The organism is Micromonospora sp. CPCC 205554 (genome assembly GCF_036902745.1).
Classification (GTDB): domain Bacteria; phylum Actinomycetota; class Actinomycetes; order Mycobacteriales; family Micromonosporaceae; genus Micromonospora; species Micromonospora tulbaghiae.
Window position 1 is genome coordinate 57,672 of the sequence record NZ_JBAKHP010000023.1, and the last position, 43,511, is coordinate 101,182.

Consider the following 43,511-nt stretch of genomic DNA (forward strand, 5'->3'; position numbering starts at 1 on the left):
AGCACATACCGGACGGCGCTGACCGGACGGTCCGCGGGCAACGGCCAACTGCCGTGCAGGATGGCAGAGGTCGCTCGCTCGGCCGGCAGATGCTCGATGGAGCGCCACGCCGATAGCTGCCCGAAGGTCAGTGGCGAGCGGCTCAGTTCCCGCACCGGATGCCTCCTTGATCCAGAACGCGCCCGGTCACCGGGTGCCGGACGGCTCGTGCGGGCCCGTCCGCCGGTGCTCCACCAGCGTCGCCATGTCCCGTACAGTCGCGAAGTTCTCCGGCACGATCTCCTCCGGGTTGATCTCGATCCGGTAGGTGTCCTCCATGAACCCGACGAGCTGCATGATCGCCAAGGAGTCCAGCAGGCCCTGATCGAGGAGGGGGAGGTCGTCGGTCACTGTGACCGCATGACCTCGCTGGTCCAGCTCCCTGGCCAGGAACGCACGAATCTGTTCGGAGACGGTCATTTGCACTCGCTCGCAATCTGCTGGTCGGTCAGGGCCCGACGGTCGGCCTTGCCGGTCGACGTCCTGGGCAGGTCGTCGCGGACGTCCAGTTCGTCCGGCACCATGTGCCGGGGGAGGAGCCTCTGGCAGTGCCGCCGCAGGTCCGACCGGGTGGTGCCGCCATCGACCACCAGGTGGGCCCGGATCCGGCTCGTACCCAGCTCGTGGGGAACGGCGGTGACAACCACCTCCACGACCCCCGGATGTCGCCGCAACGTCGCCTCGATCTCATCGAGCTCGATGCGGTGTCCCCGGCTCTTGATCTGGTTGTCGCGCCGGCCAAGGAACAGGTATGTGCCATCCGGCAGTCGCCTGGCGAGGTCGCCGGTCCGGTACACGGTCCCGTCACCATCGGCCGCGTCGGCGACGAAGCGTCGCGCGGTCGGCTGCGGGCTGCCCCAGTAGCCCCGAGCGACCGTCGGTCCCCGCACGCACAGCTCGCCGACGTCGGGGTCGTCCGACGATTCGTCGTAGGCCAGGAAGACCTCCGCTCCGGCTACGGCACGGCCGATCGGAATGTCCCGGTCGTCCTCGGGGAGCCCCGACAGCCAGTACGCCATGCAGACGTTGGTCTCCGTCGGCCCGTACAGGTTGCCGAACCGAGCGTGCGGCAGCTGCAGCATCAGGGCCCGGAGGAACCGCGTCGGGAAGACCTCCCCGGCGAACAGTACGAGACGCAGTCGCGGCAGGCCGTCCTCCCGCAAGCCTCCACGCTGGGCGAGTAGGGACAGCACCGACGGCACCGAGTACCACACGGTGATCCCCGTGTCCCGGATGAACCGAGCCAGCTGGACCGGAAAGAGCGAGGCCGCGGCCGGCACCAGCCAGGTCGACGCGCCGCTCGCGGCGGCGGCGAAGAGGTCGAACACCGACAGGTCGAAGTGGAACGGCGCGTGGCTGGACAACCGATCGGACTCGTTCAGGCCGGCCGCCCTGACAGCCCACTCGACGAACGCCATCGCGTTCCGATGCGTCAGCATCACACCCTTGGGCTGTCCCGTCGACCCCGAGGTGTAGAGAATGTAGGCCAGGTCCCGGTCCGTGATTGACACCTCCGGCGCGCTGCCGTCGTGATCCGACAGTACGGCCCGCGCGCAGTCGACGACCGTGACCCGCGGAGGCATCGGTTCCGCGGGCTTCACCTCGTCGAGCAGCACGAGCTTGCTCAGGGCGACGTCGGGATCGCCCAGCTGCGGCCACGAGTCCTGCTTCGCCGCACTGGTGCAGAGCAGCCGCATGTCGCAGTCCCGGACGATGAGGCTGGTCCGCGCCGGTGGCGCCTGCGGGTCGCAGGGCACGTAGCACGCGCCCGCCTTGAGGATTCCGTAGATGGCGACGACCGCCTCGACCGACTTGTCGAGCAGGATTCCGACGCGGTCGCCCGGCCGCACGTCGTGTGCCACGAGAGCCTGGGCCAGACGGCTGGACCACAGGTCGAGGTCGAGGTAGCTGTGCGTACGTCCCCGGTCGGCGAGCGCGGTGCGCTCCGGGTGACGCCGCGCCGAGGTGGCCAGCAGCTCGTGCAGAAGAGTGCTCACAGCCCGAGCCCTCGGGCCAGTGCGTCACGCTGCAGTTCGTTGGTGCCCGAATAAATGCGGCCGGCGACCGCGTCGTGTACGTCCCGGTCGGTCTCTGGGCTCACTCCGCCGCGAAGGGCGGCCTCCAGTTGCCGGGCGTCCCTGCTGTTCTGCGCGAACGCCTCACTGAGTTTGACCTTCACCAGGGCGGCGTCCGTGGCGTTCAGCCGCTGGTGGCCCAGACGCTCGGCCGTGCGGTACGCCAGCAGCCGGCTGGTGTGCAGGCGCATCGTCATTCGGGCCACGGTGTCGGCGGCCAGCTCAAGGCCCGGAGGTGGCCCGCCCCCCTCGGCCCGTCGCAGCTGGCGGGCAGCGCGTTCGATCTGTCGCTGCATCGTGCCGAGCGTGCTGGCGAGGATGCAGGCACGTTCCAGCTCGATGCCGGCGTTGAAGATGGCCATCCCCATGCCGACCCTGCCGAGTGTCGCCGCATCTGGCACGAAGCAGTCGGTGAAGTGGACCTCGCCGACGGGGGAGCCGTGCAGTCCCATCTTGTTGAGTGGCGCTCCGGTGGCGACCCCCGGCGTCGTGGCCTCCACCAGCAGGCAGACCAGGCCGAACGGGCCGCGCTCGCGACCGGTCGTGGCGAACACGAGGAACAGGCCCGCCACGGGGGCGTTGGTGATGAACGTCTTGCTGCCGTTGACCAGCCAGCCGCCGTCGACCCGCGCGGCCGTGGTGGTCAGGGCAAAGGCGTCCGAGCCGGTGGCCGGCTCGGTCATGGCGTACGCCCCGATCAGGCGTCCCGCGCACATGTCGGGCAGGTACCGGTGACGCTGCGCCGCGGTGCCGAAGCGCAGGATGCTCATGACGCACGGCCACAGGTGGGCCCCGATCGAGAAGAGCAGGCCGCTTTCCCGGCACGCGTAACCGAAAGCGTCGAACGCCACCGTGCTGGCCAGTAGGTCGGCCGCGTGCCCGCCGTGCTCGCGGGGGACAGGGAAACCGGTCAGCCCGAACTCCGCGCATCGCTCCCATCCGGTGCGGGAGAAGCCGCTGTCGTCTCCCGCTGGGGCAGCACCAAACTTGTCGCGGGCGAAGGCCACGGCGTCGGTCCACACCTGCTGGTGAGCGGGCGAGGCGAGAAGGTGAACGGGATCGAGGGGTACGGCGATGTGCATCAGTTCTGGTCCTTCGGCGAGTCCCGGTGGGCGAATCGATCGCGACGCGGGCTTGGGTCAGCCACCGGTGTGCGCGAGGCGGCCTCCGTCGCGCAGCGGCCACGCGGATCGGTGCCGGCACACGTCCCTCAGCGCCGCACCGGCGCGTGCCATTTGCGCTTCGTCGATGACCAGCGGCGCCAGCACTCGGACGACCGTCCGGTCTCCGTCGCTGGGGGCGAGGAGCACGCCAGCTCGCGCGGACGCCATCACGAAGTGGTCGGCCTGTTCTGCGGTGTGGAAACGGAGGCTCATCATCAGGCCCAACGAACGGACCTCCGTGATGAGGTCGTCGTGCTTCGCCAGTTCGGCCCCCAGCCTCCGCAACCAGTCGGTCACCCGCGCCAGGCTCGCTTCGACCAGGCCTGGCAACTCGTCGAGCGTGGCCGACGCCGCCGCGCACGAAAGCGGATGACCGGAGAAGGTCTGCGAGTGCAGGTACGGCTGCGCCTCCAGCGGGCTGGTCAACCGGGTCGTCGCGAGCAGGGCGGACAGGGGCGCCACCCCGCCGCCCAGCGACTTGCCGAACAGGACAGCGTCAGGATCGAGCCCGAGGGACAGTCCCAAGCTGAACTCCCCGCACCGCCAAAGGCCGGTCTGGATCTCGTCGACGATGACCATCGCCCCGGCGGCCCGAGCTGCGTCGGTCCACCGCCGTAGCAGCGCGCTCGGCAGCGCCTCGGCGGCCCCGCTGCCCTGCACGATCTCGATGATCACCGCAGCTGTCCGGTCGCCGATGGCGTCGCCGGTAGCCTCGCCACCGCTCGGATCGATGAAGGAGACCTCGCGCAGCAGCGAGGCGAGCCCTGTGTGATAGCGATCCGCGTCACTCACGGCGAGAGCGCCGAGCGTGCGACCGTGGAACCCGCTACGGAGTGCCACCACCTGCGTGCGGCCGGTGGTGACCCGGGCCAGCTTCAGCGCGGCCTCCACCACGTCGGCGCCGTTCGCGCCGAACCAGACCCGGTCCAGGCGGGACGGTCGCGCCAGCTGCACGAGCCGGCGCGCGAGCAACGCGGTGACCGGGTTGGCCAGTCCGCGGGGCGCGGCGGGCAGTTGGTCGCACTGCCGTTTGACGGCTGCCACGACCGCGGGGTGTCGGTGGCCGAGCACCGTCGCCGCCCAAGTGCCCAGGTCCACCGCTGTCCGCCCACTGTGCAGCCGCACCTCGGCACCGTTCGCGGAGGTCGCGTAGTCATTCGCACCCAAAAGCTTCTGCACGCCAGCGGTGCGCCGCACCAGATGGTCGCGGGAGGCGGAGAAGACCTCGGACGGCGATGGGTGCGGCACCTGCCCGACGGCGGCGCTGTCGGTATGCCGGGGAGAGGTGGCCGCCGCCATCTCACCGCCCACCGGGCACCGTCTCGCTCGTGTCGACGTAGGTCCGCCAGATGCTTTCCAGGGTGAAGAAGTGCGGCAGAAAATCCCCGATCAGTTCGATTTCGCGACCCATTCGGTCCTCGAGGAAGTAAATCACCTCGAGCAGGCCGACCGAGTCGAGATAGCCGTTCGCCCACAGGTGGGTGTCCGGATCCGGGTCCGGCATAACCTCGCCGGGCTTCAACTCCCGTAGCAGCGCCGTCAGGTCCGCGTAGAATCTCTCCTGGGTTGTGCCGGCGGCCTCAGAGCTCACGTCGGTCTCAATTCCGGGTCGGGGTGCGGTGGCCTGCGACCCATTCGTAGGCATCGTCGTCACGGACAAATCTTTCCAAGACCTCGCGCTCATGGTCAACCTCGTCGAGGTGGTCCGGCGTCACCCTGTCGGCGTTTGTTCGTCGACCGTCAACCGAGAATGATGAAGTCTGTGAGCCAGGTTATAGGTAGTGTCCTCGTCGGAACTCGGCGCGCGATTGTCGGGCACAGCGTTGTCCACATGGTCCGCGAGCAGGCGCGCATCCGTCCCGGGCGGACGGCCCTGCGCACGTCCGGAACGACGTGCACGTTCGGTCAGCTGTGGGAGCGGGTCCGATCCGTGGCCGCCGCGCTGATCGATCAGGGAGTGGCGCCGGGTGATCTCGTGGCCGTGTGGGCGTCCCGGACGCCGGAGACGGTGGCGGCGATGCTGGCCGCCATGGCCGTGCGGGCCGCTTACCTACCACTCGAGCCGACGCATCCGGCGCAGCGGTCACGGGCGATCGTCGAGGTCGCCCGTCCACGTCTGCTTGTCGTCGACCGCACCGCCGTCCCGGTTGTCCCGGCCGACCTCGACGTGCCGGTCCTCGACCTCGCCGAGGCCGTGGCGTTGGCCGGCGTCGAACCGGGCCTGCCGATGGGTGAGGACGCCGCCTACGTCATCTTCACCTCTGGGTCGACGGGGGTCCCGAAGGGCGTGGTCGTGGAGCACCGTTCGCTGCTGAACTATGCCAACTGGTGCGCGGCCACGGTCGGTGCCGAGGGCGGTGCGGCGCTGATCAGCAGCCTGGCCTTCGACCTATCCATGACGGCGCTCTGGCCGCAGTTGGCAACCGGGCGTCCGGTCACGCTGTGCGGGGGAGTGTGGGACCACGAGGCGCTCTTCGGCCGTCGCCGGAGCCCTTTCGCGTACGTGAAGGTCACGCCGTCGATCCTGCGGTTCCTCGAACGCACCATGCGTCCCGACTACCGGCAGCTGGCCAGGACGCTGGTGTGCGGGGGAGAGGCACTCGACAGCAGCCTCGTCGATCAGTTGCGGGACCGGCTGCCCGGGGTCCGGATGATGAACCACTATGGTCCCACCGAGGCGACCATCGGCTGCTGCGCCCATGTCTTCGACGCGGGCTCGCCAGTCGGTGGTCGGGCGAGCCTGCCGATCGGTCGCCCCATCTGGAACACCCGCCTGTACGTCGTGGACGACAGCCTCGATCCGGTGCCCGCCGGTCGACCGGGGGAGCTGGTGATCGCCGGCGCCGGGGTGGCTCGGGGTTATCTGCACGACGTGTTACCGGGAGCGTTCCTCGACGAGTCGGCGCTCGGTGGCCCACCCGGCCGGGCGTACCGGACCGGGGACCAGGTGGAGGTCTTGCCGGACGGCAGTCTGCTCTACCTGGGGCGCCACGACGACCAGCTCAAGATCAGCGGATACCGGGTGGAGGGCGCGGAGCTGCGGCATCTGGCGCTGTCGGTGCCGGGAATCGCCGACGCCGCCGTCACGGTCGCGCCCGACCGTCCGGACGAACTCGAGGTGCATGTCGTTCTAGCCGACGGCGTGTCGGAGTCCGGGATTCAGCGGAAGGTGCAGCGGGCGATCGCAGCGCGGGTGCCCAGCGCGGTGGTGCCGAAGCGGGTGCGTGTGGTCGGCGAGCTGACGGTCAGCGTCAACGGCAAGCGGCAGCTGCCCGTGTGATGCCCGACAGCTGGGGCGCCGGTGCGCTGGCACCACCCGCAGGGCATTTGGTTTTAGCGCCAATCCGCGCGCCGCGGCCCGGGCCCTCGGTTCGTGCCCGGGCCGCCCCGGCGTTCATGGATGGGTCGCGGGCAGCAGGGCGGCGACGAAATCGCAGAGCGCCGCTGCCACACTGCCGGTCTCGAACATGGAGTCGACCCCGTCCACCAGAGTCACCTCGAACCGTCCCTCGTGGCGGTCGAGGACGCGACCGGCGAGATCGGCGCTGGCGAGGCGGAAGTCGCGGTGGTACGGCTCGTCCCGGCTGTAAACGACGCGGATCGGAATGCCAGCGGTGAGACAGCCACCGATGTCGCGAACCAGCCCCTCGTTGATCCACCCCGGGTGGGCCGGGATCGAACGGCCTGCGTCGGCCGGCCGCCGGGTGCGAGAGTCCCGGCCGGTGGCGAGCGATTCCCGGTGCCACGGCAGGGACACCAGACCGAGCCCGAGTAGACCCTTCAACTCCGCGGCGCAAGCCGTCCGAGCCCCCAGGCAGCCGCCTACCAGCACCTGGGCACTCAGCCCCATGCTGGCCAGCGCCGACCGGGCCGCGGCCAGATCGGTGGTACGTGGCCGCGTCAGGTCGAAGTCATGCACCTCGCCGGTGCTGTCCGCCACCCCGCGATAAGCGACCCGCAGCGAGGTGACGCCCAACGCCGCCAACCGGTCGGCGACCTCGCTCCACAGACCCACCGGACCACAGGCCGGGTGGTAACTGCCGCAGTTGAGCAAGACCGCCCCCAGTTCGGCCCGGTGCCCGGCGGGCTCGACCAGGATGCCGGCCAGTCGGTCCCCGCCCACGGGGACACCGACCGGTCGCCGCCGAGCGACGCCGACCAGCGTGCCGGCCCCGACGGCAAGGGTCGTCGGTGTGGCCCGGAGCTGGTCGGGTGCGGGGCCTGACGTGAGCCAGGCCACGGTCGTGGCCACCAGTTGACGGGTCACGTCGCAGCGTTCTTCGGGTTCGAAGCGTCGACGCTTCAACCACCAGTCGATGGCGCCGGGGACCACGCTGGGCTGCAGCCGGGATCCATGCGGCGTGGCGGCCAGCAGGTCGCGCAGCTCGGCCACGCCCCGAGGCAGCGTGCCGACGTGTAGTGAGCGCACCTCGCGCCGGCCGGGCGTCAGCAGCTCGGCCAGACGCGCCGCCCGGAGTTGCGCCACGAGCTCGGTGCCGAGCCGGAAGCCCAGAACCGTGAGTGGCCGCCCCGGCCCGGGGGACGGCGGTGCCGCGGCCGTGGGCCGGGACACCTGCCAAACGCGCTGAATCCGCTCCAGGCTCCTCAGGTAGTCCTCACCGCTGAGCACCGGCTCCCAGAGCACGAGCGGGCCGTCGGCGCCGGGGTGAAGGCCGGCCGCCACGAGGGCACCCAGACGTACCCCCACCGCGGCGATCTCGTCAATGCCGCTCCGAGCCCGCAGCAGGTCCGCCACCCGCCGCGCGTCGGCGGCCATCGAGGTCACGGTGAGCCGGTCGAAACTGCCGCCGCTGTCGCCGAGACCGCGGTAGTGGAACCGGGCGACGGCGAAGCCCCGGTTCGCCAACGCTCGTGCCAGCATCACCTCCCGCCGATAGTTCTTGGCGAACTCCCAGCCGATCCCACCGCAGACGAGCACCGCGCCGACGGGATCCTTCGGCAGGTGCAGGGCGGTGAACACGTCGTCGAGATAGCCCAGTTCCTCACGAATGGGGGACTCGGTGACGCATCCGGCCGGCCGCGCCGACGGGGTGCTCGGACGGTCAGCTCGGGTCGTACGTGGTGCCGTCAAAGTCGCCCCACAGGTTGGCCATGAGTTCCGGATGTTCGCTCTTCGGCCGCCGGCGGCGGGGCCAGTGGGCCGGGATCTCACCACGGCACGGCGTGGACGCGTGCAGGTACCACTCGGCGCCCGGAAGGGCGCGGAGGTCCGCAGCGGCGTAGCGGATGGCCAGCGCCGCCCTGCGCCGCCCCGACGTGTTGGCGGCCGATCCGTGCAGAAGCAGGTCGGAGTGGATGGAGACCTGACCCGCCCGCATCGAGTTGACGTACGGCGTCACCGAGGCCGGGAGCATCGCTTCGCGCTTGAGCGTCCGGGTGCCGTCCAGGGGCTTCTGCTCGTGCGGAAGCGGGCCCGCCAGGTGGCTTCCAGGGACGAACTTGACGGCGGCGTTTCCCTCGTCCACATCGTCGATCGCCAGCCAAACCGTCACGGACGCGGAGTGGGTGAGCGGCCAGTAGATCACGTCCTGATGGAAGGGGACTTCCATCGGATCCCGCGGCGACTTGTAGAACAGGTGAGTGTTCCAGGCCACCAGGTCAGAGCCGAGAAGATCCTGCACGTAATCGAGGATCCGTGGTTCGTGAACGATGTCGTACAGGCCCCGGCAAACCACGTGGTAATTGATGATGGAATAGGCGTTTCGTTGGTCTGGTGCGTCCACCACCTTTGCCACGAGATCGTCAACGTAGTGGCCGATCTCGGTGATTTCCTCATTGTCGAAAACGTCTAGTGGGGAGAGGTATCCGTTCCGGTTGAACTGCTCGATCTGGTTGGTCTCCAGAGTGGCCGGCGATTCAACAGGAGCGAACCGGAACGCTAGTTTCCGGGGGTCGGATTCGGTGTCTATGATCAAGCGCCCGCCCTCGGTTTCCGGCCCTTGGGAAGCGGATCGCACCATCGAGTGGTTCACCCATTCGATCTTCATCAACCGAACGTTAATGGATGGCTGTCAGTGCCGGCAACGCGTCGCTCGCGTCTCGGGCCCCCGGGCCGAGGCCGCCGCTCGGCGCCTCGGTCTCGGCCGTCCGGATCGGCCGGCGGACCGGACGTCGCGAGGTGGCCTTCAGCGGCCGACCGTGCCGCGCCGATCGTGTGACCAGGGCGGCTGAACGGATCATGAGTTCCTCAGCCGTCCGCAGGGTCTTTCTGTACAGTGGCGCGACGTCGTTAGAACGACAGCGACATGAACGGGGGAGCGATGGCCAGGATCAGGGAGATTCGCGAAGTGCCGGTGGAGAACCTGACAGTCGGTGAAGGGCAGGTTCGGCTCCGCAAGGTCGACGAGCAGCTCGACGATCTGGTGGACAGCATCCGGTTGCACGGACTGTTGGAGCCGATCGTCGTCTGTGAGGACCGCGATTGCGCGGACCGGTTCGAGATCCTGATGGGACAACGGAGGGTGTTGGCGCACCAGCGTCTGGGCCGATCGACGATCCTGGCTGCCATCATCGACCAGCCGGTCGACCTGGAGACCGCAAAGGCGCTCTCGTTGACCGAGAACCTCATCCGCCGAGACCTGGACAGCAAGGACATCATCGACGCGTGCACCGCCCTGTATCGCAAGTACGGCAGCGCCCGAGCGGTGGCGGATGAGACGGGAATTCCCTACGCGCAGGTGCTCCGGCACATCAAGTACGACCGGCTGGAACCACGACTGCGCCAGATGGTGGACTCCGGTGAGATCAGGATAGACGTCGCGCTGAAGGCGCAGGACACCGTGGCCAAGAGCGAGGGGCAGATCGACGCCCGGGAGGCCGCCGACCTGGCGGAGGCGCTGGCCACCATGACGGGCGCCGAGCGACGGCAGATCCTCCAGGCCAAACGGAACCACCCTCACGTGCCGGTGAAGAGTCTCATCGAGGAGTTCTGGAAGGCGGACGAGAAGGACCGTCAGATCGTGGTGACCATCCCTGCCAAGATACACAGCGCGTTGCAGGAGCAGGCCAGACAAATGGGGATCACCCAGGACCAGGCCGCCGCACGCCTGCTGACGGCCGGGCTGAAGGCCGCCGTCTGACGGGTCCCGTCGGTCCCGTGGCGCAGGTGGCCGCGGCTCACACGGTGAGACCGCGGCCAGCGAGATCCGCGGCCATCTGCTCCAGACCGTCAACCGCCACCCGGCCCTCCAACCAGTCCGCCAGTTCTCGCAGGCCCTGATCGAGGTCCGTCTCCGGCCGGTATCCCAGCAGCTCCTGTGCCACGGAGACGTCCGCGAAGCAGTGTCGGATGTCGCCTACCCGGTGGCGGCCCGTCACCTCGACGCCGAGCTCGGAGCGGTCGAGCACGGACGCCAGCCGGGTCGCCGCCTCCCGGACGCTGAGCGACCGCCCGCTGCCGATGTTGATCGCCCGGCCGACGGCACCAGGGGAGTCGAGCGCCAGCTCGAAGGCGCGTGCCGCATCGTGCACGTTGACGAAGTCACGCCGCTGATTGCCGTCCTCGAAGATCAGCGGCGCCCGTCCGTTCAGCAGCCGGGTGGCGAAGTTCGCGAGCACTCCGGTGTACGGGTTGGACAGGGCCTGGTAAGGGCCGTAGACGTTGAATAGCCGTAGGGCGGTGGTGGGGAGCTTGTACGTCTGCCCGAAGGTCAGGCACATCCGCTCCTGGTAATACTTGTCCAGCGCGTACGCGGAGTGGGCCCTCGGCGTCTTCGACTCCGGCGTGGCGACGGGCGTCAACGGTGCGCCGTCGGCTCCGACGGGATCCCAGCGACCGGCCTCCACCTGGACCCGGCTCCGCGTCACGTCCTCGTGGCACCGGCCGGCCACGTCGACGTAACGGCCCTCGCCATAGATGCTCATGCTCGATGCGACGAGTAGCCGCTCGACGGAGCTGTCCACGAGTTCCTGCAGCAGAGTGGCGGTGCCCAGGGCGTTGGTGCCGGAGTACTCCGCTAGGTCGTACATGCTCTGCGCCACGCCGACGCGGGCGGCGAGATGGATGACAGCATCGGCACCGCGCAGGGCGGACCGGACCGCCGCGGGGTCGCGGACGTCACCGACCACGAGTTCGGCGTCGGCCGGTAGGTACGAGGGACGCCCGGGTGCGTCGTGTACCTGCGGATGGAGGACGTCGAACAGCCGGACCGCGGTGCCGGCCGCGAGCAGCCTGGATGCCACATGCGCGCCGATGAATCCTGCACCACCGGTGATGAGCACGTGTCGCGGCATTAGCGGTCTCCGTAACGTGAGGTTCGACGGGGGTGGTGCGCGTCCGGCCGGCGTGTCGAGGCAGAGCGCGACACCGGGGGCCAGGACCGATACCGGGTCGACCGCCCAGAGCCTGGGATTCGCCGTCAGGCCCACGGCCGCGCTGACTGGGTGGAGGGGCCGGGCACGGTGGGCCGGTAGCAGAAAGGCTAGGCGTAGGAGACCCGGGCGGGAAGAGCAACGTGGATGCCCCGGCCGGTGTGAAGGTGGACGTATGCCGATGAGCATCCGCGCCTCCGATTGTTTTTAGCGCGACTTTCCGGCGGCACCATGAGCGTGCCGTGGTACCTGGTCCGCCCGTACGGTGGACGGCGACCATCAGCCACCGCGCGGGCCCTGGACCGTGCGTCCGTGAGGAGTGAGACGACGATGCGGGCTCTGTTCACGGTTGCCGACGGTGGATACAGCCACCTCTACCCGCTAGTCCCGCTAGCTCGGGACCTACGCGAGCGAGGCCACCAGGTGGCGGTCGCGGGACCGGCTCACCTGACCGCCCTCGCCGACGAGCTCGGCTTCCAGACCATCACCCTGTCCCGCGACCCGGCCCCGGTCCTCGACGTCGAGTCGTCGGCCGCGGCTACCCCGTCGCTGTCGCGGGCCCGCGCCGCGGTGGGCCGCTACCTGCGTGACGCGGTCCGCACCGTGCCTGAGCTGAGCGCCGCCGCCCGGGACTGGCAGGCGGACGTCCTGGTCCGGGAGACCGCGGCGTGGAGCGCCTGGCTGGTGGGCGACCGGGACGCACTGCCCGTCGCAGTCCTGGACTACGCACCCACTCCGCCTCGCCTGCTCGCGATGCTGCTGGGCGAGCTGTTCCAGCAGGCGCGGTCGGATGTGGGCCTGCCTCCGGACCCGACTCTCGGCTCCATGCACTGCTGGCTGCAACTCCTGGTGGGGCCGCCCCAATGGTTCCCGGCCCGCTCCCTGGGGCCCGCAACCCACATCCTCCAACCGCCGCCGGCTCTGTACGAGGAGTCCGAGATGCCGTCGTGGCTGGACGAACTCGACGGCTCTCGGCCCTGTGTGTACGTCACGCTCGGCACGATGTATGACCGCCGGCCGGGAGTCTTCGAGGCCATCTTCGCCGCCCTCGCCGACGAGCCGGTGCGGGTCGTCGCCACCACCGGGCCGCAGACGGACCCGGGGCGCATCGGGCACGTGCCGGCAAATGTGCGACTAGAACGATTCCTGCCGCAGGCGGTGGAGGCCGAGATCCTGAGCCGGACCGACGCCGTGGTCTGCCACGGTGGCTACGGCTCGATCCGCGCTGCGCTGCACCATGGCGTCCCCGTGGTGAGCATCCCGCTCGGCAACGCCGACGACCCCACCCGGCTGCCGGGCCTGGAAGCGATGGGCGCCGGGATCGTGGTGCGCGACACCGATCCGTCTCCGGCCCGGATCGCGGCGGCCCTGCGGCGTGTCCTCAAGGAACCGGACTACCGTGACGCCGCGCGAGAGGCCGCTGCGTCGATCGCCACCCTGCCCCCGTTTTCCCACGCGGCGTTGCTGGTGGAGCGCCTCGCCGCCGACCGCCGACCGGTCGGCGACGGCGTTTCGGCGGGCTTGCGGGCACCGTCTCGGTATTGAAGGGTGTGCAGGATCCGGCCCGCCGTGAACGGGCACTCCCGCGGCGGGTTCGTCAGACTCGATCCGACAGGAGCACCATGACCAGGGCTGAGGAACTCACCGAACTCGCCGAGCACTTCCGGGGGTCAGGCGGCACCTTCACGGCCTCCCCGCTCTACCGGGCGCTGTGCGAGGTCGTCGCCGACGACGAGCGGACCCTGGAGCTCCTGCTGCACCGGCGGCCGGGTCAGCAGCCGTCCTTCCTCCTCTTCGGCGCGGTGCATCATCTGTTGCTGAGTGGCGTCGAGCATGATCTTCGTGACTTCTACCCGTCGGTCGTCGGTACGCCGGCGCGTGACCCGGCGGCCGCCGGCCCGGTCTTTCTCGACTTCTGCCGCAGCCACCGCCCCCGGGTGGAGGAACTCATCGGCACCCGACTGGTGCAGTCCAACGTCGTACGTCGAGTCCTGGCTCTGCGCTTCGCCCTCGCGGCTCTGCGGGACGTCGTCGACGGCCCGGTGCATCTGGTCGAGGTCGGTGCGAGCGCCGGGTTCCACTTGCACGTCGACCGCTACCGCTACCGGCTCGGCGACCGGGTCTTCGGTGCCCCCGACGCACGGGTGACCGTGGAAAGCGAATGGCGGGGTGACGGAGCCGCGCCGGACCTCACCCACCTGCCGGAGATCGGTAGCCGGACGGGGGTCGACCTCCATCCGGTCGATGTCCTCGACCCCGATCAGCGGCGGTGGCTGCGGGCGTTGGTCTGGCCCGAGGACCGACCGTCCGCCGGCCTTCTCGACGCCGCGCTGGAGCAGGCGGTGGCCGAGCCGGTCCGGATCATCGCCGGTGACGCGATTGATGTCTGTCCGGACCTCGGCCGGCAGTTGCCCCCGGGCGAGGCTCGGCTGGTGTTCCACTCCGCGACCCGGATGCACGTGCCGGCGGAGCGGCGCGCCGCGTTCGACAAGGCGGTCGACTCGATCGAAGACGGCGGCCCCCTGTACCACCTATGGCTGGAGCCCGCCTTCGCTCCGCACCACGGGGAGGCCGCCGAGGAAGGCTGCCTGGCGTGGCACGGACCGGAGACCACCCGGCCGGTGAGCCTGGTGCGCGTCGACGGACACCTGCGCTGGATGGCGCCGCTGGACGGTCGGCCGTGACGGCGGAGGTGCTCGTCGTCGGAGCGGGGGTGGCGGGGCTCGCCCTGGCCGGTCACTTGCAGGACCGGGGGATCTCCGTCCAGGTCGTCGAGCGGGCCGCGCGTCTGCGTACCGCCCGGGCCGGGATCGTCCTGCACCCGAACGCACTGGCCAGCCTCGGGCGGCTCCGCGAGGACCTGGTCGCTCGCGGGGCCGCGCTTTCCCGCCAGGTGGCGATCGACCCCGACGGCCGGCGCAGCGAGGTGCGGTGGGATCTGGTCTGGGGGGAGCTGGGCCTGCCGCTCGCCGTCCACCGCCGGGTGCTGAGTGACCTGCTGTTCGCCGCCATCGCTCCCGGCACCGTCCGGTTCGGAACGGCCCCGACGTCCGTGGCGGAGGAGGACGACGGAGTTCAGGTCGGATTCGACGACGGGAGCACTGGGCGGTACCGCCTGGTGGCGGGCGCGGACGGCATCGGCTCCTGGGTGCGCGGCCGGCTGGCTCCGGGCATCGTTCCGGCCTACTCGGGACACACGTTCGTCAGGACCACCGTCGCCATGACCGAGCCCGAACGGTTGCGAGACTGGCATGTATGGCGGACGTCCCGATCCTTCCTCGGAGCCATGCCCGTGGGCGGCGATCGCGCTGCGGTCTTCCTGCAGTTGACCGCACCCGAGCCGTTGAGGCTGACACCCGAGCAGGCGCGACGGGAAGTCCTGGATGCGGTTCCCCGCCTGCCCGCGGAGGTGGGTCGCCTCTTCGAGACGTTCGTCCTCGACGATGAGGTGGTGGCCCGGCCGGCCGCCACGGTCACCGCGCCGCGAATGACGGGCGGCCGGTTGGCGCTGCTCGGCGACGCCGCCCGCGCCCTCTCCCCGGCGACCAGCCAGGGCGGCGGCATGGCGGTCGAGGACGCCGCCGTGCTGGCGGACGAGGTGGCCCGGCACGGTTGCGGCTCGGCGGCGTTGAGCGCCTACGAACGACGCCGTCGCCCGCGCGTCGACAGCTTCCTGCGCTCGGCCCATCGGCATCTGGTGCTGATGAGCGCCGTCCAGCACGACCCGGACCTGACCCGCCGGCAGTCGCACCATCAGGACGCCTCGTCCTGGTTCCGGCGGCTCTATATGCCACTCACGCCGATTCCCTGAGGTAGCGGGCCGGATCAGGCGTCGGCGTCAACCGTCTCCGGCTGGGGCACGCGCTGACGCGGCAGATCCCGCAGGGCGACGTACCGGCCCTGGTGATAGAGCAGCGGCCGCCCCGCGCCGTCGACCCGAGCGCGCGTCGGCCGAGCCAGCACGATCGCCTGGCCGCCCGCGATCACCCGTTCGATGACTCGGCACTCCAACCAGCCGAGCGCGCCGTCGATCAGCGGCACTCCGCTGAGGCCCCGGTGCCATCGCGCCGCCGAGAAGCGGTCGATCCCCCGGGCGGCGAAGGCGCGTGCCACGTCCACCTGCTCCTCCCGCAGCAGGTTCACCCCGACCTGGTCGGTCTGAGCGAGCTGCGACCAGCAGGAGCCGGCCAGATCCGAGCAGAAGGAGACGACCGGTGGACTCAGCGACACCGACGTGAGCGACGTCGCGGTGAAGCCGACCGGCGGGTCGGCCAGGACCGTGACCACGCTGACGCTGCAAGCCTGTTGGCGGAACAGCTCCCTCAGCGACTCGCCGGACACCGGCTGGCCATCCACGATGGGATCCTCCTGACTGATCGGTACTGTTCGGGCCGCACCGTGCGGAATCAGGGCGCGCGGCCGCGAGCTCCCGGGGGCAACTGGCGACGGCCGACGGACGGCAATCGCCGATGCCGTCGGAGGTGAGCATGAGGGGCCCAGGATCGGTGGGCCAGCGTATCGCCGCCGAGCCTGTTGCACACCCCGGTCCGGGGTCGACGCCCGACAGACGCGGTCGTGGTGGTGACCGGTCGGCGGGTACGCCGGGAGGTCGGCGGGTACGGGCCGCCCGCGGGCCGCTGGTGTTGACCTTGGCGGCCGGCTTGGGCAGGATGAACTCATTCGCGCGGCGCTGATCGATCGTTCAGCTGCTGACCGACAACTCAGTTGCTGATCGCTCGCCCAGCACCGCGAGTCGCTCCCGACACGGCCATCGTGGTCGGCAGCCCCGCTGTGCTGTCCGCGTTCGACGGCGCTGACTGATCGACGACGCCACCTGGTGTCGGTTCGGTCGAAACCGTGGGAGAAGAACATGCACACCCCTCTCGTCGCGCCCCGCTACGCGAAGCCGGCGCTGCTGCCGTCTCGCCGCGGTCCGATCGGTCGTCGCCCACAGGCCGGACGACGGCGCCCGTGCGACGTGGCCACCCCGCCGGCTCGGTCGCGTCCCGCGTAGTCGTTCAGGCCTGTCCGATCGACCGTAGCGGCCGGCGTGCCGCGCCGGTGGGGCCCGACAACGCCCCACCGGAGATCGCAGGAGGTTCCATGCCACGCGTCGGCCGTGCGTCCTTCGCCCAGGAACGACTCTTCTTCCTCGACCAGCTCGAACCAGGTGCGCCCGGCTATGTGGTGACGCTCGCGCTGCGCCTGACGGGCGAACTGGACCATGAGGCACTGCGGTCCACCTTCGAGGACCTCACGGACCGCCACGACGCGCTCCGCACCACCTACACCGTGCTTGACGGGGAACTGCGCCAGGTGGTACCCGAGTCGGCGCCGATCGACCTGGCCTTCCTCAGCCGCCCCGTAGCGGACCGAGCGGGCCAGGACGCGCAGGTGCGCGAGCTGGTCGCTGAGGAAGCCCGCCGTCCGTTCGTGTTGACCACCGGACCCGTCGCCCGCTACCGCGTGCTCTCCTGGTCCGGGTCGGAGCACGCGCTCGTCATCGTGGTGCACCACATCGCCTGCGACGGTTGGGCCCTGGGAATCCTCCTGCGGGACCTGGCGGCGTGCTATAACGCCCGTGTCGCCCTCGAACCGCTGCCCGTCGCCCCGGCCGGCTCCACGTTCACCCACGCGCAGGAGCAGCGCACCCGGTGGGAAGCCGGTAGCGCCGACGGCGTCGGGTACTGGCGGGACCACCTTGCCGACGCCCCCGTCCTGGACCTGCCGACGGACCGCCCCCGGCCGGCGGTGCTCACTGCCGAGGGTGCGGTGGTGACCCGGGACCTGGACCCCGCCCTCCTCGACCGGATCAGCGAGTACGGCCGCCGGCACGGCGCCAGCACCTTCATGGTGCTGCTGGCGGCGTACGGGCTGTTGCTGACCCGTCACGGGCGCCAACCCGAGGTGGTGGTCGGAGTGCCGGTGGCCAATCGGCTGGACGAGCGGGAGGACGAGACGGTCGGGTGCCTGGTCAACACCGTGCCGTTGCGGATCGACCTGGGCGACCGGCCCGATCTGCCCACTCTGCTGCGCCGGGTGCGGCAGACCACCCTGAACGGGTTCGCACACCAGGACGTGCCGTTCGAACGCATCGTCCGGGAGCTGGCGCCGGCCCGCGACCGCAGCCGCTCCCCACTGTTCCAGGCGTCGTTCACGCTGCAGAACTTCCGCGTCGACCTGCCCGACCTGCTCGGGCTGGCCGTCGAGGAGATCGACGTGGAGGTCGAGGCGGCAAAGTTCGACCTTGGGCTGACCGTCGACCTGTCGGGTGCGCGCCCCTTCGTCCGACTGGAGTACAGCACGCAGCTGTTCCGCCCACACACAGCCGAGGTACTGCTGCGTCACTTCCTGAACCTGCTCCGGCAACTGGCCGAGGGCGACGGCGAAGGGAATCCGCCCGGCCTCACCGACGACGCCGAGGCTCGGCGACTTCTCGCTCTCGGGCACCCCGACGCACCGCTGCCGGCCGATCCACCGACACCGCTGCTGGAACGGTTCGCCGACCACGCCCGGCGGCGGCCGGAGGCGGTCGCGATCCGGTACCGGGGCGCGGACGTCACGTACGGGGAGTTGAACGCCGAGGCGAGCCGACTGGCCGACCTGCTGCGCCGGCATAACGCTGGCCCGGGTGACCTGGTCGGCGTCGGCTTCGAACGATCACCAACGGTGGTGGCCGCGATCCTGGCCGTCTGGCAGGTGGGTGCCGCCTATCTGCCCCTGGACTCGAACTACCCCCGCGAGCGCCTACGCCTGATCGTCGATGACTCCCGCGTCGCACTGGTGTTCGTAGAACCGGCGACGCGGGACGTACTTGCCGACGCCGTCCAGGGCCGGCCCGTCCGGTTGGTGGACGTCGCCGGCGAGGGACTCGACCCCGCAGACCCGTTGGACACCGCCGGCCGGGACCGCCGCACGGACCTCGCGTACGTCATCTACACCTCCGGTTCCACCGGGGTGCCCAAGGGCGTGATGGTGCGCCGGTCGAGCGTGGACCTGCTGTTCGCGGCCAGCCCGGGCGGGCTGCACGTCACCGCCGAGGACGTCTGGCTGTGCGCCCACTCGTTCTCCTTCGACTTCTCCGTCTGGGAGGTGTGGGGGGCGTTGGCGTACGGCGGCCGGGTCGTGCTCGCCGAGCGCGCGGACCTGGTCGACCCCGCCCGCCTCGCCGCCCTGGTCGCGACCGAGCGGGTCACCGTCCTCAGCCAGACGCCCGGCGCGCTCTACCGGCTGTTGCCCGCCCTGCTAGACGGTCCGTCGCCGCAACTCGCCGGGTTACGTTACGTGGTCACCGGGGGAGAGGCGCTGAGCTGGCCCCGGCTGGCAGACCTGATGTCGAGGGCGCCGGAGAGCACCGCTCGCTTCGTCAACATGTACGGCATCACCGAGGGCACCGTCCACGTCACCGCGCGGCACGCCACTGTTCCCGAACTCGCGGCGGTCGCCGACGGCGACGTCGGCCGGCCCTTGCCATCCGGCCGCTGCCACGTCCTGGACGACTCCGGCCGGCCCGCAGGTCTGCTCGTACCTGGAGAGCTGTGGATCGGCGGTCCGCTGGTGGCAGCCGGATACCTCGGCAATCCGGAGCTGACCGCGGAACGGTTCGCGCCGGACCCCTACGAGGCCAGCGGCATCGTCTACCGCACCGGTGACCTGTGCCGTTGGGGCGCGGACGGCGAGCTGCTCTACCTGGGACGGGAGGACGGCCAGGTCCAGGTCCGCGGACACCGGGTGGAGTGCGCGGAGGTCGAGCACGCCCTCCTGCGCGATTCGGATGTCCGCGCGGCCGTCGTGCTCCTCGACGGGGCCGACCTCGTCGGCTTCGTCACCGTCACCGACGGTGTCGACCCCGCTCGCCTGACCCACCGGCTGCGCCGGGTGTTGCCGGCCTACATGGTGCCCACCCGGATCGTGGCGGTCGACGAGATCCCGCTGACCGCGCACGGGAAGGTCGACCGCGTGTCGCTGCTGGCCAAGTTCTGTACCCGGCCCGTGGCCGCCGCCCGGCCCGCGTCGCCCGAGCCGGTCGCCGGTCCGCTGCAACGCCGACTGCGGGCACTCTGGGCGGAGGTCCTCGGCCGCCAGGACTTCGACGTACGAGACAACTTCTTCGACGTCGGCGGCCACAGCTTCGCGCTCATGAGTCTGCAATCCCGGATGGCGGTCGAGGGCCTGGACGTGACCGTGACCGACCTCTTCCGGTTCGGGACCATCGAGGCCTGCGCCGCGTACCTGACCCGGACCCGGACCGCCGAAAGCCCGGCCGCCGCACCCGCCGACGACCGGGCCCTGCGCCGCCGCGACGCCATCCGCCAGATGGCCGCCGGCCGCGCTCGCCGGGCTGGCGGCGGGGACCACCCGGCAGCACCGTCCCCGGCACCCGCCGACTCGAGAGAGGCGTCATGACTCAGCAGGAAGCCCCGCTGTCCTTCGGACAGCAACGGCTCTGGTTCCTCGAGCAGCTCGTGCCGGGCAACACCGGATATGTGAACCAGGACGCCACCACCCTCGTCGGCGAGCTCGACGCGGATGCCCTCGACGGCGCCTTCCAGGTCGTCCTGGCCCGGCACGACGCCCTGCGCACCCGGTTCCGCCGCGACTCGGGAGACGGCAACCCCCGGCAGTGGGTAGAGCCGACGGCCCACCTCACGCTGGCCCGGCTGGCCCACCCGGAGGTGCCCGGACCCGACCGTGAGGCCCTGGTGCAGCGGTTCGCGCGCGCGGAAGCAGCCCGTCCCTTCGACCTCGCGTCGGAGCTGCCGCTGCGGTGCTACCTCATCCGCTGGGAGCCGACGGTGCACACGCTGCTCATCCTGGCGCACCACATCGTCGTCGACGGCTGGTCACTGATCAACCTGCGCCAGGAACTGGCCGCCGTGTACAACAGCCGCGTCGGCGGCGTCCCCGCCGCCCTGCCAGAGCTGCGCATGCAGTACCCGGACTTCGCGCGCTGGCAGCGCGCCGACATCACCGAGGGCCGGGCTGAGCAGGAACTCGAGTTCTGGCGAGGCTACCTGGACGGCGCGCCGGACGTTCTCGACCTGCCGACCGACCGTCCTCGCCCGGAAAAGCAGACGATGGCGGGGGAGATCCTCCACGTCAGCCTGCCACGTCCGGTGCTCGACCAGGTGCGGCACCTGGCCTCGACCACCCGGACGACGCCGTACATGGTGCTGACCTCGATGGTGGCGGTGGTGCTGCAGCGGTACACCGGCCAGCGCGACATCGTCATCGGCAGCCCGGTCGCCGGCCGGACCCGCCCGGAGTTCGAGCCGATGATCGGGCTGTTCCTGAACATGATCCCGCTACGGCTGACCGTCGAGCCCGAGGACACCGTCGCCGACCTGCTCAAGCGCACCCGCACCCGGGTACTGCGCGCACTCAGTCACCAGGACCTGCCATTCGAGCAGGTCGTCCAGGGACTGAACGTGACCCGCCGGCCGAACGTGTCGCCCATCTTCCAGGTCTCGGTCAGCGTCAACAACCTGCCGGACCAGCCGCTGGAACTGCACGGCCTGCGGGCCGAGAAGGTCAACATCGAGTTGCAGGGCGCCCGCTACGACCTGACCGCCGACTTCGCCGCCCTCGAGGACGGGCTCCGCCTGCGCCTGCAGTACAACTCGGACCTGTTCGACCGGACAACCGTGCGCCGCATGGTCGGACACCTCTCCACGGTCCTGGCGGCGGCCGCCCGCGAGCCCGGGCTGCCGGTCCGGCGGCTGCCGCTCGTGGCCGACGCCGAACGCGACGACCTGCTGCGCTTCTCCGCCCCCGCTGGATACACGCGTCCCGACGGCGTCGGACCGGAGGACGTGCTGGCGACCTTCGCGCGGCAGGTCGAGAAGCAGCCCGACGCCCAGGCGTTGTCCGGCCGCCACGGGACGATGACCTACCACCAGCTCGACGCGCAGTCCGACCGGATGGCCGCCGGTCTCCTCGCCGCGGGCGTACGCCCGGGCAGCGTCGTCGGCGTCCTGATGGACCGCTCACCCGAGCTGGTCGCGACGGTGCTGGGCATCTGGAAGGCCAACGGGGTGCTGCTGCCGCTGGACCAGCGGCAACCGGACTCGCGACTGGCGCACATGCTGCGCGAGACCGAGGCGGCGCTGCTGCTGGTCGACGACCGGGCGGCCGACCGGGGCGCCGCCCTCGCACCCGGACTCGCCCGCGCCTCGTACCGGGACATCAGCGCGGGCCCGGACGGGCCGGACCGGCCGGCGCCGCCGGACGACCTCGCCGCATACATCATGTACACCTCGGGCTCCACCGGGACGCCCAAGGGAGTGACCATCCAGCGGTCGGCGTTGGCCGGCTTCTGCGGCGCCGCCCTCGAGCTGGTCCGCCCTACGCCAGAGGACGTGGTACTCGCGGTCACCACGTTCTCGTTCGATATCTCCCTCCTGGAGTACCTCGTGCCGCTGCTCGCCGGGGCGTCGGTGCGCCTCCAGTCGGGCAGCGCGGCAGACGCGGCGGCGGTGCAGCAGTCCCTCACCGAGGAGCCCTGTGTGACCCTGGCGGGCGGCACGCCGACGGTTTGGAAGAACCTGCTCGGCGCCGGGGTGCGGCTCACCACGCGAGTGCGGCTCATGCTCGGCGGCGAGAGCATGCCGAAGGACCTCGGCCGGCAGCTTCTCGACCAGGGCATCGAGTTCTGGAACTTCTACGGCCCGACCGAGGCCACCGTGTACGTGACCGCCGCCCACCACCGGGGCCGGGCCGGCGGTGGGCCGGACTTCCCGTCCGCCGACGTCGGTGCGCCGTTCGGCGACAACGTCGTCTACGTCCTCGACGCCGGCCTGCATCTGTGCCCCCTCGGCATCGTGGGCGACGTGTACCTCGCCGGCCCGCAGCTCGCGCAGTGGTACCACGCCCGACCCGGTCAGACGGCGGAGCGGTTCGTCGCCGACCCGTACGGCCGGCCCGGTGACCGGATGTACCGCACCGGCGACCTCGGCCGGTGGTCACCGGCGGGGCATCTGCTGTTCGAGGGTCGAGCCGACTCGCAGGTGAAGATCCGCGGGTTCCGGGTCGAACTGGCCGAAATCGAGTTCCGGCTGCGTAGCCATCAGGGTGTGGACGAGGCTGTCGTCGGGGTCCGGGATCGGTCCGGCGTGCCCCAGCTCGTCGCCCGGCTGGCCGCCGCGACGCCGGTGCCACCGGAGGCCGGTGAGCTGCGCCGGTACCTCGCCGATCACCTGCCGGAGTACATGATTCCCGCAGTGATCACCTTCACCGACGCGCTTCCGGTGTCGATGAGCGGGAAGATCGACCGCAGGGCCGCCCTGGACCTGGAACCGGAGCCGGCGCAGCGTGCCGCGGTGGCGGATGTTCCAGCGTCCCCCGAGGAGGGACTGCTCTGCAACCTCTTCGTGGACCTGCTCGACCAGCCCGACGTCAGCGGTTCGGCAAGCTTCTTCGAGCTGGGCGGCAACTCGCTGCTGGCGGTCCAACTGGTGCTTCGCCTCCAGGACATCTTCCAGGTCAATCTGTCCGTCGCCGACATCTTCGCCGCGCCCACCCCGGCCGCCCTCGCCGAGCGGTTGGCCTCCGCGGACGCCCCGAAGGAGGCGGAGACGGTGCTGCCGCTGCGAACCACCGGAATGGCGGCGCCGATCATCTGCCTGCCGCCCCGCACCGGGCTTGGCTGGTGCTACGCGGGCCTGCTGCGGCACATCCCGCTGGAGTTCCCGGTCTACGGCCTGCAGTCGGCGGAGCTGGCCGCGGGTACGCAGGGCCAGCCCGTCGAGCAGTTGGTCGAGCGGTACCTGGAGGAGATCGAGGACCTGGTGCCGGTCGGACCGTGCATCCTGCTCGGCTGGTCCCTCGGCGGACTGCTGGCGGACGAGATCGCGCAGCGCCTGCGTGGGGCCGGGCGGGACGTACCCCTGGTCGTCCTCTACGACGCCGTCGCGCCCCTGTCGCCGAACGTCCCGGAGCACCCGGCCGGGTTGCTCTACTTCACCGCTGCCGACGCCGGGGCGGACGCGCTGTCCAGCGCCTGGGCGGCACGATTCGGCGGACCCGTCGAGATCGTCCCGACCGACGTGGCGCACCTGCGGATGTTCGACCGGGAGCCGCTGCGGGCCTCCGGGCCGCGGCTCACGGCACGGCTGCGGTCCCTGGCGGAAAGCACGGGCCGGTGACGGTGATGCGAAATCCATTCGAGTCCGAGAGGGACCTCATTGTGCTGATCAACCAGGCTCGTCAATGTTCCCTCTGGCCGGCCGAGCTGCCGCCGCCGCACGGTTGGACGCCGCGCCACGGGCCAGCGGCCCGTGCCGAGTGCGTCGAGTACGTTGAGCAGGTCGCGGGGCGCCGCGGATGAACGCGCCCACCCCGCAGGAGACGCTGGCGGCGCGGGTCCGTCGCGCGGCCAAGGTTGCGGCCGCCGAGGCGGACACCGTCGACCAGGAAGGTCGGACGCCGGACGCCGCGATCGGTGCGCTACGCGAGGAACGGCTGCTCGCTCCGGGCCCCGGGGACGGCGGCAGGTGGTGGACCGCACGCGAGATCGCCGCCGTGTCGTCCGCGCTGGGCGGGGCGTGCGCCTCGACCGGGATGATCTGGGCGATGCATCAGGGACAGCTGCTGAGCATCGCCCGGCAGCCCACCGCCACCGACGAGCTGACCAAGTTCGTCGCTGGCACGTGGCAGGCCCAGCCGTTGATTGCGAGCCTCATGTCCGAACGCGGTGCGGCCGATCCCCGGCAGGGCAACGCCTTCTGCGACCGTTCGCCCGACGGCGGCCTCACCGTCGTCAAGGAGGTGTCGGTCTCCTCATATCTGGCGGTGGCGGACGCCGCGTTGGTGGTGGCGCGCCGCGACGCGGCCGCCCCGCTCTCGGACCAGGTGCTGGTGGTGGCCGATCGGGCCGGCATCGACATCGCCAATCCGGTGCCGTGGAACGCGATGGGCATGCGCGGCACCGCCAGCGGCGGGTGCCGGGCGACGGTGTCCAGCCGGGCGGACATGGTGCTCGCCGAGCCGTTCGCGGTGACCGGCGCGCAGGTGATGACTCCGCTGACCCATCTCGGCTGGGCCGGGTGCTGGTGGGGCATCGCGTCGGCCGCGGCCGACCGGGCCCGCCGCTTCCTACGCCGCCGGGCGTCGGGCGGTGCGAGCGATCTGCTCGCCGCGAAGACCGTCCGGCTCGGTCGGATCGCCCAGTCGCTGGACCAGTCGCGCGCGCAGATCAGGGCGTTCGCCGACGAGTACGACGCCGCGGCCGTGGCCGGCGTCCATCCGGCGGGGATGCCGCGCCGGGCGAACAACGTGCGCCTCGCGGTGGCCGAGCTCGCGTTCACCGCAGTGGTGGACGCGATCGAGCTGATCGGGGTGGACGCCTACCGCGAAGCCGAGTCGAGCAGGTTCAGCCTCAGCCGTCATCTGCGGGACGTCACCTCCGCCCGGGTCATGATCAGCAGCGACCGGATCAGGTTGGCCAACGGCACGCTGGCCCTGATGCCCGACGGGGACCTCGTGGACGAGTTGGACGGACGTGGATGAGCCGGTCGGGCGTGAGGCGCCGTCCGGGCGTGGGGAGGTGACATGACGGAGAGCGGCAGGATTGCCATCATCGGTATGGCGGTGCGGATACCCGGCGCCGGAGCGGACCTCGACCGGTTCTGGGAGAACATCAGGACCGGCACGGAAAGCATCTCCTTCTTCGACGTCGACGAACTCGTCGCGCAGGGCGTCCCGGCGGAACGGGCGCTGGATCCACGGTTCGTCCCGGCCCGCGGCGTGCTGACGGACGTGGACCGCTTCGACGGTGCCCTGTTCGGCTATTCGCCGAGTGAGAGCGCGTTGATCGATCCTCAGCAGCGGATACTGCTCGAATGCGCGTGGGCGGCCCTGGAGCAGGCGGGCCACCCGCCGGTGGGGTCCGACCCGAACCGGACCGGGGTGTACCTGGGCACCGGCATGAACCTGTACATGCTGGACAACGTCCTGCCCAACGAACGGGCCGTGACGAACGCTGGTGGCCTGCAACTGGTGATCGGTGCGGACAAGGACTATGCCGCTACGCGGGTGGCGTACAAGCTGAACCTGCAGGGCCCGGGCGTCACTGTCCAGACGGCCTGCTCGACCTCCCTGGTCGCGGTCCACATGGCGGTGCAGTCCCTGCTGTCCTACGAGTCCGACCTCGCCCTGGCCGGCGGCGCCTCCGTCGCGCCCCCGTCCCGCCGCGGATACGTCCACGAGCCGGGCAGCATCCTCTCCCCGGACGGCCACTGCCGCGTCTTCGACGCTGCGGCCGAGGGCACGGTGGCCGGCGACGGCGTGGGCGTGGTGGTCCTCAAGCGGTACGACGACGCGGTCCGTGACGGCGACACCGTGCACGCGGTGATCGTGGGCTCGGCGGTGAACAACGACGGGGCGCGCAAGGCTGGCTTCACCGCCCCCGGTGCCAGCGGCCAGGCCGCCGTGGTGGCTGACGCGCTGGCCGTGGGCGGGATCCCGCCGGAGACGGTCGGGGTGATCGAGACCCACGGCACCGGCACCAGGCTGGGCGACCCCATCGAGGTCGCCGCGCTCTGCGAGGTCTTCGGCTCGGCGGCGCCGGACCGACCAGGGATCGCGCTGACCGCGCTCAAGTCGATCGTCGGTCATCTCGACGTCGCGGCCGGTGTGCTCGGCCTGGTCAAGACGGTGCTTGCGCTGAGGCACCGGACCATCCCGCCGGTCGCCCACTTCAAGAGCCCGAACGAGCTCCTGCACCTGGGGGACTCCCCGTTCTTCGTGCCGACCGAGGCCGTCCCGTGGCCCGAGGTCGACGGCGTCCGCCGCGCGGGCGTCAGCTCCTTCGGCATCGGCGGCACCAACGCCCACGTCGTCCTCGAGGAAGCGCCGCAGGTGCCATCGGCGGAGGCGGCAGACGGCCCGGAGCTGCTGCTCGTCTCGGCCCGGTCCCAGGCGGCCGCCGAGGCCGGTCTGCGCGCGCTGGGGACGGCCCTCGCAGCCGAGAAGCCCCCGGCGTTGGCCGACGTCGCGCACACGTTGCGGGTGGGCCGTACGCCCCTCTCCTGGCGCGCGGCGCTGGTCGCCGACACCGCTGCGGCGGCGGCGACCCGGCTGCCCCAGGCCGCCGTCCGCAAGGTCGAGGACGGCGCGACCGTGGTCTTCGCGTTCCCCGGCCAGGGCGCCCAACGCCCTGGCATGTTCCGGGCGAGTCATCGAGCCGACCCGGTGTACCGGGCCGTTTTCGACGATGCGGCCCGACGCGTCGCCGCTCTGTCCGGCCTCGACCTGCCCGCGCTGCTGCACAGCGAGGACCCGCTCGACGCGGCCACACTGGCCCAGACCCAAGTGGCCCAGCCTGCCCTGTTCGTCACCGAGCTCGCCGCCGCGCACAGCCTGCTCCGTCGGGGCGTCGTACCCTCCGCCATGCTCGGGCACAGTGTCGGTGAGCTGGTCGCGGCCTGCCTGGCCGGTGTCTTCGAGCTGGACGACGCACTCGCCGCGGTCGTCGAGCGAGGCCGGCTGATGCAACAGGCCGCACCTGGGGCGATGCTGTCGGTCTTCGCGCCGGTGGACACGGTCGCCCCGCTGCTGCCGGCGAACGTCGACATCGCGGCGCGCAACTCGCCCACCGTGACCGTCGTATCCGGGCCGGCGCCGGACCTCGACCAGCTGGCCGGTGTGCTGCGGGAGCGGGGTCTGTTGAGCCGTCGGCTGTCCACCTCGCACGCCTTCCACTCCCGCGCCATGCAGGACGCCGCCGACCGCTTCACCCGGTTCCTGAGCGGGTTCACGCTGCGGCCGCCGCGGCTACCCGTCCAGTCCACCGTTACCGGCCGGCCTCTCACCGACCGGGAGGCGGTCAGCCCCGAGTACTGGGGCCGCCAGTTGCGCCACACCGTCGACTTCAGCGCTGCCGTGACGGGGGTGCGCGACTCGCTCGCCCCGACGGCATGGCTCGAGGTGGGGCCGGGACGCGCGTTGCAGGTGCTCATCCGGGAGCACCTGCCGGCACCAGAGCAGGCCCGGGTCTGGGGCGTCAGCGGGGACGCCGCCGGCGACGATCACCGAGCGCTGCTCACTGTCGTGGGGCAGCTGTGGTCCGTCGGTGTCGGCGGGGCCTGGGATCCGGCGTACGCCGAGCGGCGCCGCCGGGCGCCGCTGCCGACGTACGCCTTCGACCGTACCCGCCACTGGCTCGATCCCGAGCGGTCGCCGACGGTGGCCGAACCGGTGGCCGTGCCGGCTGGCACGTACACCACGACTGAGGACGAGGGGATGAAGCAACCAGTCATGACAGCCGCCCCGTCGGTCACCACCGGCACGTCGGCCGGTGACGTCACCGGCACTCTTGAGCAGCTGTGGAAGGACGTGCTCGGCGTCGATCGTGTGGCTCCGGAGGACGACTTCTTCGAACTCGGCGGGCACTCCCTCGCCGCGCTGCGGCTGCGCAGCCGCATCCGCGACGGTCTAGGTGTGGAGGTCGAGCTGGACCAGCTGTTCGACGAGCCGACCTTCGGTGCGCTCGCCGCGTTCGTGGAGGCCGCCCCGGGCGCGGCACCGGCACCGGCACCGCCGCCGGTAACACCCGCCGTCGCGACGCGTCCAGTCGTCCAGTCGCCCGTAGCGGCGAGCAACGTGGCTGCTGCCCGGCGGCCGGGAGTGCCCAGTACCAGCATCTACTTCTTCTCTTCCCAGCAGGACGACTCGGGAGATGGTTACGGGCTGGTGCTGGACGCCGTCCGGCTCGCCGACCGGCTGGGCTTCGAGGCGGTCTGGAGCCCCGAACGCCACTTCCACAAGTTCGGCGGCCTGTACCCGAACCCCGCCGTGCTCAACGCCGCGCTGGCCACCGCCACCACCCGCATCGGGCTGCGCGCCGGAAGTGTCGTGCTGCCCCTGCACCACCCGTTGCGGCTGGTCGAGGACTGGAGCGTGGTGGACCGCCTTTCCGGTGGGCGGGTCGGCCTCTCCTTCGCGGCCGGCTTCCACCCGCTGGACTTCGTGCTGGCGCCGCACCGCTTCGCCGATCGGCGGCAGACCTTCCGCCGGGACGTCGAGCTGATCCGCCATTTGTGGCGGGGCGGCAGCCTGGACGACGTGGAGGCGGGGGCCGGTGACCGGGTCAGCGTGCGGCCGTACCCGGCCCGGGTCCAGGCCGAGCTTCCGGTCTGGCTGACCGCGTCGGCGAGCGACGAATCGTTCCAGCTCGCCGGTGAGGTCGGCGCCAACCTGCTGACCGCGCTGCTGGCGCTCACTCCCGAGCAGCTGACGGCGAAAATCGCCATATACCGCCGGGCCCGGGCGGAGCACGGCCACGACCCCGAAGCGGGCCGGGTCACGTTGATGGTCCACTCGTACGTGGGTGAGCCACACGAAGACGTTCGCGCCACCTGCGAGTCGCCCTTCCTCGACTACCTCCGCAGCCACACGGAGCTGTTGAGCAGCCTCAGCCGGGCGATGCCGGAGGAGGAACTCGATCTGCAGAACGCCTCGGAACGGGACCGGCAGGCGATCGTCCGCCGCTCGTACCGTGCCTTCTACGCCAGCAGGTCCCTTCTGGGCACGCCGGAGGTCGTGGCACAGCGCCTGCTGGACTTCGGACGGATGGGCGTTGACGAGGTTGCCGCCCTCATTGACTTCGGGCTGCCCGCCGACCGGGTGCTCCGCGGCGTGGAGCGCCTCGGCGCGGTTCGGGAACGGCTCGAGACGGAGGACTTCCACTCATGATCAGCCCATCCTTCCGCCGGCTGCTTGCCGCCACCGGCCTCTCCGACGCCGCCAACGGCGTGTTCTCCGTCGCGGCGGTCATCATCGCCTCGCAGGTCTCCCGCTCGCCGATGGTGGTGGGTGCGATCACGGTCGCCTCCACCCTGCCGTGGCTGGTGCTGGCGATCCCGGCCGGCATCCTGGTCGACTCGGTGGACCGCCGGCGTGCGATCACCGTCGCCAACGTCACCCGCGGCCTGCTGATGCTGCTGCTGGCCGCGCTGTTGACCTTGGACGTGCCGGTCGCCCTGCTGTTGGTGCTGATCGTCTTCGCGGTGGCGACCGTGCAGACCGTAGTGGACACCGCAGCCGAGACGCTCATCCCGGAGATGGTGCCTCCCGAGGACCTGACCCGGGCCAACGGTGCCATCTCCGTGTCGACCCGGATCTCCTACCAGTTCGCCGGTCCGCTGTTCGCCGGTGTGCTGGTCGGAGTGGCGATCGAGGCGCCCGCCTGGGCGGCCGGGGCCGCCTGCCTCGTCGCCGCCCTGCTGCTCGGCCGGATCAGCACTCCGTACCGGGTGCGGCAGGAGCCGGGCGAGCGTCAGCCGGTGCAGTTCCTGCACGGGCTCCGCACGATCGCCCGTCGACCGGTGCTCGGCACGATGGTCGGCGTCGGCGCCTTGACGACCCTGGCCAACGCCGCCTTCCACACCGTCTTCGTTCTCTACGCCATCGCCCCCGGACCGCTCGGCATGAGCCCCGGCACGTACGGGCTCGTCATCGGGATGATCGGCGTCGGTGCCGCGCTGGGATCCCTGCTGACCGCCCGTTTCGAGCGTCTCGTCGGCCAGGAGCATCTGCTGTGGCTGACCCGGGTCGGGTGGGCGACGGTGTTCGCGGCTCCGCTGGTGGTCAGCCAGGGGGTCTGGCTCGGCCTGGTCATGGCGCTGGGCAGTGTGTTCGGGGGCATGTGGTCCGTACAGGCGATGTCGGTGCGCCAGCGCACCGTCCCCGGGCACGAACGCGGCCAGATCGCCGGGGCCTCCCGGATGATGTCCTACGGCGCGACCCCGCTCGGCGCGGCGCTCGGCGGTGTGGCAGGCGGCCTCCTCGACACCAGGGTGATCTTCGTGCTGTGCGCCCTCACGTCGCTCGTGGCCATCGTGCCGATCCGCAGGTGGATGTCAGCCCCGGCGCTGCGGCGGGCGGAACTGCAGGCGGCGGCCGCGTGAGTGCGGAGCTCCTCGTCCCGCGGTCCGGTGATCGTCCCGCCGCCAGCGGTGGCCCCGACGACTGGTTGCCCGTCGTGGCGGAGTTGCTGGGCGTCGACGCCGCGCACCTGCGGGACCGGATCGACCGGGACTCCTTCGTCGGGCTCGGCGCCACGTCGCTGAACGCCATCGAACTGCTCGCGCTCGGCGAACGGGAGCTGCGACGCCGGGTGGACATCGCCCGACTACTGGGGACCGAGGCGCTTGGTGCCGTGCTGCGGGACGCGGAGGCGGTGCAGCCGGTGCCAACCGCCGCCCCGGTCGACGCGCCGACGGCGACCCGGCCCCTGCTGCCGGGGCAGCGCGCCATGCTCGCCGCGCACCTGGCCGGCGCGGATCGGGCCTACCACCTGCTGTTCAGCCTCGACTGTCCCGCGGAGCTCGACGAGCAGCGCGTCAGTGAGGCGGTCGACGCGCTGGTGGCACGACACGAGTCGCTGCGCACCATGTTCGTCGTCGAGAGCGGCGAGTCGGCCCGCGTCGTGCTCCCGGCAACCCACCGGCCCCGGCTGCTGCGGCAGGCGTTGCCGGACCAGGACGAGGCGCCGTGGCGCACTGTGCACGAGCAGTTGGCCACCGCGAGCCCCGACCTGCTCCAGCCGTACGTCCGCCCACCGGCGGTGTTCGTGCTGACCCGGGCCGGCCGCCGCAGCCTGCTGACCCTGCTCGTGCACCACGTCCTCGTGGACGGGTGGAGCATCGGCCTGCTCTGGCGCGAGCTGGCCGTGGCGCTCAGCGACGGGCCCGGCAGCGTCCGGTCGGCCGGTGGCCAGGCGGACCTGATCGGTGAGCGACTGCACGCCGTGACAGTGACGGGGGAGCTGCGCCGGGCGTCGGATCGGCTCGTCCGGCGTCTCGCGGACGCGCCGAGCACCCTCACGCTGCCCACTGATCGCGCCCGCCCCGGGCAGCCGGACGGGTCGGGATCCCGGTTGACCTTCACCCTCGACCCGTCCGTCGCGGAGGCGGTCGAGGGGGTGGCCCGCCGATGCGGGGTGACCGTCACCACCGTGGTCGCCGCCACCTGGGCGCTGGTCGTGTCGCGCCGCGCCGGCCAGCGCGACCTGCTGCTCGCCATGCCGTTCGCCGGCCGGTCGACCGCCGAGCTGGCCCGGGTCGTCGGGCTGGCCACCCGGGTGGTGCCGGTGCGGGCCCGGATCGACGACGCCGCGTCGGTCACGGAGCACGTACGGACCTTCGCCGCCGCGCTGCGCGAGGCCGGCGCGGACGCCGAGGTGCCCTTCGAGCGGCTGCTGACGGACCTCGGCGTGGCACCTGATCCGGCGCGCAGCCCGCTGACGCAGGTCGGGTTCGCCGCCCACCACGAGCTGGTGCCGGCCACGGTGACCGTCTCCGGACACCAGGCGACCGTGCGGGAGGGACACTGCCGCGGCGCCGCCTTCGACGCCGTGCTGTACCTGCAGAGCTGGCAGCAGCGGCCCCGCCTGGCGCTGGAGTACGCCACCGCCGCGCTGGGACCGACCGAGGCGGCCGACCTGGTCGAGTCGTTCCGGGCCGGACTGGCCGAGGTGGTGCGGTCGACGGGGGAGCCCCTGGGCCGGGTGCGGACCATTTCCCCGGAGCAGCACGAGCTGCTGCCTCGGTGGGGCGGCGGAGCGCCGGTGCGGGTCAACGACGACGTGTGGCAGGCATTCGAGCGCCGGGCCCGGGCTCACCCCGACGCGGCGGCGGTCCGGGACTCCGACGCCGGCGTCGAGCTGACCTACGGGCAGCTGCACGAACACGCGGTAGCTCAATCGGTCCTGCTGCACGAGCACGGGGTCCGAGCCGGTGACCGGGTCGTCGTCGACCTTCCCCGCTCGGCCGCGGAGGCGGTCGCGGTCCTCGCAGTGCTCCGGTTGGGTGCGAGCTACGTGGCGGTGGAGGCGGCGCAGGCGCCGCGGGGCCGGGAGCAGGTTGTCTCCGCCGTGAAGGCCCGGGTGCGGATCGGCAGAGCGGACACGGCCGGCTGGCCTGCCACGGATCGTTGTCCACCCGTCGACCTGAGCGCCCCGGCCCGGCCGGCGGGCCACGAGGTACCGGCCGCCGCCCCGGATCCGTCGCGGCCGGTCTACGTCTCGTTCACCTCGGGGTCCACCGGTCTTCCCAAGGGGGTGGTGGTACCGCACCGCGGGGTGCTTCGGCTCGCGCGCGACGCGGATCTCTTCGCACCCGTGGAGCGGCCTCGGATGCTACGCCTCGCGCCGCTGGCCTTCGACGCGTCCACGCTGGAGCTTCTCGTTCCCCTGGTCCGCGGCGACGCCGTGGAGGTGTTTCCGGCGCGCGAACCGTCACCGGGCGCGCTGGCGGAGTTCCTGGCGGCGACACCGGTCACTCACGCCTGGTTGACCTCCGGGCTCTTCCACCTCGTCGCCGAGCACCGTCCGGAGGCGTTCCGTACCCTCCGGCAGCTGTTCACCGGTGGTGGAGTGGTGTCCGGCGCCCGGGTAGGCCAGGTGCTCCTGAGGTGCCCCGGCCTGCGGGTCAGCAACGGGTACGGGCCGACCGAGAACACCACGTTCACGACCGTCCACCACGTCGACACGCCCGACCGGGCGGAACCCGACCTGCCGATTGGCCGGCCGATCGCGGGCACCAGCCTATGGGTACGCGACGACGCGGGAGCTCCGGTCCCACCCGGCGGGGTGGGCGAGCTGTGCGTTTCCGGGTCGGGCCTGGCCGACGGCTATCTGGCGGACCCGGAGCGCACCGCCGAGGCGTTCGTGGCCTGTGACGGGGAGCGGTGCTACCGCACTGGTGACCTGGTGCGCTGGGACACCTCAGGCCTGCTGCGCTACCTGGGTCGCAACGACCGGCAGGTCAAGATCTCCGGACACCGAGTGGCGCTCGACGAGGTGGAGAATCTGATCAGGCGCCAGCCCGGTGTCTCCGACGCGGCGCTCTTCGTCAGCGACGACCACGGACGGACCCGGCTGACCGCCGCGGTGATCACTGAGGGAGGGAACGGCGACCTGGCGGCGCTGCGCGAGTGGGTCGAGCAGGAGTTGATGCCGCAGGCCCGCCCGCAGCGCTGGCTGCGGCTGGACGCCTTCCCCCTCACCCGCAACGGCAAGGTGGACCTCGGCGCCCTTGCCGCCCGGCCGCCCGCCGGTCCGGCCCCGGCGCCGCCGGCGACCGACACGGACGCGACACCGGCGGTGCCGAGCAGCGCCGACCCCGATCCCCTGGCACGGTACGAGGAGCTGGTCGGCGAGGCGTGGTCCACCGTGCTGGGCACCGACGACTTCGACTCCGACGAGGCGTTCTTCGATGTCGGTGGGGACTCGCTGCAACTCGCGCTCGTCCGCAACCAGCTGCGGGAGCGGCTGCCGGGGCGTGCGCTCCCGATGACCGATCTCTACCGGTTCCCGACCGTACGGGCACTCGCCGAACACCTGCGGGCGGCGGAAGGGAGGGCAGGATGACCGGGCCGACCACGGACATCGCCGTCGTTGGCCTGGCTGGCCGGTTTCCCGGCGCCGCCGACGTCTGGCGGTACTGGGACAACATCGAGGCGGGCCGGGACTGTGTCACGCGGCTGACCCCGGCAGACCTCGCCGAGGCTGCGGTGCAGACCGAACAGCGCGACGATCCCGCGTACGTGCCGGCCCGGGGGATCATCGCCGACGTCGACTGCTTCGACGCGGAGTTCTTTGGCATACCCGCCCGGGAGGCCGAACTGATGGACCCCCAGCACCGACTGCTCATGCAGACGTGCTGGGAGGCTCTCGAGAGCGCCGGGCTGGCCACGGACCGACCGTTCGGCCGGGTGGCGCTCTTCGCCGGCGCAGGCCTCAACTACTACCTGCTCAACCAGGTGCTGCCCGCCACCGACGTCGTCGCCGCGCAGGGCCTGCTCGCGGTGGTTCTGGGCAATGAGAAGGACCATCTTGCGGCAAAGGTGGCGTACCGGCTCGACCTCGGCGGTCCCGCCGTGACAGTGCAGACCGCCTGCTCGACCTCGCTGGTGGCGGTACACCTGGCCTGTCAGAGCCTGCGCGCCGGGGACGCGGACGTGGCGCTTGCCGGTGGCGCCTGTGTCGCTGTTCCGCAGCGGGCCGGCTACCTGTACGAGGCAGGTGGCATTCTCTCCGCGCAGGGAACCTGCCGGCCCTTCGACGCCGCCGCCGGCGGCACGGTTCCCGGCAACGGCGTGGGCGTCGTGGTGCTCAAGCGGCTCACCGACGCGCGACGCGACGGTGACGAGGTGTACGCCGTCGTCCGGGGATCCGCCGTGAACAACGACGGCGGTGTGAAGGTCGGTTACACCGCTCCGGGGGTGGCCGGCCAGGTCGACGTGCTCCGGCGGGCCTACCAGAACGCCGGGGTCAGCGCCGCGACCATCGACTACGTCGAAGCGCACGGCACCGCCACCGAGACGGGTGACGCGATCGAACTCGCCGCGTTGACCGAGGTGTTCAAGGAGCACGGCGTGGAAGCGGGGTCCTGCTCCCTCGGCTCGGTCAAGGCGAACATCGGCCACCTGGACGCGGCCGCGGGCGTGGCTGGCCTGATCAAGGCGGTCCTCGCGCTGCGTACCGGGCGGATCCCGCCGCTGGCCGGGCTGACCGCGGCCGGACACGGGCTCGACGACCCGTCCAGCGTCTTCGTCCTCGACCGGACGGCCCGGCCGTGGCCGTCCGCGGCGGATCGACCCCGCCGGGCCGCGGTGAGTTCGTTCGGCCTGGGCGGTACGAACGCGCACATCGTCCTGGAGGCGGCGCCCGCGCCGGATCGCTCTCGCACCGATGAGGAGGTGCCGGTGCTTCTGCCGGTGTCGGCGCGTAGCGCCACGGCGCTGGACGAGGCCCGGCAGCGACTCGCCCAGCACCTCCAGGCGCATCCGGACCTGGCGCTGCGCGACGTCGCCCGTACCCTGCAGGCGCACCGGCGCCACTTCCGGCACCGGCACACAGTGGCCGCCCGGACGACGGCGGAGGCAGCCAAGCAGCTCACCGCCGGCAGGTCGGGTCCACCGGCGGCCCGCCGGCCCCAGCTGGTCTTTCTCTTCCCCGGGCAGGGGGCTGAGCGCACCGGCATGGCCGCCGGGGCCTACGCCCGGTGGCCCGGATTCCGGGCGGATGTCGACCGGGGTGCGGAGGCACTGCTCCCGGTGCTCGGCGTCGACCTGCGTGACCTGCTGCTGAATCCGGGAGCCGGCGCCGACATCCACCGCACCGACCTCGCTCAACCGGCCCTGGTCCTGCACGGGTACGCCGTCGCCCGGCTGCTGATGTCCTGGGGCCTGCGTCCGGCGGCGCTGGTGGGGCACTCCGTCGGCGAGTACACCGCCGCCGCTGTGGCTCGGGAGATGGGATTCCTCGACACGCTGCGCCTGGTGGCCCGGCGTGGTGCCCTCATGCAGGCGACGGAGGAAGGCGCGATGGTCACGGCCCTGACCTCCGAGCCGACCGTCCGCGAGTTGATGGTCGACCTGGACCTGGACGTGGCCGCGGTCAACGGCCCCGACGTGATCGTCGTCTCCGGGGGGCCCGCGCCCGTGCTGTCCTTGGAGGATCGGCTGATGGCGGCGGGCGTTGCCTTCCGCCGGCTGCCGGCGCAGCGTGCGTTCCACAGCCGGCTGATGACTCCCGTCATGGACGAGCTGGCCCGGGCGGCGGCCGACACCCCGACCAGGGGCCGCCAGATCGCGGTGGTGGAGACCGTCGGCGGAACTCTCCTGCCGTCCGGGCAGGGTCGGGACGGCGGTTACTGGGCCCGCCAGGTCCTCGCGCCGGTGCGCTTCGCGGACGCGGTCCGCCGGGCGGTCGACTCCCCGGACACGGTTCTCGTGGAGGTGGGGCCGGGCACCGCACTCAGCGGCGCGGCCCGCCGGATCCCGGAGGCCCGGGAGCTGCCGATGGCCGCGATCCAGCCGGGTCTCCGCTCGCTTCCCGACGACGACCAGATCCTGGCCGCCGTGGGCCGGCTCTGGGCGGCCGGCGGTGGAGTGGACTGGGACGCCGTGGGTCCGTCGGAGGGACGCAGGGTGTGGTTGCCCGGCTATCCGTTCGCCCCGCAGCGGCACTGGCTGGCGGCGCCCACGCCGGTTCCTGGGCGGGAGTTCCCGCGGCCCGAACCGGCCCGTGAACCGACGGCCGCGCCCGCCGGTGCGGTACTCGCTCCGGACGAGGTGATTACCGAGGTGCTCGCCCTGTGGCGCGAGCTGCTCGGCGCCGGGAAGGTGACCGCGGACGCCGACTTCTTCGAGCTGGGCGGGGAGTCACTGCTGTTCATCCGGATGATCAACCGCGTCCAACGTCGGTACGACGTACGCCTGGACATGACGGCGCTCACCGCTATGGCCACCGTCGCCGCGGTGGCGGAAGCAGTGCGGTCGGCTCGCGCCCGCGGAGCGGGCGAGCCGTGACGGCGCGCGCGACGATTCTCAGCGGGCGCTGGGCTGGCGGCGCGCCAGCGCGGCCTCCGGTGTTGACCCTGGTGTGTGTTCCGCACGCCGGCGGCAGTCCCATCGTCTTCCACCGGTGGGTCGCCGCGCTCGCCGCCGACGGCGTGGCGGTACGCCCCGTGCTGTGGGACGCGATCGCCGAGAGCACCGGGGAGACCTGCGGGATCACCGCCCGGGCCGAGTCGCTCGCCGCGCAGGTCGGTCAGCTGCGCGGTCCGTGGGCGCTGCTCGGTCACAGCCTCGGCGCGCTGATCGCCACCGAGACGGTGCGGCACGTGGCACGCCGGGGCGGTCGGCTGCCCCGGCGGCTGGTTCTCTGCGGCGCCGCGGCGCCGGGCCACGGCGTCTCGGCGGCGCCCCTCGTGGCGGCGCCCGACAGCGACGTGATCGACTTCCTCCGGCTCCTCGGCGGCACGCCCGAAGAGGCGTTCACCGATCCGGACGTGCGCGCGATGCTACTGCAGCGGTTCCGCCGGGACCTGGCGTTGCTGAATGGTTACCAGCCCACCCTGGACGCGCCCCTGCCCTGCCCGGTCGCGGTGTACGGCGGCACCGTCGACCCGGCGGTGCCCGTCGCGGCCCTGGCCTCCTGGCTGGACCTGGCCCCCGACGCGCAGGTTCGGCTCTTCGAGGGTGGTCACTTCTTCCTCCATGACGATTTCGTCGCGGTCCGGGCCGCCCTGCTCGAGGACTGCCAGGTCGGGCACGCCGACAGGCCGGCGGGCGGGCACGGCGACCGACCGACGGCAGGGCCGCTCCGGACAGACTCCCCTGCAACCGTCCCGGAAGGTGTCCAGTGGAACTGTTGAACCCGTCCACGACCGACGTCCGACCGCGCCTGCTGGACCCGGAGTGCGCGGCCGGGTTGACCCTGCTGGCCCGGCGACACGGCCTGCGCCCGGAACAGGCGCTCGGCGCCGTGGGGGCCGCCCTCGCCTATCGGTTGACCCGGCGCCCGTCAGTCCCGGTGCATGTGGGGCGGAAGCGCTGGCGGGTGTTGCCGTTCAGCGACGACACCACCTTGGCGGCGGCGCTCGCCGCCGCCCCGGCCCACTGGGACCTGCCGGTCGGGGAAACCGCCGTCGTGGTCGAGGCGGCAGCGGACGACAGTGGCCCGTCACCGGGCCTCGTGCTCCGCATCGGGGAGAGGGGGCAGGCCTGGCGGCTCCGCGTGCCCGGCGCCATGGTCGACGCCGCCCTGCTCGCCGACCGGCTGCGCCTGCTCATCGACTGCCTGGTGACGGCACCGGACCGGCCGCTGTCCGCCATCGATCCGGTGGGCCCTTCGGAACGGGCCCTGCTTGCGTCGTTCGCCGGCGCGCGGCGGCCGCTGCCGGAGGCGACCGTGCCTGAGCTGATCCGCCGGCAGGCGCTGGCCACGCCCGAGCGGATCGCCCTCCGCTGGGCCGACGGTGAGTTGACGTACGCGGACCATCTCGACCGGGCGGCCGAGATCGCCGGCAACCTGCGGGCCGCCGGGGTAGGCCGAGGCGACGTGGTCGGGCTCTGCGCCGAACGGTCCGCCGACAGCGTCGCCGCGGTGCTCGGCATCATGCTGGCCGGCGCGGCGTACCTCCCGCTGGAGGTGGGGCACCCGGCCTCGCGGCTCAGGGACATGCTGGAGACGGCCAAGGCGCGTACCGTGCTGGCCAGCGACGCCGGAGCGGCCGCTCTCCGCGACGCGGACCTGGCGTCGCTGATCCGGCTGACCGGTGGCGGGTGCGACGGGCCTGCGGTCGACTGGCGGCGGGCGGGCCCGGTCATCGATCCGCTCGACCCGGCGTACGTCCTGTTCACCTCAGGCTCGACCGGTCGACCTAAGGGTGTGCAGGTGCCGCACCAGGCCCTGGTGAACCGGTTGACCTGGATGCAGGACGCCTACCGGTTGGTTACCGACGACGTGGTGTTGCACAAGACCCCGGCGACCTTCGACGTGTCGCTCTGGGAACTGCTGTGGCCCTTCATGACCGGTGCCCGGTTGGTCGTCGCGCCGCCGGAGGCCCACCGGGACGCCAGGGAGATCGTCGATATGGTCCGCCGCGAACGGGTGACCACGGTGCACTTCGTGCCGGCCATGCTGGACCTCTTTCTCGCGGAGCCGGACGTGGGCGAGTGCCACTCGTTGGTACGGGTGATCTGCAGCGGTGAGGCGCTGGCGCCGAGCCTGGTGAACCGGCTGGCCGCCGTGTCGGACGCCGAGGTGCACAACCTGTACGGGCCGACAGAGGCGGCGATTGACGTGACTGCCTGGCGGTGTCGTCGGCCCGAGCCCGGTCCGGACGTGCCCATCGGTGCGCCGATTGCGAACGTGGTGGTGCACGTGCTCGATGACGCCGGGCGGCTGGCACCGGTCGGCGCGGTGGGGGAGATGTTTCTCGGGGGCGTCTGTCTCGCCACCGGCTACATCGGCAGCCCGGAGCTGACGGCGCAATCCTTCGTGCAGCGGGACGTCGACGGTGTGCGCCAGCGGTTGTACCGTACCGGCGACCTCGCCTGGTGGGACGCGGGCGGCAACCTGCATTTCGTCGGCCGGCGGGACAACCAGGTGAAGCTGCGCGGCCAGCGGGTGGAGCTGGGCGAGATCGAGGCCGTCCTCGGCGCTCATCCCGCGATCGGCGGCGCCGCGGTGACCCTGCACCGTCGGGGGACCGCAGGCCTTCTCGTGGGCTACTTCGTGCGGGCGTCGACAGGGTCCGACGAGGATCTCTCGGATGCGTCGCTGCGAGAGTACCTGTCTGACCGGCTGCCCGAGCACATGGTGCCGTCGCGGTACGTCGAGGTGTCCGCGATGCCGCTAACCACGAGCGGCAAGGTCGACCGGGCCGCGCTGCCGGAGCCGTCGGCGCGCCGCCGGGTCCGCTGAGACGCTTCCGCAGAGGCAGCGGCAGTGGCCCGGTGTTGCCGCGGCTGGTACGCGAGTGTCCGGCTCACGACCACCTCGGAGACGCCGGGGGCAGGCGCTGGACATGCCGCTGTCGCAGCGCCGGGCACGGCTGGAACAGCTGCTTGTCGATGCGCCGGCATCCGACGCGTAGTGCAGCCATCCGGGGGTGATCAATCAGGGTGCCGGCACCACCGTGAGGAACCCATTGAGCGCTGCACGGTGGTGACGGGCGTTGAGACTACGCATCGACCGGCTCCTCCTGCTTGAGGACCACGGTGAGGTCCGGCGAGCGGGACAGGTGTCGCCGGACGACGTCGTCCAGCCGGTTCGCGGACACTTCGTCCAACCGGCGCGGCCACTCCTGGCGTTCGGACTCCGGCCGCAGGCCCAGGTCCTGCCAGTAACCGCTCAGGGTCAGGCGGGACTCTCCAGACGACCACAGCGTCCGCTGCTCGGCCACGGTGTGCGCGATAGCGGAGACCCGTTCGGTGGGACTGGGCGCCCAGCCGGTGACCAGGTCAGCGATGCGAGCCGTCGCCTCCTGCACGGTGATCCTGCCGCGAGGTCGTGCGGGGGTGGGCTCGGTGTGTGCTGCCGGAGCGTCGGTGCTCAACGGCAACGGAGAGATGACCGGTGCGGCGTTCGTCGAGGAGGCTGGTCTGCTGGACCTGCCCGTGGTGCTGACCAATTCGCATGCCGTCGTGCCGCCCATTGTGGCGTGATCGACTGGGTGGTGGCGAACCAGTCGGTCATCTCCTCGATCACCTTGTCGGTGATCCGGGAGATCGTCTCCTTGCTGACCGAAGCGCCGTAGATCTCGGCGAAGTGCGCCGAGATCTCCCCGGTCGTCAGGCCTTTGGCATACAGCGACAACACGACCTCGTCGACGCCCGACAGGCGGCGCTGCCGCTTCTTGACGATCTGGGGCTCGAAGGTGCCGGCCCGGTCGCGGGGCACGTCGATCTCGACATGACCAGTCGCCTCGGTCAGCACCGTCTTGGACCGGGTGCCGTTGCGGATGTTGCCCGACCCCGCACCGGCCGGACCGTGTTTCTCATAGCCCAGGTGCTCGGTCATCTCCTCGTTCAACGCGGTCTCGAGCACCGACTTGGTCAGCTGCTTGAGCAGCCCGTCCGGGCCGGTCAGCGACAAGCCCTGTTCCTTGGCCAGCCGGACCAGCTCGACGGCGGCCTGCTCCTCCGCCGACGGCTCAGGCCTCTTCTTCCGTGGAGTCACATCGTTCAGTGTCGCGGTCATCACGGCACCTTCCTCACCGGGTACTACGCCCGGCGGGTCAGGCCGGAAACACCGTTAGATCCACAGTCCCCGGCGACTGCCTGATGCGATGAAGGAGCGGGGCCTCCGCTCCTCGTGACCTCCCGGCGGGATGCTGGGAGTGCTCACGTCTACGACGAAGGAGGCCCCTGGTGGAAGGGTATGCGGGACAGCAGTTCGTGGGTATCGACCTGCACCGGCGCCGCTCGGTGATTGTGCGGATGACGGAGTCGGGTGAGGTGCTGGAGAGCGTGCGGATCGTCAACGACCCGGACCGGTTGGCCGACGTGGTCGCCCGGGCCGGGCAGACGCCGGAGGTGGTGCTGGAAGCCACCTACGGCTGGTACTGGGCGGTGGACGCGCTGCAGGCGGCCGGCGCGAGGGTGCATCTGGCGCACCCGTTGGGCGTCAAGGCACTCGAGTACCGGCGGGTGAAGAACGATGTCCGCGACGCCATCGACCTGGCCGATCTGCTGCGGATGGGTCGCCTCGCGCAGGGGTGGATCGCCCCGCCGGCGACGCGGGAGTTGCGGGAGTTGGTCCGTCACCGCGCCAAGCTCGTCGCCGTGCGCAGCCTGTGCAAGGCCGAGGTGCACGCCGTGCTGGCCAAGTGCGGCGTGCAGGTGCCGATGACCGTGGAGCTAACTGACGAGGCCCGCGGCCACATGATCCTGAAGCTCGGCACCAGCCGTTTCGAGTGCATCCTCGTACCGGACGTTGGTAACTTCGCCGCCCGTGGCCGGTACCGAGGTCCGGCGCATACCCTCGACCGCTGGCTTGCCGAACTCAAGCGGCTGGCGATCGGCCGCCGTCCCGTGACGCTTCCCTTCAACTTCTCCGACCAGTGCACCGGGTGGCTGCGGGTCACTCGCATGACGGCCTGGTCGACGTGCAAGCGGGCTGGAGCTTGCTCGGCCAGTACGATTTCGAAGCCTCCAAGTTCCTCACCGCGGGGCGCTTCCCGCCCGACTTCACGCCGGTGCAGAACGCGAGAATTGAGCGCCCGCTGGTCGACATCATCGGAGCGGTCACTACCTGCCGGGACGAGCTGGCCCACCGTCTCGACCCGGACGGCACCATCACCGGCGAGCGGATCGGCGGAGATTGCTGAGCGGGCCGTCGGAGAACGACGCATGGGCAGCACCCGAGCGGTCTGATCTTGACGTCTCTCGCTGGCTGTCCAAGAGTGGCGAGATGACGTCGCGCGTGTGGCTTCACCAGGATGAGCACTTCCGCCCCGGGCGCGGAGCTGTTCCGCACCGAGCGGGAGGTGAACCTGTACTCGTACTCGGCCACGCACAGTCAGCTGCTGTTGCGGTCGGACCGGATGCCCGACGTGTACGAACGGCTCCCGACGACCTTGGAGGTGCTGTTCAGTCCTGTCGAGGCGGTGCAGATCCAGGAGTTGTACCGCGGCCTGGTGATCTGGTGCGCGACCGAGGAGGAGGCCGCCCGGGTCTACGACGGCATCGCGGACTACTACGACCCTCGTCCGGAGTATCTACGGGTGCTTGTGCTAGCGAGCGAAGGGGTGACGGGTTACGTCGTCACCGGGGGCGTCGGATGGTGCGAGGGTGAGCTGTCGCCCATGCAGCCCTCGTTCTTCCACACGTTCGACGCTTACGACCCGCTCTGGCCGGTCACACCGCTTGCCGGGGTCGGCGGCGAGTTCGACATCGCCTCCCCACAGGAGGTGGCGCAGGCGTTCCTCACCGGGCTGCCTGAAGGAGAACGCCGTGAGCGATACCGCTACGTCCACGTGCTGACAGCAGTCACCGAGCGGGACGGCCGCCGTAGCCGACACAACCTCGGCGTCTTCCTCACTGAGACGGATGCCGAAGAGGCGATGCGAGTAGTCGAGCCTCACACGGCGATGTGCTATGTCGAGCAGCTCCCGGCAGTGCTTTAGCAGGCCCGGCCGCCACAATCTGTTCTGAGAAGGGGCCTCGGGAGCGTTGTCTGGCCGAGGCTGAAGCAGCAAGGAGGCAGCGAAGGTCTCGACGGCGGGTGTGGATGGCTGTTGATGAACGGCGGGCAACAGACGGCCACTAGCGCTGCTCGGCATGGAGCCTCACTCATCAACAGGATGTACCCGGCTCCCTCCGACGGGATTCATACCGGCGGGGGCAGGGAGCGGCAGCGCGGCGCGACGTGACATCAATGACCGACATCAACGGTGGCATCGGCACCGCACCGGGTTGCTTGGCCGTCACCGAAGGTGACGGCCAACACGGCTTGAAGTGCATGCTGAATCGGCGTACGCCTCGGGGATCCGACGAGGCGGAGTCGGTAGGATTCCGGCAGCTGAGACTCGAATCCACTGGCAACCCTCTGACAGTGATGATGTGGGAGCGGGTCACCCGGCCGGTCTGACTCACCCTCTGACTGACC

29 protein-coding genes and 1 pseudogene (1 of these 30 only partly in view) are annotated in these 43,511 nt (G+C 71.3%); 18 read left to right on the plus strand and 12 right to left on the minus strand.

The window, feature by feature from the left end; translation table 11 throughout:
- The 6 genes in view from V6U82_RS23845 to V6U82_RS23870 are tightly spaced (at most 57 nt apart) and all read right to left on the minus strand, a layout consistent with a single transcriptional unit that may run on beyond the window.
- On the minus strand, positions 1 to 155 hold the 5' portion of the coding sequence (locus V6U82_RS23845) for a condensation domain-containing protein (RefSeq protein ID WP_334464690.1). It extends 1,117 nt beyond the left edge of the window; only the first 155 of its 1,272 coding nucleotides appear in the window; the start codon lies at positions 153 to 155; its stop codon lies beyond the left edge, outside the window.
- A 31-nt stretch (positions 156 to 186) separates the two neighbouring features.
- Positions 187 to 459, minus strand: coding sequence for an acyl carrier protein (locus tag V6U82_RS23850; protein ID WP_135240880.1), 273 nt, complete (start codon positions 457 to 459; stop codon positions 187 to 189).
- Entirely contained in the window at positions 456 to 2,036 is a 1,581-nt protein-coding gene (locus V6U82_RS23855; protein ID WP_135240879.1) for an amino acid adenylation domain-containing protein, read from the minus strand. Before V6U82_RS23855 ends, V6U82_RS23850 begins: the two co-directional genes overlap by 4 nt.
- Entirely contained in the window at positions 2,033 to 3,196 is a 1,164-nt protein-coding gene (locus V6U82_RS23860; RefSeq protein ID WP_334464693.1) for an acyl-CoA dehydrogenase family protein, read from the minus strand. Before V6U82_RS23860 ends, V6U82_RS23855 begins: the two co-directional genes overlap by 4 nt.
- Positions 3,197 to 3,253: 57 nt before the next feature.
- The gene (locus V6U82_RS23865; protein WP_334464694.1) at positions 3,254 to 4,588 is read right to left on the minus strand and encodes an aspartate aminotransferase family protein; all 1,335 of its coding nucleotides are present in this window, start codon (positions 4,586 to 4,588) and stop codon (positions 3,254 to 3,256) included.
- Entirely contained in the window at positions 4,578 to 4,868 is a 291-nt protein-coding gene (locus V6U82_RS23870) for an acyl carrier protein (RefSeq protein WP_334464696.1), read from the minus strand. Before V6U82_RS23870 ends, V6U82_RS23865 begins: the two co-directional genes overlap by 11 nt.
- A 240-nt stretch (positions 4,869 to 5,108) precedes the next feature.
- Here V6U82_RS23870 and V6U82_RS23875 point away from each other — a divergent pair, with 240 nt between their 5' ends.
- The gene (locus V6U82_RS23875) at positions 5,109 to 6,557 is read left to right on the plus strand and encodes an amino acid adenylation domain-containing protein (RefSeq protein WP_334464739.1); all 1,449 of its coding nucleotides are present in this window, start codon (positions 5,109 to 5,111) and stop codon (positions 6,555 to 6,557) included.
- A gap of 114 nt (positions 6,558 to 6,671) precedes the next feature.
- Here the strand turns inward: V6U82_RS23875 and V6U82_RS23880 are convergent, their stop codons facing one another.
- Together V6U82_RS23880 and V6U82_RS23885 are read right to left on the minus strand one after the other, a co-directional pair.
- A complete protein-coding gene (locus tag V6U82_RS23880) occupies positions 6,672 to 8,258 on the minus strand; it encodes a serine aminopeptidase domain-containing protein (protein WP_334464698.1) in 1,587 nt (528 codons plus the stop codon).
- A gap of 82 nt (positions 8,259 to 8,340) precedes the next feature.
- The gene (locus tag V6U82_RS23885) at positions 8,341 to 9,285 is read right to left on the minus strand and encodes a phytanoyl-CoA dioxygenase family protein (protein WP_334464699.1); all 945 of its coding nucleotides are present in this window, start codon (positions 9,283 to 9,285) and stop codon (positions 8,341 to 8,343) included.
- A 273-nt stretch (positions 9,286 to 9,558) separates the two neighbouring features.
- Here V6U82_RS23885 and V6U82_RS23890 point away from each other — a divergent pair, with 273 nt between their 5' ends.
- Positions 9,559 to 10,377, plus strand: coding sequence for a ParB/RepB/Spo0J family partition protein (locus V6U82_RS23890; RefSeq protein ID WP_167796904.1), 819 nt, complete (start codon positions 9,559 to 9,561; stop codon positions 10,375 to 10,377).
- Positions 10,378 to 10,414: 37 nt separating this feature from the next.
- Here V6U82_RS23890 and V6U82_RS23895 read toward each other — a convergent pair whose 3' ends face one another.
- Positions 10,415 to 11,665 carry an NAD-dependent epimerase/dehydratase family protein gene (locus tag V6U82_RS23895; protein WP_334464703.1) on the minus strand — a complete coding sequence of 417 codons (1,251 nt, stop codon included), beginning with the start codon at positions 11,663 to 11,665 and terminating at the stop codon, positions 10,415 to 10,417.
- A gap of 366 nt (positions 11,666 to 12,031) precedes the next feature.
- On the opposite strand from V6U82_RS23895, the gene V6U82_RS23900 reads away from it, so the two are divergent.
- The 3 genes from V6U82_RS23900 to V6U82_RS23910 all read left to right on the plus strand — a co-directional run bounded on the left by V6U82_RS23900 (position 12,032) and on the right by V6U82_RS23910 (position 15,419).
- Positions 12,032 to 13,153, plus strand: a complete 1,122-nt coding sequence (locus V6U82_RS23900) for a glycosyltransferase (protein WP_334464705.1) — start codon at positions 12,032 to 12,034, stop codon at positions 13,151 to 13,153.
- A 77-nt stretch (positions 13,154 to 13,230) separates the two neighbouring features.
- Positions 13,231 to 14,292, plus strand: coding sequence for a DUF2332 domain-containing protein (locus V6U82_RS23905; protein WP_135240870.1), 1,062 nt, complete (start codon positions 13,231 to 13,233; stop codon positions 14,290 to 14,292).
- On the plus strand, positions 14,289 to 15,419 hold the full coding sequence (locus V6U82_RS23910; RefSeq protein ID WP_167796902.1) for an FAD-dependent oxidoreductase: 1,131 nt from the start codon (positions 14,289 to 14,291) through the stop codon (positions 15,417 to 15,419). The genes V6U82_RS23905 and V6U82_RS23910 overlap by 4 nt, the downstream gene beginning before the upstream one ends.
- Before the next feature lie 14 nt (positions 15,420 to 15,433).
- On the opposite strand, the gene V6U82_RS23915 is transcribed toward V6U82_RS23910, so the two are convergent.
- Positions 15,434 to 15,964 (minus strand): flavin reductase family protein, encoded by a 531-nt coding sequence (locus V6U82_RS23915; protein WP_334464708.1) that lies wholly within the window; start codon positions 15,962 to 15,964, stop codon positions 15,434 to 15,436.
- Positions 15,965 to 16,711: 747 nt separating this feature from the next.
- On the opposite strand from V6U82_RS23915, the gene V6U82_RS23920 reads away from it, so the two are divergent.
- The 10 genes from V6U82_RS23920 to V6U82_RS23965 are packed head-to-tail and all read left to right on the plus strand — an operon-like array spanning position 16,712 to position 39,824.
- On the plus strand, positions 16,712 to 20,014 hold the full coding sequence (locus V6U82_RS23920; protein ID WP_334464710.1) for a non-ribosomal peptide synthetase: 3,303 nt from the start codon (positions 16,712 to 16,714) through the stop codon (positions 20,012 to 20,014).
- Entirely contained in the window at positions 20,011 to 23,751 is a 3,741-nt protein-coding gene (locus tag V6U82_RS23925; RefSeq protein WP_334464712.1) for a non-ribosomal peptide synthetase, read from the plus strand. Before V6U82_RS23920 ends, V6U82_RS23925 begins: the two co-directional genes overlap by 4 nt.
- A gap of 5 nt (positions 23,752 to 23,756) precedes the next feature.
- The gene (locus V6U82_RS23930) at positions 23,757 to 23,933 is read left to right on the plus strand and encodes an MbtH family NRPS accessory protein (protein WP_334464741.1); all 177 of its coding nucleotides are present in this window, start codon (positions 23,757 to 23,759) and stop codon (positions 23,931 to 23,933) included.
- On the plus strand, positions 23,930 to 25,114 hold the full coding sequence (locus tag V6U82_RS23935) for an acyl-CoA dehydrogenase family protein (protein WP_135240866.1): 1,185 nt from the start codon (positions 23,930 to 23,932) through the stop codon (positions 25,112 to 25,114). The genes V6U82_RS23930 and V6U82_RS23935 overlap by 4 nt, the downstream gene beginning before the upstream one ends.
- A gap of 42 nt (positions 25,115 to 25,156) precedes the next feature.
- Positions 25,157 to 29,299: a type I polyketide synthase gene (locus tag V6U82_RS23940; protein WP_334464713.1), complete on the plus strand. Its 4,143-nt coding sequence runs from the start codon at positions 25,157 to 25,159 to the stop codon at positions 29,297 to 29,299.
- Positions 29,296 to 30,513: an MFS transporter gene (locus V6U82_RS23945; RefSeq protein WP_116507019.1), complete on the plus strand. Its 1,218-nt coding sequence runs from the start codon at positions 29,296 to 29,298 to the stop codon at positions 30,511 to 30,513. The genes V6U82_RS23940 and V6U82_RS23945 overlap by 4 nt, the downstream gene beginning before the upstream one ends.
- Entirely contained in the window at positions 30,510 to 33,977 is a 3,468-nt protein-coding gene (locus tag V6U82_RS23950) for a non-ribosomal peptide synthetase (RefSeq protein WP_334464719.1), read from the plus strand. The genes V6U82_RS23945 and V6U82_RS23950 overlap by 4 nt, the downstream gene beginning before the upstream one ends.
- Positions 33,974 to 36,922, plus strand: coding sequence for a type I polyketide synthase (locus V6U82_RS23955; protein ID WP_334464721.1), 2,949 nt, complete (start codon positions 33,974 to 33,976; stop codon positions 36,920 to 36,922). Before V6U82_RS23950 ends, V6U82_RS23955 begins: the two co-directional genes overlap by 4 nt.
- A 59-nt stretch (positions 36,923 to 36,981) precedes the next feature.
- A complete protein-coding gene (locus V6U82_RS23960; RefSeq protein WP_334464723.1) occupies positions 36,982 to 37,770 on the plus strand; it encodes a thioesterase II family protein in 789 nt (262 codons plus the stop codon).
- Positions 37,758 to 39,824, plus strand: a complete 2,067-nt coding sequence (locus V6U82_RS23965; RefSeq protein ID WP_334464725.1) for an amino acid adenylation domain-containing protein — start codon at positions 37,758 to 37,760, stop codon at positions 39,822 to 39,824. Before V6U82_RS23960 ends, V6U82_RS23965 begins: the two co-directional genes overlap by 13 nt.
- Positions 39,825 to 40,083: 259 nt before the next feature.
- Here V6U82_RS23965 and V6U82_RS23970 read toward each other — a convergent pair whose 3' ends face one another.
- Positions 40,084 to 40,392: a hypothetical protein gene (locus tag V6U82_RS23970; RefSeq protein ID WP_192900367.1), complete on the minus strand. Its 309-nt coding sequence runs from the start codon at positions 40,390 to 40,392 to the stop codon at positions 40,084 to 40,086.
- Here V6U82_RS23970 and V6U82_RS31620 point away from each other — a divergent pair.
- Entirely contained in the window at positions 40,370 to 40,567 is a 198-nt protein-coding gene (locus V6U82_RS31620; protein ID WP_442933464.1) for a P1 family peptidase, read from the plus strand. The two genes, V6U82_RS23970 and V6U82_RS31620, sit on opposite strands and share 23 nt — an antisense overlap.
- A 19-nt stretch (positions 40,568 to 40,586) precedes the next feature.
- Here the strand turns inward: V6U82_RS31620 and V6U82_RS23975 are convergent.
- A pseudogene (locus V6U82_RS23975) lies at positions 40,587 to 41,102 on the minus strand (transposase); the annotation flags it as partial.
- A 170-nt stretch (positions 41,103 to 41,272) separates the two neighbouring features.
- Between V6U82_RS23975 and V6U82_RS23980 the strand changes: the two are divergent.
- Both V6U82_RS23980 and V6U82_RS23985 read left to right on the plus strand, forming a co-directional pair.
- Positions 41,273 to 42,277 (plus strand): IS110 family transposase, encoded by a 1,005-nt coding sequence (locus V6U82_RS23980; protein WP_334464730.1) that lies wholly within the window; start codon positions 41,273 to 41,275, stop codon positions 42,275 to 42,277.
- A 65-nt stretch (positions 42,278 to 42,342) separates the two neighbouring features.
- The gene (locus V6U82_RS23985) at positions 42,343 to 43,029 is read left to right on the plus strand and encodes a hypothetical protein (RefSeq protein WP_334464732.1); all 687 of its coding nucleotides are present in this window, start codon (positions 42,343 to 42,345) and stop codon (positions 43,027 to 43,029) included.
- Positions 43,030 to 43,511 lie beyond the last annotated feature (482 nt).

Excerpts from the sequence above, each read along its gene's own strand:
- V6U82_RS23850 (WP_135240880.1), bottom strand. The coding sequence starts at position 459 with ATGACCGTCTCCGAACAGATTCGTGCGTTCCTGGCCAGGGAGCTGGAC.
- V6U82_RS23860 (WP_334464693.1), bottom strand. The coding sequence starts at position 3,196 with ATGCACATCGCCGTACCCCTCGATCCCGTTCACCTTCTCGCCTCGCCC.
- V6U82_RS23875 (WP_334464739.1), top strand. The coding sequence starts at position 5,109 with ATGGTCCGCGAGCAGGCGCGCATCCGTCCCGGGCGGACGGCCCTGCGC.
- V6U82_RS23885 (WP_334464699.1), bottom strand. The coding sequence starts at position 9,285 with ATGAAGATCGAATGGGTGAACCACTCGATGGTGCGATCCGCTTCCCAA.
- V6U82_RS23890 (WP_167796904.1), top strand. The coding sequence starts at position 9,559 with ATGGCCAGGATCAGGGAGATTCGCGAAGTGCCGGTGGAGAACCTGACA.
- V6U82_RS23905 (WP_135240870.1), top strand. The coding sequence starts at position 13,231 with ATGACCAGGGCTGAGGAACTCACCGAACTCGCCGAGCACTTCCGGGGG.
- V6U82_RS23920 (WP_334464710.1), top strand. The coding sequence starts at position 16,712 with ATGCCACGCGTCGGCCGTGCGTCCTTCGCCCAGGAACGACTCTTCTTC.
- V6U82_RS23925 (WP_334464712.1), top strand. The coding sequence starts at position 20,011 with ATGACTCAGCAGGAAGCCCCGCTGTCCTTCGGACAGCAACGGCTCTGG.
- V6U82_RS23930 (WP_334464741.1), top strand. The coding sequence starts at position 23,757 with ATGCGAAATCCATTCGAGTCCGAGAGGGACCTCATTGTGCTGATCAAC.
- V6U82_RS23935 (WP_135240866.1), top strand. The coding sequence starts at position 23,930 with ATGAACGCGCCCACCCCGCAGGAGACGCTGGCGGCGCGGGTCCGTCGC.
- V6U82_RS23940 (WP_334464713.1), top strand. The coding sequence starts at position 25,157 with ATGACGGAGAGCGGCAGGATTGCCATCATCGGTATGGCGGTGCGGATA.
- V6U82_RS23945 (WP_116507019.1), top strand. The coding sequence starts at position 29,296 with ATGATCAGCCCATCCTTCCGCCGGCTGCTTGCCGCCACCGGCCTCTCC.
- V6U82_RS23955 (WP_334464721.1), top strand. The coding sequence starts at position 33,974 with ATGACCGGGCCGACCACGGACATCGCCGTCGTTGGCCTGGCTGGCCGG.
- V6U82_RS31620 (WP_442933464.1), top strand. The coding sequence starts at position 40,370 with ATGCGAGCCGTCGCCTCCTGCACGGTGATCCTGCCGCGAGGTCGTGCG.
- V6U82_RS23985 (WP_334464732.1), top strand. The coding sequence starts at position 42,343 with ATGAGCACTTCCGCCCCGGGCGCGGAGCTGTTCCGCACCGAGCGGGAG.